The organism is Euryarchaeota archaeon, assembly GCA_016207515.1.
Classification (GTDB): domain Archaea; phylum Thermoplasmatota; class SW-10-69-26; order JACQPN01; family JACQPN01; genus JACQPN01.
This window is the reverse complement of record JACQPN010000025.1, coordinates 288,356-344,765: the sequence shown is the minus strand read 5'-3', so window position 1 is coordinate 344,765 and position 56,410 is coordinate 288,356. Positions and strand designations below refer to the sequence as shown.

The window sequence follows — 56,410 nt, the reverse complement described above, 5'->3', positions numbered from 1 at the left end:
CCGCCTACTGGCGTCTGTCCGAGAAGCCATTCGCGCTCTAGCACGTTCTTGACGTAATCAAATCCATGTCTTCGCACAAAGCTACGCGCTCCGTCCAGGATTTTTTCTTTTTCAGGGCCAAACGCTCTGTCCGCCAGGTGCGCGCGCTGCACTTCTCTTAGTGCTCTCGCGATGTAGACCGTCCACATGGGACACGGGGGCTTCCCAGGGACTTCATGATCCAGGAAGAAGGGCGGGTAGGGCTTGCGGAAGATGAGGTATGGGCTCCGCACCGCGTAGCCTCCACCATCGGGGACCGGTTCGAGTGAATCGAAGAGGTAGTCGACCGCTCCAGTGATTCGCGCGTCGAAGTCCGTCTTGAACGTGTCCCGAAACCTCGGGAACACGTTCCCATTAGGTGTCGTTTTCAACCAACAAAGCAGGAGCAACACCTTGGCCGTCATCTCGACATTGACCGCCGCTTCGGCGAGAATCTTCTCCGACAATTGGCGCGTCGTCTGCTTACCCAACGCTGTTTCCACAGCGGCGTAAAGTTGCTTGACCGCCGGGAACTCCACAAGGATTGTAGGATCGGCATAGGGCCAGCCGAGCCACCGCTCATCTCGCCTCACTTGGGCGCCCATCAAGTGAGTGAGACCCGCGACATATGATTGAAGGACCATTTCTGGCCCCACGACGGGCTCACGCGTTTCGCTTTGATTCGCCGAATCCGTCACGGAAAGAGCCGCTGAGACTCCTGTGTTGGATTTCCATTTCTTGTCGTTTGGATCCTTGAATACGCGGTCCTCATCGGCGAGTCTTCGCAACAGATCCTCGACTGCCTCATACCCCATCCCGAGAGTCTCTGCGAGTAAGTACGGAGTCGCGCCACCGCGGGCCGCAAGTATCGTGACGACTGCTTCTCTAAGATACCATTCCGGGGGCTTCGACCGGCTCCCATTTCCACGTTGCAAACTCGTGTCCAACCGCGGCAGAACCCGTTGAATGCGCGTTTAACCTTTTCGCCTTCCTGTAGGGAGGCGCTCCAAAAGTCCTACCTCGCCTCCATTCCAGTATCATGCATCGCCTCGGCGATGCGCGGACTGAGAATATGACCCTGAAAAAGACCGGTAGCTTCGAATTACGCTTCGATCCAGAACTCGACCAACTTGAAAGATTCAAGCTCACGCGGGCCACCGACACGCAAGTGCTTGAAACTGCCAAGCAGCTCCGTTTCACGCCAGAACGGTCCCCTGAGAAGGACGTGATGCTCCTCGTCAAGGCCGAGCGTGACCACTTGCTCAAAATCTACGTCTTCAAGAAGGAGCCCGCGCTGGTTTGCAAAGTCATAGCGCCGCGCGGAGATTTCCCAGCGCTGAGGAGATACTACAAGAACCTCGAATTTGACGGAGATCAATTCCTAAACGGCCTCGGCGACCTCGACAATGGAGGCAAGGACGAGAATGACGATTCCGGCCCGCCGCCCATGCACCAATAGGAGGATGAGAAAATGCTGAGGAGAAGTGGTGTTAGAAAAATCATCGAAGCCTGCAAGACGAAGAAGGACTACCAGATCACGGAGGAAGCCGCCATCCGAGCCACGAGAATCGCCGAGGCAATCATCAATGCGTTCGGCGAAAAAGCGTGGAAGAACCTCGACTGGTCCAATTCGGCGCTCCAAAACAACGGGTTCCGGAAACGCTTCCGAGAAGGCGACGCGGATGCCGGGCTAGTGAACTTCCTCGACGACCCAGAGGCGCGGGAAAGCCTCAAGCGCGAACTCGGCCTATAGACGAGATGCGCGCCTCGCCTTGGCTACGCTTGCTGCCCTAGGGCAACGCTGCGCTCCGCCCCGCCGCGCCCCCTGGGGGCGCGCCTACGGCTCGGCGCGCCCTCCAACGAGGGGATAGGGGGCATCAAGAGGCTCCTTTGCCGGGAGCGGACGCGGGCGCCGATTGGGTGACGAGGGGGAGAAAGGGAAAGCTTTGAGCGCCGTCCGCGCCAACGGCCTATGGGTTCCTAATTCGACGGACGCTTGGGCTGGCGACCGGTCGTTTTACTTTCGCCGACGCCAAAGCCAAGCCTTTTTACGATGCCCTATTTATAGACGCTCTGCGCGACTTGGTTCCATGAAGAGAAAGGACGAGGCGAAAATGTACCGGGTCGGTCTTGCCGACGTCGCTAGCGTCTCGGGAGCAGCAGTCGGCGGCCTCGTGGTAAGCGGCGGTCTCTCCTATCTCATGGGACGAACCGACCACTACTACCTATGGGGCGATCCCTTGCGCGACAGCGCCCTGACACTTGTCGGCCTGGCAGGACTCGCCTACTATTCCCTGCGTTCATGGAAACACGCCCGGACGATGGTCAGCGCCCCCCGCGAACGATCCTGACGGCAAGGACCGCCAACAGCGCCGGGAAGGGCAGTGTGATGAAGCCCACCACCAACATGTAAACGGCGGCGTCCAAGAGTCGAAGGTCCGGCGGCGTTGCTCCTACTGGCGTGATCCCAAACATCCACAAGATTACGAGGCTCGTGGAATACAGTGGCCACAACAACGCTCCGAAGAGGAGAACATCGCCCTCCCGAAGGAAAATGTTGAGGCCGCCCCGCCTTCTTCCATCGCTCGCCGTTCCGGCCTGTTGATTGCCCGTGCTACCTTTTGTTTTCCCCAAACCAACACCCATCCCTTCCAGAACGAGGCGCGCCCGAACCGCGCCCCGCCGCGATCTCTGACCAGATCGGTTGGAGGAAGCCTACATCACGCGATGTGCGATATAATGGTTTTCCCTTCACTCGCACGTGTTCCGATGGAACCTTTGTACGTGTCAACAACGTGTTTGAAAAAATGAGCTTTCGAAAGTTTTCCGCCGGAGCTAATTCTGGCGTCGCGTGCAAGCCAACCAACGTTCCAGCGACGCGTCCATCGCGAGGAGTCCTTGCACGAAAAGCCGCATGAGTAACGATACTACAGGTCGCCGTGGTGCTTCGCGTGCGCGCCACGGAAACGTTACCCATGGACGCCTTCTCAAGCGCGCGTCGTAGCGACCTGCGCGCGGCGAACACGGGAAATGGCCCTGATTATCTCAGAAGATCGTCGTCGCGGTTACGAATACTGTCACCGACCCCACAGCCACCTATAAGACGAACCGGTCCGATGCACGGGTCGAGCAGGGCGTCTAGTCGGTTGCGAATCCTGGCCCGTGCATAACAGGCCCAAATTCGAACAATGCGGCAGGACGGCAGGTCGTCCTGCCTCCGGGAGCAAGATTCTGAAACACAGCGTGGCCATTCCCCCAACTGGCACGTCCCGCTTTGTTCTCGCCGAAGCGCCTTAACTCGTCCCGACGATTAATGAGCTCACCCTGGTCGCACCGTTTATGAAGGCGCCGCGCCCTCCGCGGTTCCATGCCCGGCAAGTCCACGAAACCCGCTGACCCATGGCTCATCCCTCCCGGTAAGGCGACAGCCGGGAGTCTCCGACAGGACATTTTGCATCGTTATGGCGACCTATCCGGCTTAGCAAAAGCGTTCTACGAAAAGTGCTGGGAACAACCAATAGGTAGCGAGAAGGAGGAGGTCCTCAACGCGCTCGTAGTACTTGCGATAGAATGCGCCATTGCGGACCCACCCCGTTTCTTGCGGCTCCACGAGGTTCTGGTCCCGGGACCGACCGGCAACTTTGCGGCCGGATCACAAGTGGTAGAGTCCCTACTCCGCGGCGACATTGATTCCACCTTCCGCAAGATCCACGCAGAGATTGAGGCCATGCCTGATGCCGAGCCAACCAAGCTATTCCGGTATGTATCACTGCTCGCCTTCATGACCGAGTTTAGAGTTAGGCCACTCCTGGCTGGTATCGCCTGTTGCCTTGACCTTCTCGTCGAAACCAAAAAGAATGGCTCGTTGGCCTTCAAGGGTCCGGCGGCCCACGAAACCATCTACTGGAATCGCTTTTTCAAGCCCAATAAGGAATTCTATGGCCCCCAAGTCATCGAAGTACCGATGGTCAAAACGTTCAGGGATGCAATGCGGGATTTGAAGGAGGCGTTGGAGGCCGCCACTCAGTCACAGGTTCTCGATCCCACGCGTCTTAACAGTCTGGGTAGTTTTCGCGAGAGTTTCCTCAACGACCCGACTCCCCCCATGCAGCGGCGTCCGACCCAGGGATATAGGTTGGGGCTGGGCGAACTTCGCAACAAGACCCTCCACGGCGATTTCAGCATGCGAACCAATGGCTCGCTCGCCTTTGGGTTAGCCCTTTTCTACGACGATTTCAAGAACGGTCGGAAGACCCACAACGTCCAGACGATTCAGCTCGCCGCCTGCCGTCCTAATTGGGAACGGCTGGATAGTCTCATTTGCTTGACGCAAGCGTGGGAGGTAGCGCTGCGGAATCTCTCTTTATGGCTCTCCATGTGGGGTCACCAACCTCTTCCGTACTAGGGCGGCCCTTCCTTTTACCGCGTGAATTGCGCCAGCGCATTATCGAAGCGGGTCAAGGCCAGACGCCCCTACCGCCCCGGACTTAAACCATGCGGCGGGTGGCGACTTGTCTGCGGCGTGCCAGCACCCGTCAATCTCGCCGTGGCCCCCGCTTCGCATCTCACATCGGGCCCCTTCGTCGGCACGCCGATGCAGTTAATTCCCCAGGAACATCTTCCATCTCACGATCCAATGTGGCCCGACTTGGCACTGCTCCTGTCGATTGTAGCCCTTATCCCTTTACTCGCATACGCCGTACAGCGTACCGCCTTTGCTCCCCGTATCCGTTTTCGAGTCGCCGGCGAGCAGCAGGGGGAACCCATTCCAGTTACGCCGAATGGCCGGATAATATTCGGCATAGGCACCGAATCGAGGCGACGCGTACGCGTCACGGACGTTTTCGCGTTGGGCGATCCAGCCATTGTCGACCTTTCCAAGACCAAGGGCACGGAAGTTCGAATGAGCATCGACGCTGGGTTCCCACTAGGCATCTTTTTCCCCGGACCTTACGTGATAACGAAGGGCCACCACCACGGGTTCTATTGGCAACACGAAAGCCGCGCCCCCGCGTTCTCCATCAAACTTGTGGCGGAAGGTCAAGTTGAGGACACGGAAGTCCCTCCCATCCTCGACATGGTGCCCACGCGGCGTTTCCGGGCGGAGCGCATCGTACTTTTCGTGGTAAAGGACACGGGGGATCAGGACATCCACGCGGCGGGCTATACCGTCGGACCGGGAGAGGCGCTCCATGTTGACGGCGTTCAGGCGCAAGAGGCATTGTTCGCCGCGGCCAATAAGGAGAACACACCGGTCAGGGTGCTTGAAGTAACAAAGCGCGAGTAATTGCGTCTACTCTCGCGAACCATGGAATGTTTTCGACGCGAGAATTGCCGCCTATGGAAAGCCCAATTTTCAGGCTTTTCGTCGCGACGTTGCCACATCCCCTCACATAGTACGTTCGTCGAACTCCACTTCCGGAGGTTTCGGCGACCCGTGGTGGAAAAGCCCATACCAACCTCGTCTCATGCAGGGGGTCGAGGTGATCAAGCAAGCGCACGGAGCGCACGCGAAATCATGGAACAAGCCTGGAGCTCACACGCTGCCAGGCTCAGGGCAAGACTGGAAGAAATCAAGACACCTGTTCAGGACTGGACCACGGAAGAACTCGAGATGTATCTTCGGGACTACAAGAGGCGGAAGCGAAGCACGATACGAACTCGGTTGTGCCAGCTTCGTTTCATGGAGAACTACGCGCCCATGCCTGTGAAGCTTCACGGGACGCGTTACGAACTCGTGCAGTCGTTCTTTCTCTACTCCCGCGTTAGGGAAGAAGAGGAGAAGGCGCCCGCAACGACTCTGATCAACGACCACAAGGCGATCAGGTCGCTGGGCGACTTCCTCGGAATCCCACGCGAGATTTGGCCAACGGCTCCAACCGAGCCGAAGAACGACGAGCGAGAACTCCCGAGCCCCGAAGACATCTACGACCTCCTACACGCGGACTACACGCCGCGACCGAACGTCAGCTACGAGAACGCCCTCGTCAAGGCGCTCTTGTTGCTCGACTTCGCGGTCGGCGTCAGGTTCCCGAGCGAGGCCCATTCGCTACGATTACGAGACTTCGACCCGGAGCGTCACATATTGACGATCACGGAGCCGAAGAAATCGGGCCGCAGGCGAACCGTGCTTATCGAGCCGGAGTGGATCTGCTGCTCCGCTCGACAAGCAAGCCTCGCCAACTACCTCGCGTGGAGGAAGAAGGTAGACCCGGAAGGCCGCGAAGACGCTTTCTTTTTGAAACCGAATGGCCGGCCCTTCCACTCGAAGTTCGGCCTGAGCAAGTTCCTGAACGACCACGTTAAACCGCGTTTCCCGTGGTTCCACCCCTACCTCGGCCGCCACTGGTGCGCCAATGCCCGCCTAATCGACCAAGGCTTCGATTACGCGCGAGTTGCGGACTGGTTAGGCCACGAGCGCCTGGACATGACCAGACGCGAATACGAGCACGGGGCGAGGATCTACGAGCGACTGTACGGCCGCCATTGGCTCGACCGGATAGCCCGGCGAACCAAGAGCGCCCAAAAAACGCCGATGTCGTTTCGTCCCCAAGTGGAGAGAGTGAATGCTCCTGCCGGGATTCGAACCCAGGTCGGAAGCTCGAAAGGCTTCTATCCTTGACCGGACTAGACTACAGGAGCGTGAAGGCCGGATTGGCTTACGCGTCTTGTAGTTTTGCCTACGCATTCGGAAAAAACCGACGCTGGCATCGTGGCCCGCGCGTCGCTCATCCGCCCGAGACGGCGCGGAGTCCTTGGGGTCGTCCGCTGGTTTCGGTCGGTATCAACCGCCCGAAACTTCGCGGGCTCCCATTGGTCGTCCGCTTCTTTCCGTCGGCCTTAGCCGCCGGAAACCACTCTGAAGACTTCCAGCGTGTCGCCGTCATCGAGAGGTTCGTCGTCGGGGACGACTTCGCTTCGGCGCGATACGAGGTACATCTCGCGCCTGAGCGACGCCGCGGCCAAGGCATCGGTGACGGTCGACCCCGTCGGCAGGTCGACGACGCGTCGTCCCTTGTCGGGGCCTGTTTCGATGAGAGTGACCTGGATCCGTTCCACCGAAGCGGTTATACAAGGCACCGTTGATACGCGTTTCGCCCTCCTTGGACGGTTTCCAACGGGGTCTTGCCCAGGTAGCCAAGCCCGGTTTACGGCGATAGACTCGAGATCTATTGGGGGGAAACCTCCACGGGAGTTCAAATCTTCCCCTGGGCGTGTGAGCCTTCCCGCAGGAAGGCGAGCACGAGGTGACGAGCGCGAGCGAGTCACCGACGCTCACATTTTCCCCAACCATCCTGTGAGCGACCAGTCCCAAATAGTCTGGGAAGATTTGGACGAGACGGAACTCCCCAAGGGTCCCCAGGTTCCGGCGGAGCTCAAATCTTCCCCTGGGCGCTGCTTTTTCCCCAACAGTCTAGCAGCGACCAGTCCCTAATAGTCCGGGAAGTTTGAACGAGGGGGAACGGGTCAACGGTTCCGAAGTTCCCCCGAAGTTCAAATCTTCCCCTGGGCGCTAATCTTTTTGCCGAAGCGCAGCTCCGCTGCGCTAGGGGCGCGGGGGCCGCCAAAAAGCTTAACCAAGACTCGTACCCAGTTCAAGAATTGGGGCCATCCTTCGGGTGGCCCTTTCGCCCGACCGGGGCGTCTTGCTCGTTTTCGTTCCCCCTCAGATCGAGCAGCTTGGACACGGGAGCGAATCAGCCGAGGCTTTCGCTTGGTTTGTCGGCCGCCCCTGGGACCGAGGTCAGAAGTCCTCGAATTGCCCTGGCCGAGGGAGAGTGGACGAGCGTAGCGAGTCCACGAGGGGCGGCTTTTGCGCCCGTTTGCCGCCGCCCCTGGGAGCGACGGGTTCGCCTCAGCGAAGCCGGAGCGACAGGGGCGGCTCGAACGAAGTGAGAGCCGCCCCTGGGAATTGAACCCAGGACCTACTCCTTACCAAGGAGTCGCTATACCACTAAGCCAGGGCGGCAGAGTCGCGATCGCGCACGTCGAGCAAGGCCGCAAACGGCGGAAGCGACGGTCGCGAAATCGCAGAACGTCCCGCCGTATGGGGCCGGGTTAATTAACCTTTTCTTGGGGCCCCGCCGTCGTCCAACCCTTGGGGTAAGTCCCCGGCTCCATGAGCACTCGTTGCGTTTCGAAGGCTATCCCGGTCTTCGCGTCGTCGAGTTCTTTCGCATCCATCATCGCTTTTCCGATCGCGACCCCTTCACCTTTCATCGAGTACATTGCGATGGTGTCTTGTTTCTTGAGGCTGGCCGGAAAGGAGACGACGCCTGGGACCGCAAGCTTCGCCCCATGGCAGACGGCGTCCACCGCATTTTCCCGGATCTGGACCGAGGGGAGGTGGGCGAGCAGTGCTTCGATGGGGAGGACGGTTTTTCGTAGCCACGTTTCGTCCCTACTTGATTTCCACTCCTCGTAAGCGTCTTTCACGTCGTGGAGCGTTACGGCCGATTTTTCCGTGAACGGTCCCGTCTTCACGCGGCGTAGATCCACCATGTTGGCGCCGACGCCCGCGACCGTGCCGATGTCGTTGCAGAGCGTCCTCACGTATGTTCCGGCTTGGCAGTCCACCTTGAACAACACGTCGCGCCCGTCGAGTTCAAGGATCTCGCTTTCGTAGATGGTCCGGATACGAAGGATCTTCTTCACGGCCGATTTGAGGGGCGGCGTCTGGTAGATCTCGCCCTTGAACTCATCGAAGATCGCTCGGACGTCTTTCTCGCTGAGGTCTGCGTGGAACCGCATCGTGGCCACGTACGACTTCGGCGCGAGGAGAAGCGTCTTTATCGCGCGCGTCCCGTTTTCGAGCGCCACTGGGAGGACACCGGTGACATTCGGGTCGAGCGTCCCGCCGTGTCCCGCCTTGGAGAGCCCTAGAGCGACCTTTAGCCACGCGACCACCTGGTGGGAGGTGGGCCCGGCCGGTTTGTCGAGGTTCACGACACCCAGGGCAAGGTGTTCCTCGATCGTGCGTTCGCTCGGTCTCTTCCCGTGTGTCCCGGGGGTCGCATCTTTTCCTTTGATGATGAGGCCGTTTTCAGGCAAACCTTGCTCGGGCCTCCTTGACAATGAGTTCTGCGATCGGTTCCGGTCCGTGTTTCGAGGAGTCGATCTTCATGTCGTAGATCTTGGTATCGAGGATATCGATGCCATAGATCTCGCGGTAGCGCCTGGCCTCGGAGTCCTCACGCGTCCGGTTCGCCTTCGCGGCGGCGGCCTTCTCCATGTCGTCGCGTCCCCCCACGCGCTTTGCCCGGACCTCGGGCGGCGCTTCGAGCCAGACTTTCAGGCAATCGAGTCGGGCCCATTGGGCTACGTACGCGACTAGGCGCCCTTCGACGACGGCGTCGCCGGCGCGCATGACCTTCTCCATCTCCTTGTCGAGCGCCTTGTCGACCTCGAAGTCGCCTTCCGCGAGTTTACTGAATTCGAGAAGCGTCATCCCTCTGCGGCTGGCCTCGCCACGGAAGATCTCCCCGGCCGTGACGGCAGGTACGCCGAGCTCCTTGGCGACGAGCCGCGCCGCCGTGGATTTACCGCTTCCAGGAAGGCCCGCGATGGCCACAAGCATCAGCCACCTTCCGTTCCGCGTCGCTTCACGACCGCGTGCTCGGCGAGCCGCAGCCCCTTCTGGACCAGCGTCCCGAAGCCTATGGATGTGAGCGAGTAGTACAGGATCCAGTGTGGCAGGATCCACCACGCACCGAGGAGGTCCCAGTCTCCGACCCACGGGAGGGACATCGAATGAGGTTGTAGGGTAAGCGGAGGCGCGCCCTGTGAGAGCGAGTACGCGCTCGCCCCCGTGAGGTTCACGGTCTGTGTCCGCCCGGCGCTCGCGAACGTCACTTGTGCGGTCCCCTCGAGCGCCTCGCCCTCGGTGAGCGGGATGACGAGGTAGCCCGTGTCGTTCTCGAGGAATGTGACTTTCGCGGCCGGGCCCGGGTTCAACTTCATGGCCCGCGTAGGCGTCGTTTCGTTGCCGAAGAGGACGAGCCCGAAATGGTTTGCGAAGCGGCCCTCGACGCGCTCGAGCGAGGACGCGTGGTTCACGCGGAACCCGTTTTGGCTTATGGTCACCTCGTATTCATCGGGCGGAAGTTGTACAGGGGCTATCCCCACCGGGTTGAACGGGTTGGTCGCCTTCGCGTCGAGTACTCCTACGCGAGCCTCCCCTTTCGAGACGTCTGCGGTCCCGCCTCCTTTTGCCTTCACAAAATCGAACTCGACGGGCACTATGGTCAATGCAGTGTGCTGCCAGGGTTGGATCGTGGTAGCGTTGCCGGAGCCTACGGCCTCGAAATGTAGTAGGTCCTTGTCCACGGCCATGAGCACCACCGGGTCTGAGTCGGGCGACAAAGCCACGTCATGAGGGACGGGCGCCGTCACAAACGCGAAGAGCCAACTGAACGTCGGTATGATCACCACCATGGTGAGAAGCATCGGTTTGAGCTGCGAGCTCGACATCTCGCCTTGCATCTTCATGATCTCGGGCTGCATGTCGGTAAGCTGCTTGATCTTGAACTTGTTGTTCTCCTTCGTGGCGGTCTTGAGCTCGCCCTGATAGACGCGCATCACGTCCTGGACGCGCGCCATGTGGGCCCAGTCCATGAAGAAGTGTCTGAGCACGGTCGTTATCAGCACCATCAGGGCGGAAGCGAGGAGTATCGTGAGCGCAGGCTCGCGGCCGCCGAAACCGATGAGCGGGTTGAGGATGCGGTCAAGGTTCTTGCCGACCGTCGTGTTCACCGACGGGAAGAGGATCGTGAGCAAAAGCGCCGAGATCGCGACAAAAAGGAGGGCTTGACCGATGGGCCCGTCGCCGCGCTTTTTCGGCGGCACCTAGCGACCCACCGCGTCGAGGATCTGACGTTTCGTCGCTTCTACCGCGCCGTCCTTGTTGTGGATGATCTTCAACGTGGCACCGGTCAGGGTGGCGATCGCCGATGCGGCCGCCCGGTTGATCTCCTGATGCAAGGCGATGGAGGCCTCGTCGTCCGCGTCACGATGCCGGCTCGCGTCCTTGGCCCTCCTGGCGAGGATCTCCTTCGGCGTGGCCTCGACAAGGATGACCATGTCGGGTTTGAGCGCTGTCGCCACCCATTCGGGGATACCTGGCAGGTAGCCCTTTGGCGTCTTGATGGTGCAATGCGTGTCCACGATGACGTCGCCTTGCGTCGCGATCCAGACAGCGGCCGATTCCTGTATCTGGCGCTGTGTTTCGGGCGGGAGAAGCCGCATCTCGTCGCGGGTCTTCGCAAGGCCGCGCTTCGAGGCCTCTTCGAACATGACCGTCCCGTAGACGACGACCGGCATCTTCGTGGACTCGGCGGCCGCATTGATCACGGTCGATTTGCCGACGCCGGGGACCCCGGTGATGATGATCGCGCCCATGGGATATCGAGGGTCAATGGAATGAGACGAATATAGTTTACGCCAGACTGTGGGCTCGGTATCGGCTCGGGCCGTCTAGCCTTCGCCGAACACTTCGGTGACTTCGTCACCTCGCCTCGGCGGCGCGTTCGCCGCCCTCGGTTTCGCGGACTCGCTGCTGCTCGCCCGCTCGTTTTCGGCTCGGGACATCCCTCGCCGAAGATTTCGATGACTTTGCTTCGCTCGTCATCTCATCTTTGTCGAAGGCTTTCAGCCTTCGCCAAAGAATCCTCGCAGGGCAGGATGCATCTCCATGACCTGCTCCTTGGCGATCTGTTCGTAGAACTGGTGCAGGATGCCGACGGTGAGCAACACGCCGGTCCCGGAGGCCGCGCCCAGAGTGCCGAGGAGATCTGCCGTCGCCGCGAGGGCTCCGACCGCGAACCCGCCTATGACCGTGACCACCGGGATGTATCGCTCCAGTATGCGCTCCACGATGCGAGGATCCCGGCGGAATCCGGGTATCTGCATGCCGCTCTTCTGGATCTGTTTGGCCACTGCGTTGGGGCCCATGTTCGTCGTCTCGATCCAGAACTTGGCGAACATGATGGACCCGAGCACCATCGCAAGCCAGTAGATGAGGACATGGGCGATCACCTGCCATGGTTCCCTGATGGCAAACACCGCCCCGTACCTCGCTTCGTTGAGGAACGGCAGTAGCCACGTCTCCAAGGCACCTTGGCTTCCCCCGCCGCCGAACGGCGAGAAATAATACGCCGCTCCGCTGATGGCACTCGTCGAGCCTGGGGCGTAACTGCCGACCCATCCTTGGTGGCCGACTAGCGGAAGGTTCTGGAGGGGTCCAGACCAAAGGAGAAGGCTCACAAGGTTCACGTTCGCAAGCAGCGCCGCCATGAGGATGACGGGGATGTTCGACGCGTAGAGCAGCTTGATCGGGTAGCGCCCGCGCGCGCCGCGCACCTTCCCGTGGGCGAGCGGCAGTTCGACTTTCATCGACTGCGCGTAGACCACGACAACGAAGATGAGCACCGTCGAAAGGAAGGCGACTGCGCTGTTCTGCCCTTCGAGGAAGATCTGCTCGAACCCGCCGCCTGCGACGAGTTGGGCGGTCGACATCTGGTCGAGAAGGTAGATTGTCCTCGGGATAGTGCCCGCCGGCGGGTTCTGTACGGAGATGACGCCGGTCGTCGTGGGAAGCCACGACAAGGCCCCCGTGAAAATGGATTGGGAGACACCTGCCGCGATGAAAAGCGATATGCCCGACCCGATGCCCCATTTGGAGACCACCTCGTCCATCAGGAAGACGATGTAGCTTCCGAGTGCCAGTTGTATGATGATCAGGGAGCGCGCCCAATCGAGGCCGATGTTCGATATGAGCAGCTCATCGGGTCGCAGGAATCCGTAGACCTGCGGGACCGCCTCGACGATTATCATCACTATGACGAGGACCTTCTGTGTCCCTTGGTAGATGGACTTGTCCTCAGGCTTCGTGAGATCGAGGTTGATGATCTTCGCGCCCGTGAAGAGCTGCATGATGATTGAACCCGTGACGATGGGTCCGATTCCTAGGTGGACGAGCGAACCCGAGGCTCCCGCGAGGATGGCCCTGAACGACTGGAACACGTCTACGGTGCCCGGGGCAAGGCCGTAGAGGAGGACGTTTGCAAGGACGAAGTACGCGATGAGCGCCACGACCGTCCAACTCATCTTCGTGCGGAAATGGACGTGGCCCTCCGGTTTCTGGACGGCGGGCATCCTCTTGATGATGGGTTCCAGTTTGTAGAGCAGGCTCTTCTTTTCGTCCGCCATCAGCGTTTCCCCGGTTGGTGTTGGCGCGTCGACGCGCCGCCCTTTATGGGCGGGCGGCTAATCCGCGCCCGCGTTATTAACCCTGTTACTTCGACTTCTCCCTCTTCGATTTGGCGTCGCTCGCCTTCCCGGGCTTTTCGCCCTTCGGCTTCCACCCGCCGCCTTCGTGTTTTCCCTTGGCGTGAGGACCGCCCTCGGGTTTCGCGGTCTCGTCGGTCTTGTGCTTCGAGTCGCCGCCCTTCTCCTTACCTTCGGCCTTCGGAGCTTCCTCGGGTTTCGCCTTCTTTTCGCCCTTCGCCGGTTTCTCCTTCGGCGAGTCTCCCTTCGGAGGTTTTCCGCCAGGAGGCGGGGATGGTTTCGCCTTCTCTTTTGGTGGGGCTTTGACGACCGTGGTCGTGACATGGCCGCCGGCGGCTTGGATCTTCTTCATGGCCGAGGGGGTGGCCTCGCCTACCGTGACCATTATCTTGTGGCGCACCTGGCCGCTTCCAAGGAGCTTGTCGACGCCGTGCTGCGCCAGGTCGACCGTGAACGTCCCGTCGCTACTTGGCCCTGCGTACGTCGCTATCCTCTCGTCGAGGTCGCACACGTCGATCGTCCCCTTGACGTGGGTGACGTCGTCGGGCCGCACGAATCCCCGGTTCTTCAGGAAATGCTCGGGGAAATACTTCTGGAAATAGAGCTTGCGGTGCTTTCTGGCTCCCGCGTTCCCGACGCCGCCGCGCATGCCGGGGCCGCGACCGTGTTTCTTGCCGCGACCGTGGGTACGGCTTCCGCGAAGTCTTTGCGTCCTGTTGGTCTTCTTGGCCATTTCGGTTTCCCTCCTTAGATCATTCGCTTGATGAGTTCGTTGATGTCCTTCCCGCGGTAGCCCAAGGAACCGCCGACGGTCCAGTGGCGCTTGTTCCCCTCGAAGCCTCCGCGCGGCGGGCTGAGCCTGAAGAGGGGTTTTGCGCCTTTGACTTCGGCAAGGCGCGTCTCGCCTTTGGCAACGGCCTTTGCAAGCTCCGAGATGGTCTTGTACTTGGAGTTGGCGGCCACGTGCGCATCGGTAAGAGGCTTGTTCCCCTCGATGCGGCCCCGGCTCGAAAGGAGCGCTTCCACCGTGAGGGCGTCGACCTCGCCGTATGCGACGTAGTCCTTCGCCTTGTGGAGCATCCCGTTCATCGAGTCGTTCACGGGCACGATCACGCAGTAGTTCGGCCTGTTGATCTTCAACTGGTCCATCGTCATGCGGATGTCATGACGGATCCTGGCCGTGCCACGGATGCGCACGATCGCCATCGCCGGCGTCGAGGCGGCTTTCCTCGCGGCCTTCGCGGTGGACCTCTCCTTGATCTCGGTCGCTCGGCTCATTGCACTACACTTCCCTCGATTATCCCGAGTTTCGCCCTTGATTCTTCGCGAACGCGCATCTCGCTCGATTTCTTCATGGCGTCGAAGGCGGCCTTCGCGCTGTTGATGGTGGTCTTCGTCTGCCCGCGGGCGAAACCCCAGACGTCCTTGACTCCGGCGAGGCGGAGAACGTGCTTGGCGACGTTACCCGTGGCAAGACCGATGCCTCGCGGCGCCGGCCTGAAGTGCATCTCGACGGAAGCGCTCTTCCCGACGACGGTGAACGGCACCGTGTGGCTCGTCCCGCAGCCGCATTCCCAGGAGCCGCAACCGCGCCGGACCTCTATCATGTTGAGTTTAGCCGCGTCGATCGCCCTGCGGATCGTGGGTCCGACCTCCTTGCCCTTGAAAAGGCCAAGGCCCACGTACCCGTCCTTGTTGCCGACCACCGCGACGACCCTGAAGCGCACCCTGCGACCGGAGTCGGTCATGCGTTGGACCATGTTGACGTCGATGACCTCGTCCTCGGTTCCGGGAAGGAGCACGTCGACGATCTCCGGTTCACGAAGCGGCAATCCGGACCGGAGTGCCTGCCTCATGGTGGTGATCTCGCCGCTCTTTACCTTACGGCCGAGTTCCGTTATCGGCACCCAGTCCGCGATGTTCCGTTCTTCCTGTCCCCTGAAATCTGCCATCAGGCCTCACCTTGGATCTTCGCCTTGACGGCGTTGAATTTCTCCGTCGAGCTTCCTTCGAGGTGGCCGCCCGCGATCCGGGCGTCATCCGGGAGGATGTTCTCACCGTGCGGGACGTCGACCCCTGCGTCGACCACGCCTTTGAGCGCGGCGAACACACGGCTGCCGGGGACCGGGTTGTGGCGCCCGATGTCGAGGACTCCTTCCTTGACGTTCTTGGCGCTCGCTCTCTTCCCGGCAAGAAGGCCGACGAGGTACGCGGCCGGCGTGTTCGTGGGCGCCCCGTCCCAGCCGAGGCCCTTAAGGTCCACGGATGTGGCGGTCGCAATGATGACGTCGCCCGTCTCGCTGTAGTTCGCGAACTGCACGGTCACCCGCTGGAGGCTGCGGCGCACGACGACGCGGGTCTTGCCGCTCTTGAGCAGTGCCAACCTCTTCTTGTAGTCCGTTTTTCCTTCACGCCTTCGCCTGAAGGGCACCCTGTAGCGGGGTCCGTCCGTCATTGCGGTTCCTCCTTGAGATGTCCTGCAGAGCGCAGGTGGAATTGGAGGTTCTTACGCGAGTTGAAAGCACCGCCCTTCGCCTTCATGTAGTAGGCGCGGTAGGTCTTCGCGTCGATCTTCTTGGTCTCGCGCAGGTCGCTTAGGACATCGCGTAGCGCCCGGATGGTCCTGATCCACCGCTTCTTGCGGGGGTCGCGCGCTTGGCTTCCCTTGGCGCCCTTACGAGTTCCCGGGCCCCGCCTTCGTCCCTTCTGCTTCTGGGCGAGGATCTTGTTCGCCCTGGAACGTGAGACGCCCTTCTTCTGGTGCGCCTTGATGAGGCCGCGGCCCACGAGGGTCGCGATGTCCCGCCTTGTCACGGCCTCTGCGACCTCGTCGGAGCGCAGCGGGTCGATCCAGACACGGGACTCGCCGCAGCCTAGGACGGCCGCAGCCAGGCGACGTTGGTTGCGAAGATCGGTCATCTAAGCCGCCCTCTTGGAGTTGAGAACGCGGATCCCGAGTTTCTTCGCCTCGGCCTCGATGACGCCACGTTTTCGCGCCCCGACGCCGCCGCCGATGCGGGCGGCCTGGGTCTTCGGGCGGATAGCGACGAGGTCTTTGGCATTGTGAACCAGGACCTCCTCGAACCCGGACGGGTGCAATCCACGCGCCGCAACGGGGCTACCGTAGCCGATGGCCGGCTGACGCGGCCTGTATTGGTAGTTGCGGCGCTGCTTGGTCGACACGCCGGAGGGATTCCTCCACACATGCTTGAGTTTCTTGTACCTGAAGATCTGGTCCCTGTTGAACGAGGGCCGATGGCTCACCTGGATCTTCCGAAGGTGGAGCGCCGCCGCGGTCGCATCGGAAAGCTCCGGTTTCGCCTTGACGACGTAAGCCTCCTTCTCTTCGACCACCTTTAGTTTCTCAGGGGCCGCCTCTTTGGCCTTCTTGGCCTTCTCCGGGGGTTTTTCCTTCTTCTTCTCCACGACCTTGATCTCTTCCTTCGCCGCGGGCTTTTCGACGTGCTTCAAACCATCGACGATCGCAGCGGCGGTCTTCGGCCCGATGTGCTCGATCTGTTCGAGCTCCGATGTCGTCGCCTTCTTGAGCTTCTCCACCGTGTGGTAGCCCGCGTCGTAGAGGTGTTCAGCGGTTTTCTTGGAAACACCGGGGATCTCGCTGAACTTCTTGATCGTCTCGTCCTTGGTCATTGGTTTCACTTCCCCTTCTGCGTGATGTATATGCCGTCCTGGAAGACGCGCGGGTCACGGTCCCGGATCTTGCAGGCCTGCTCGATGTTCGCCGCCGTCTGGCTTACCCTTTCCAGGTCGATGCCGGTGATCGTTATCCACTCGGCCGCCACGTTGACCTTCACTCCCTGGAGTATCGGTGCCTTGCGGGCGGTTCGCTCGCCGAGGAAATTCTCGATGAGGAAGGTCGTCCCGGCGATCTTCGTCTTGATCGGGAAGTGGCTGTACACGATCTTCATCTTGTACTCGTACTCTTCTGTGACGCCCATGCACATGTTCCGGATGTGGGACGCCCAGGTCCCTACGACCGCCTTCACTTGACGGCGGGGGAACTCCGCGTGGACCACGATCGAGCCGTCCTCTTTCGAGAGGGTGACCTGCGGGTGGGCGAATTCGCGAACGAGCTCGCCCTTTGGACCCTTGACAGTGACCTTTTGGCCCGCGATGGTCACGTTGACCCCGTCCGGGACCTTCACTTTCTCGGTTGCTTCGACACTTGCCATGTTTGTCACCTAGTAGACGTATGCGAGGAGCTTGCCGCCGGTGTTCTGCTCCTTGGCGTTGTAATGGCTCATGACACCCGCCGTCGTCGAGAGGATGAGCGCGCCGAAGTTCCGGGCCGGCAAGTAGCGGGCCTCCCACTTCTCGAACTCGGTCCTCTTCACGCTGAAACGGGGCTTGATGACGCCGCAGTCGTTGATGTGGCCGATGAGGTTCACCTTGAAGATACCGGACTTCTCGTCGTCGACGAATTCGAACGTGCCGATGAACCCGGACTCGTTCATGACCTTGAGCACGCGCCCGATGAGCTTTGAGGCTGGCCTCACTTCGCACTCCATCTTGCCGACCCTTTCGGCGTTCTTGATGAGTGTCAGGGCGTCTGCGAGTGGATCGTTGAGTGACATCTTTTCACCTCTAGCTGTATTTCTTGAATCCAAGGTCCGGGGCGATCTCGCGGAAACACTGCCTGCAGAAGTACAGGTTGTATTTCCGGACCAAGCCGGGCATTCGTCCGCAGCGCTGGCAGAAGTTCGCGCCCCTGCCGAAGCGCCGGTTCGGTGGTAGCGTCGCGTCGAGCGGCATTACTCGAGCACCTCCACGTTGAAGTTCTTGACAAGCCAAGCGATCGATTCCTCACGCGTGATGCGAGATCGCGCGTGGAGCGGGGTCCTCAGGAGCCGCCTCGAGCGGATACGTGCACCTGGCCTTGTGATGACCGCGGTCACGTTCATCCCGAATATGCCGATCTCGGGGTCGTACTTCTGGCCCGCGATGTCGGTGTGGTCGGTGATGCCGAAGTTGAGGTTGCCGTGGTCGTCCACGTTCCACGAATAGATCTTATTCTGGCGGACCGCCAGGGCCTTCTTGAGCCACTCGGGGGCGTCGGCGCCGCGGATCGTGACCTTGCAGCCGATCGGTTGCCCGGGCCGCAGGTTCCAGTCTCTCACGCTCTTCTTTGAAAGGGTGCGCGTCGGCTTCTTGCCTGTGACGCTGCCGAGGACCTTCTCGGCCTTGATGAGCCGATCGCCGCTCTCGCCAACGCCGATGTTCACGACGACTTTCTCGATCCTAGGCACGCGCATCTTGTTCGAGTACGCGTAACTCTTCACCTGGTAGCCTGCTTCAGAAGACACCTGTCGCCACCTCCGGGAGCGTTATCTCGGATCCCTTCTTCCCGACGACGAACACGTAGGGCTTGATCGTGAAGAACGCCTTGTCGCTCTTCAGGTTCACGAGGTTCGCCCTCGGGTCTTCCGTGACCTCGACGGATTCGACGGCCGCTATCTCGCCGACGTGCTCGCCACCCGTGATGAACGCGGTGTTTCCCGACTTGAGCTCGATCGACTCGACGATCTTCTGGTCGGGCACCTTGATCTTCAAAGTGTCGCCCGTCTTGTGGGCGCCCTCCTTCACGACGATGTTACGGCCGTCGTGGAGGTTGAGTTGCATTCGGCCCTTTGCGACCGTCGTCTTGTTCTCGATCCGGACCAGTTTCCAGTCAGCGTCCTTCTTCTCTATCGGGACGAGCTGCAACCGGCCGCGCGTGTCCATCGCGACCCGGAAATGGGCGCCGGTCTTCTCTATCGAGAGGACGTCCATTAGCCCGACGCCGCGCTTGATGTCGGTGACCACGTCGCCATCGATCTTGATGTTGCGGCCACCGATTATCCGCTGCGCCTCGCGTCCGGTGTCGCAGAGCTTGAGGTAGTCGCGGACGATCGTCATGAGGGGAATGGAGTCGGCCGCCCCGTGGGGGCCCGGCCTTACCTTGGGCGCCCACTTCGACGCCTTCTTGGAGATCGACCAGGTACGCGGCACTGCGAGTCGCTTGAGGTGCTTGCTCACTTCTCTTCCTCCTTGTCTTCCCCGCCGGTGTCGTCGGGCGTTTCGTCGTCCTCGACATCCGCCCTCTTGGAGCCGGCCTTCTTGGGGGCTTCCGCCTTTTCCTCCGTCTTTTCCGCCGCAGGCTCAGGCTCGACGTCCGCCTCGGAGGCGCCCAGCTTCTCACGCCGCAGCTTGTCCGTGAGGAGGAGTTTCGTGATGAGTAGGTTCGAGGGTTCCACGGGCTTCGGTTTCTGCGTCCCGTCGGCCTTCGCCACCGTGACGCCGTCCACCGTCACCTTCATCGTCGTGTGGTTGACACCGATGACCTTCCCGACGTGCCCGCGGAAGTCGCCTCGCGCGACTTTCACCGTGTCGCCCTTGACTAGCGGCATCGAGCGGGTCTCGTACTTGAGCATGAGCTGCTCCGCCAGCGGCGCTGAGAGGCGCTTGTGCCTGCGGTGGCCCGGGTTGTTGTAGAGCGTCTTTCTCTCCTTTCTCGGCTGTATGCTCATGTTCTCACCTAAACGATCATGCTCGCGGTCGCTGCGATACGCGGCCACCGCTCCGCCGCTTCACGGGCCACGGGGCCCTTGATGTCCGTTCCCTTCGTGTCGCCGTTCTCGGCCACGATCACGGCCGCGTTGTCCTCGAACTGGACGACCGTTCCGTCGGGGCGCCTGTAGGGCCGCCTCTGGCGGATGACCACGGCGTTCACGATCTGACGCCTCATCTCGGGCGTTCCCTTCTTCACCGATGCGAAGATGTAATCGCCGACCCCTGCCGACGGGTAGCGCCTGTGGTGACCACCTGAGCGCGGCACCGCGATTATCTGCACCACCTTCGCGCCGCTGTTGTCGGCGCATTCGAGCCTCGCTCCTACGGGAAGGCCCTTCGTTATCCTTGCGGGGATGGCCTTCATTCTGCCGAGGCCTCCTTCTTGGCCGTCCTCGACGCGAGCGCTTTCGTCTCGACCGTGTAGTCCTCGCCCTGGATCTCGGCCTTCCCGGCGCGGGACTCGATGACGACGAACGTGGTCGTCTTCGACAGCGGCCGTGTCTCCATGATCGTGACCTCGTCCCCTTCCTTCGCCGCGATGCAGGGTGGGTTGTGGGCGGCGAACTTCGACGTGCGCTTCTCGTACCGCTCGAACTTGTTGAGGTAATAGAGGTATTCTCGCCTTACGACGACGGTCTTCTCCATCTTGTCCGAGATGACGCGGCCGTCGAGCATCACGCCGCGGACGCGTAGCGTCCCGTGGAACGGACAGTCGCGGTCTTGGCACGAGGCCTTCGGCGGTTGCACCTTGATTCCGATGTTTCGAGCCTGGCTCATCACTGCTTCCTCCTTGGGGCCCTTTCATTGACCAGCCTTATCCGGTCCTCGGGGCGCCGGGCGAGCACACTCCCCTGGATCTCGGTCGCGCCGTATGCGCCATCGAACGTGAACGATTGTCCAGCCTTCGGAACGATGACCTCCTTGCCGTCGCGCGTCTCTATCGCGAAGGTGTTCATCGTCTCGTCGACGACCGACCCTTCGACCCCGAGAAGCCCGGCGTCATGGCTACCCGTGACCTTGACGAGCCTGCCGATGAGTTCGGCCGCCTCTACATTCCGCTCCGTTATCTCCATCGTGTCACCGTATCTCTGACTTGAACCCCATCTTTGTGAGGACTTCCTTGACCCTATGCCGGTGGTCGCCTTGGAGTTCGACCTTTCCGTCCTTCCCGGTCCCTCCGCAGGCACAGGCGCTCTTGAGCTCGGTGGCGATCTTTGCGACGTCGATGTCGCTTGAGTCCATGCCTTCGACGATCGTGACGGTCTTGCCGTACCTGCGTTGCTCGACCCGGATGCTGATCTCCTGCTGCTCACGGGCTATCTCCTCGCATACACAGATCTCCTTGGGCAGTCCACACGTCTCGCAGACCTGACTCATTTCTCGGCTCCTCGCTTTGCCGTCTTCCTGGCCGTCGCCGTCTTCGGCTTCTTGGTCGTCGCCGCGGCCTTTGGCTTGGCGGCCACCACCGGGGCCTTGACCTGGCTCGTCCCCTGGGTGTTGAGGGTGAGGATGCGGGCGATCGTGCGGCGAAGCTCCCGGATCTTGCCCGGGTTCTTCACGGCGCCTCCCATCGCGGCGAGGCCGCGCTCGTGCATGAGCTCGTCGCGTGCCTCGTTGAGGGCCTTCGCCCGATCGTCTTTGTTGAGTTCGCGTAGCGTCTTGATCGCCGTCATCAGCGCTCCATCCTCCCAAGCTCGCCCTTGATCTTCTTGGCGAGTTTCGGCCCGATCCCCTCGACTTTCGCGAGGTCGTCCTCTGTGGCGCTCATCAGGCTGTCGACGTCGCTGAAACCGGCGTCTTCGAGGGCCTTGGCCTTCTTCGCCCCTATCCCTTCGATGTCCACCATCTTCTCCGCCTTTGCGATCGGTCCCGTGGCCTCCGCCTCGGGCGCAGGGCTCGTGGATTCGGGTGCCGCCGGCGCGACGGCGCCGGGTTCGACGACCCCGGGTTCTTTCACGGTTATCTCGTCGGGCATGCGCGCGTCGGGCGCCATGATCGATACCTTGACGCCGATGGCGCCGAGTTTCTTGCGGGCCGTCGCCTGGCCTTTGCCCATGAACTGGATGGCGGTCTCGCCGCAGTGCTTGATGTGGCCCGCGATGAACTTCTCGGTCCTTGAGCGCTGTCCGCTGAGTTTGCCGCTGATGACGATGATGCAGCCCTTCGCACCCGCGTCCATGATGCGTCTCAGCGTGGAGTGACCGGCGCGCCTGAAGTGCCAGCCCCTTTCCATCGCCTCCGCGAGTTTTTGCGACATGATCTGCGCGTTGAGGCTCGGGTTCGGGCTCTCCTGGACCTCGATCTGCGGGTTGTCGAGCTTGAAGTGGTGCGTGAGGTCTTCCGTGAGCTTCTTTATGGTGGCGCCCCGGCGGCCGATGACGAATCCCGGGCGTTCGGCGACGAGCGTGATGCGGGTCCCCATGGGGGTGCGCTGGATGTCGACGCCTCCGAAGCCCGCCCGCTCGGTCTCGCGCTTGAGGTATTCCCTGACCATCACTCGCTTGGCCCTTTCCTCGACGAGTTTCCTTTCGACTGCCAAACTCAGGCCTCCTTCTTCTCGGACAAGACCACTTCGACGTGGCAGCGCGAGGTGTTCCACGGCGTCGCCCGGCCTTGGGCCCGCGGGCGCGAGCCCGCCTGCGACGCCGCCTTCTGCGCGGATATGTGCGAGATGTACATCTTCTCCGGGTCGAGTCCCTTGTACTCGGCGTTGGCCTCGGCGGCCTTGATCATCTCAAGGATCTTCGACGCCGTCTTCACGGGGTAACGCCCGGGTCCGATTTTTCCGGGCCGGTGCTGTACGTGGCGGATGTGGCGGAAGTAGGGAACGGCCACTTTCTTCTCCATGACGTCTTCAAGGAACTTCTTTGCCCGGGTAAGCGGCATGCCCCGCACGGCGCGGCAGACGTTCACCGCGTACTTCGGCTTCACGTGGAGCTCCCGCCCCATGGCGCGCGCCGTCGTCTCGGGGTCCGGTTTGATTGAGTACTTGATCGACATCTTCATCTCACCTACTTGAGCGGCATGAACTTGGAGCTTCTGGTGGCTCCTACACCCGGTCCCGTGTGCTTCACGCCCTTCCTGGTGGGGGCGAACTCGCCGAGGTAATGGCCCACCATGTCCGCGTGGATGTCCACCCGCTTCCACTCCTTGCCCGAGTGGATCGCGAACGTGCGGCCGACGAAGATCGGGAAGATCGGCATGTCCCGCAAGTGCGTCCGGAGGACCTTCTCCTTCGTCGTCTTCCCGGCTCTCTTGATGAGCTTCATGTGATCGTCCGAGAGGCCGCGCCTGATCGACCGGCGGATCCTCGAAGGCATGACCTTCGCGATCTCCTCGATCGAGAGGGGCTTCAGCTCCTCGATGGTCTTTCCACGGAAGGTGAATTCCTTCTTCTTGACCTCGATCCTCGCCTTTCCGCGTCTAGCTTTCGTCAACTTGGATCACCTCTTCCCGGTGCGCTTTGCGGCTATGAGCCCGACCTTGCGGCCCGGCGGAGTTCCGCGCGCCACCGTCGTGGGCTTTCCTTCATGCTGCTTCTGGCCGCCACCGTGCGGGTGGTCGACGGGGTTCTTCGCGACCCCGGAGCCGACCGGGAACAGTTTGGCCCTGCTTCTCACAGAGTGCATCTTCTTGCCGGCCTTCACGAACGGCTTGTCGCCGCGACCGCCGCCGCCGGCAAGGCCGATCGTCGCCCGGCACTGTGGATGGAATGACTTGAAAGCACCCGAAGGGAGCTTGATTATCACACGGTTGCGCTCGTGCCCGACTATGGAACAGGTCGTTCCGGCGGCCCGCACGAACTTGCCGCCATCGCCGGGGCGCGCCTCGATGTTGTACACGGGCATACCGTCTGGGATGCGGGCGAGGTCGAGGACGTTGCCGGGCGCTAGCGTCGGCACACCGAAGAGGAGCTTCTTGCCGACATGGACGCCTTCTGTCGCGAACATGAGGATGTTCGAGCCTGTCGCTTCGAGCCTTGCGATGACTACGGGTGCATCGTGCCCGGGATCGTGCACGATGTCAAGCACGGTCGCGCTCGAGGGTTCCCGAAGCGCCGGGTAGCGGATCGCCCCAAGGTGCCTATGGCCGGGGCTCTTGTGTATTCCGCCCTTGCCGCGCCGTTGTACTATGAGCCTCTTTCCCACTAGAACACACCCGTCCTTGTCGCGATCTCGTCGGCCTTGAATTCAGGCGTGAATTTGACGTGGGCCAGTTTCTCGCCGCGCATCGTGATCTTCGTCCTCACGTGCTCCACCTTGACCGCGAAGAGCTTCTCGACGGCCCACTTGATCTCGCTCTTCGACGCGTCCTTGCGGACGACGAAGACGAGCGCGTTCTCGCCGGAGCGCTCCATCGCGGCCATCGTCTTTTCCGTGACGAACGGGTGGTGGACGATGTCGTGGGGGGCCTGGTTCACTTCCATCCCTCCAGGACCTTGAGCGCCGATTCACTGAAAACGATGAGACGTCCGACGTCGCCGCCGGGGGCGACCTTCAAAGCGTCGAGGCCCTGCGGTGTGGTGACGTCGACGCCCGGCAGGTTCTCCGCCGCCTTCCGCACGGCCGAGCCCGAAGGGACGACGAGTAGGAACGACTTCGGTTGGCGCATGCGCCTTCCGCGGAGTTTGCCGCGCCCAGCCCGCTGGTGACGGCCGTCGCCTGCGCGCTCGACATCGGCGAAGACGCCGATCTTCTCGAGCACGTCGCTCAAGTCGCTCGTCTTCGCGATCGAGGAGACCTTGTCCTCGACGATGACCGGGAGCGTGAGACCTTCCTTGAAGCGGTGACCACGGCCGGAAACGAGTTCCTGCGACGCGGACGCCGCGAGCGCGGATCGGATGGCGAGTTGACGTTCCTTCACGTTCATCCTGCGATCAAGCCGTTCCCACGAGCGCGGCGGGTGGGCCCTTCGGCCACCCACGGCGCTTGGGATCTGGGCGGCATTGCTTCCGCCGCGTAGACGCGGAACGCGTGAAACGCCGCGGCCGGGGCCCCATCCTTCGACCGAATGGCGGAAACCAGCCTCGGGCTTCGCCCCGTAGGGTTGGCGGGCGTTCTTCCTTGCCACGTCGACGGCCTTCCGGACGATGTCGGTCCGAACCGGGGTCGCGAACGCCTTCGGCAGTTCGACTTCGCCCTTGACGCTTCCATCGACCTTGTAGACCTTCACGTTCGTCATCTTCAGGCCCCCTGCTTCGACTTGGCACTCACATAGTTGAGAGCCGGCGCTTCCACCTTGATGCCGCGCGTGTAACGCGTCGCGTCCCGTAGCCGTATGAGCCTCTTTGCGGGACCGGGGATGCTTCCGTGGAGCAGCACGTACTTGTTCTTCACGACACCGTAGTTGAGGAAGCCGCCCGCGGGCGTGATCTCGTTGCCGTCCTCGCCGATCTTCAAGACGCGCTTGTTGTATTCCGTGCGCTGGTGGTAACCCGTCTGCCCGGGCATCGGGACCGACCATCGGATGAAACTCGGGTGCCACGGACCCAAAGGCGTCGCGTCACGCCTGTTCTTGCTGTTCTTGTGCGATTGAAGCTTCACGCCCCACCTTGGGACGGCGCCTTGGTTGCCGAAGCCCTTCGTCACGGCCGCCACGTCGATCATCTGGCCGGGCTTGGCGAAGTCCGAGACCTCGACTTCCTTGCCGAGAAGCTTCTTTGCGAAGTCGAGCCGCGCTGGGAGAGCGCCGCCGCCGACTCGCAATTCCATTATCTCAGGCACCTTCTTTGGCACGCCGGAGACGGTCTTCGGTTGAGTGTAAGCGAGGACGCGCACATCGTCGACCTTTGTCACGTCGATGCCTGTGACCCCGTCCGCTTCCTTCGGGACGGTGAGCCGCATGCGGAGTTCCTTGTCGACGTTCGCGGCCCAGAATTCGCCCTTGAGCTTGAGACCGTAGACCGTCTGCTTGTAGACGCGGATCGCCGCGATCTTCATCGGCGGCGTCTCGATGACCGTGACCGGCACCTGGACCTCTTGGCCCGTCGTTAGGCTCTTCGGTCTGTAATCGACCATGAGGGCGTGGGTCATGCCGGCCTTGTACCCGGCGAAGCCTTGGAGCTTCGGCGCCTCGCCGTCGGCGGGCCAGCTTGCAAAGCGTGGAACCTGGCTAGGTGCGCGCTTTCGGGGCGAGAACCCCATCGATCCACGTCGTGGCTTGTGTCTCTGGGCCATGTTTTCACGTCCATGTCCGATTTCGCGGATTTCGCTTAGCTCCATCCGCTTATCGGCGTCTACTGCCGTAGCCGCCGACCAATCGCAAGGGCATCTCCTTGATGCCGACGGATAGATGGAGCAAGCTCTCGGAAGGACTCGTACTGTCCCTTCGATGCGGCGAAAACTGGACGGGTCTTCCCGTCGGCCCTCGCTCATTCTGCTTCATCCAACCGTGACGCCATCCGATGACGGCAAGCGCCGCCTCTTTCGGGGTTTCCCAAGGCATTCCACAGATGGGAACGCCAGTTTGCGAGAATCGCCCCTCGCGTCTGGTCTGGACTACTCTTCCGGTGCGAATTGCACCGACCGATTATCCCTTGATAAGCGGTAAGGCGGGGGAAGCGCGTTCCTGTATATGAACGTTATCAGGGGTCGAAGATGGGGGGCCGCCCGACTACGAGGCCGTGTCGACACCTGAGTCGCACCACAGGCCGCTGAGCGCGCTTAGAGGCACGTTCAAACGAACAGCGTCTTCCATTTCCCTCCGGTGAACTTGGCCAGCGTGAACAAGGCTCTCGCGTAGTACTCGATTACGTAAGCGGTACAGACGCCGCCGACGTCTACTCCGTGCGCTTTCCAAGGCCAGAATGCGGTCGGGAGCCGAACAGCGCCGCGGCCTTACCAATGGCGGGCATTGTCCCCGAGCGCAGTGCCCATTGACACCGGGCCGGAATAAATGTACGCGCTGAGCATCTTTGATTCGCGGTTCTCCACGAGGTACCATTTCTTGCACTTCGCCTTGTGCTTCCCAGCGACATTGAGGGGGGGTTGGTGGGTCAGAATCATAAGGGCTTCCAGGTCGTCGGCAGTCCGCCTAGCGAACCCTTCGTCTGGCACAGTCACAACGCCGGCCGACACGACGATTGGCGCGTCGCCCATGAGGTTTCGGGCTTGCCGCAGACGTTCGATATGATCGCCATCTCTGAGGCGATCGCAAATAAGTTTCGTTCGCGTCTGGCCGACGTAAAGGAGCTTGTGGTGGTCGTTCACTCGGGCGCCAATCGTGTAGAAATTTGCCTCTCGACAATGATAACGATGAAACCTGGGATGGCTTTTGCGGAGCGTGTGCACCTGGTACGTAGGAGACCACTTTATCCGGAACTCAAACAGTTTATGCCGAGGAGGCAGCATAAGTCGCGGAGAATCATCAAAGTAGACTTCTTCATCAACGACGCTTGGTTCTCCGAATTTGCGCGTCAAAGGCCATCAACCTGGTTGCGGTCAGTTCGCCTCTAACCTATAACTGGCGCCAGTTCCGAAGTAGTAGGCAATGCGGGCGCTCGTTGAGCCAGCCGGTATTGTTCCGGTCTCGTTTCCAGCAGTTTCGTAACATGGGCTGAGTTGTGTGCTGCCAGCGTACCAGCAGACGTCAAAGTCCGAGTCCGGGTCGCCAGTTGTCAACGTAAACGGATTTCCCGCGCATCCCCGTGGAATGTTGTCTTCCCAACTCGCACTGACGTCCGTCACAGCTATGCCGAGCATCCCGACAAAAAGGTGATTTTGTCTTTCAATGGTACACTGACTGTACCGGACGATTTCGGTCAAATACGTCTGACCGGACCCGCCAAAGATATAGGCATTGGCTCCGTCCCAGATTGCACTCGTGTCATCTCGAGCCGATGGGAGACCTACGGTAGCCGTTGTCGTCGCTTCACTCGTAGTGTTGAACTTTATTATTGTGTCCACGATCGAGGGCGCCGGATAATAGCTGTCGCCGCCAAACAGAATGGCATTCGAGCCGTCCCAAACGGCGCTATTGAACGCCATTCTGACAGGGAGCTTCGTTGACAGAAGCGTTGTTGATCCGATGATCGGATTGAATCTGATGACATCGTCCGTTGGGCCGAGGCCATCCCTTGTTCCCCCGAACACGTACGCGTTTTGCCCGTCCCAAACGGCGCTTGTGGCTTGGCGCGCGCTAGGGAGGGCCACGCTAAGCGCCGTTACAGTCTTCGTAAGCGGGTCAAAGCGCACGATGTCGTCCAGATTCTGAGCGGTGGCGTTTCTTCCGCCGAATACATAGAACATGGAGCCGTCCCAGATGGCGCTGGTTTGGTCCCTTGGACTTGGGAGCCTTGCCTCGATGACAGTCGCCGTGTCAGTGGCCGGTTCATATCGCGTGATCGAATCCACGGCTGCGAGGCCCGAGTCTAGGCCTCCAAAAATGTAGATTGCCGAGTTTCCGGCGGCCGCGCTCGTGTAATGCTTGCCACCAGGCAAGGTCGCGCCCATCGTCGTGACGACGCCGGTCGTCGTATTGTATCGAATTATTTGGCTGAGAAGAGATCCCCCCGCAGCGTGGCCGCCGAAAATGTATGCGTCCTTCCCATCCCACGCCGCGCTGGTGCCGTGGCGACCGCTTGGGAGGACGCTGGGCGTTACAACCGCCGTGTCTGCTTTGACCGCCAAAGGAAGCAGCATAATCGCAGCCATGAGCATTGCGGTAACGGCTCGTTTTCGCGGCTTACGCCGGTCTCGATCCTCGTGTTTGGAACCCAAAGGTCCGACGCCTCCCTTACCTCTTCGAGAGATTGTGATTGCATATACTTTGCGGCCCATTCCTGCGCGGCGCGGACGATGCCGGCCTTGGGCACAGAAACGTCCAAGGAATCGCACCTTCATGTCACGGACTTAGCTATACAGCTGCTTCCTTCCACTTCCCTCCCCTGAACTTCGCAAGCGTCAGCAGGGCTCTCGCGTAGTACTCTATTATGTAAGAGGCCCAGACGCCGAATATCCCGTAGCCCATCGTGATGCCGAGGAGGTAGGCGATTGGGAGCCTCAAGGCGAACAGGCCGATGAAGGATACGGCGAGGGGAAACTTGGTATCTCCCGCGCCACGAAGCCCTCCGGACGCTGCGAAGTAGAGGGAGATCGCCGGGAGGGCTACCAGGATCGCCTGCGTCCAGAAGCTTCCTAGCCCCAAGGCGGCGGTGTCGGTCGTGAACAGTCCCGCGAGGTCACGGGAGAAGAGCACGAGCGGGATGCCGAAGACGACCATCGTCGTGAGAGCCATCATGGCCGCGGCCCAGCCGCTTTCCTCCGCGTCTTTGGGATCGCCTCGTCCCAACCCCTGGCCCACCATGGCGGCCGCGGCGGCGGAGAACCCGAAGCCCGGCATGAAAGCGAAGGATTGGATGCGTAGCCCTATGAGGTGGGCGGCAAGGGCTTGCGTCCCGAATTGGACGATGAGGAGGAGGTAAAGCGTGAAGCCAAGCGAGAGGAGAAGCTGCTCCGCGGCGGCCGGTGTCCCGACGCGGATGAAGCGGACGGCCAATGGGTCGCCCGTCGGCTGCTTCGAGATGTCTACCCTTAGCGGTCGGCTTCCCTTCCAGATTAGGTAGAGGAAAAAGAGCGCTCCAACCGTGTAGGAAAGCATCGTCGCAAGCGCAGCACCCGTGAGGCCGAGGGCGGGCGAGCCGAGGTTTCCAAAAATCAATATCCAATCGGCGACGAGGTTCACGACGTTTACACCGATGTTGATCCATAGGGTCGGCCTCGTGTCGGCGGCGCCTTGGAAAGCGCCCGTCGCCGCTATCATTAGGAAATTCGCAGGAAGCCCCAAAGCGAGGATCTCGAGGAAACGCGCCGCCCCGGGCCGGATGTCGGTTCCCGCGCCGAGAAGGTCCATCATGGTCCCGGCGCCGAGCCACATGGGGACGGCCAGGACGAGACCCAGCCCAGCGCCGAGGAGCATCGCCGTCGTGGCGGCCCTGTTCGCGAGCGCGGTGTCGCCGGCACCGTATGCCCGTGCGACGAGGGCCGTCGCGGCCGCCGCGAGGCCGGCGCCTACCGCCATCGCGAGGAGAAACACTTGCGTCGCGAGGCCGGCGGCGGCAAGCGCCTCGGGGCCGAGGCTTCCGACGAAGATGAGGTCGACGGTCAGCGCCAAGGATTGGAGGAAATTCGTGACGACCACCGGCCACGCGATGGTGAGGATGCGGCGCCAACGCGGAAGGTCGGGGTTGACGACGCGGCGCCAGACTTCCTCAAGCGCGCTGGTCGTGATGTCGCCGACCGGGAGCCGTGGGATCGAGACCAAGGTGTCCGACTATTGCGCGTCGGGATTAATACGCGTCCCTCTCCCCGTGGTGAGCGGCATCACGGGGCGGCAGGAACGTGATCAACGAGATTGAAAGGGGGAACACGTTTCAAGAAAGGGCGGCTCAAGGGGAAAACGCAGCGGCGCATTTTGACGCGTCCACTAATTATTGTCTTTCTCCTTCTTCTCGAACAGACGCCGGTCCCAGTACTCCTGTAGTTCCCGCGGTATTGGCAACGGTAGCCGAGGCTTGTGCATCCCTATCCCGATTTAGCGTACTCTGGCGCGATTCAAATAGTTTGCGAAATCGACTTGGAAGATGAGCGGAAGTGTCGCGACGTCCCGGCGATGTTCAATTGAGTGCGAGGCGTCGGCGAACCTTCATCAACGATGCTCCCATTGGGTCGCCCCGTGCTCCGTTTCCGCATCGTGATCATCGCGTTGCTGGCCCTCGCTGGACAACTGGCGACGGTCGCCGCGCACGTCGATGGATTGGACCATGCGATCCCCGACAGCGGCCGACTCGCCCCCGGCGAAGGCGACGTCCATGAGCTCCGCTTCAGCGAAGGCCCGCTCCAGGCGGGCTGGGTGTTCATCGTGAACTTCTACCAGACCATTGGGACGGAGCCGCTGCAGGTGTTCCTCGAACTGGACAACCGGACGCAGTCACAATGGAGCGTGCGCCCCGGCGAACCGAACCACCTGATGCGGCTCATCCCCGAGACCGGAAACTACACTCTGCGCGTCTCGAACCCGTCGTCATCCGACAATGCCTCGTACGTCTTCTTCTACGATCAATCGTGTAACTGCATCGGCAAGCTCCTCCCGCCCGCGAACGAGACTGGTGTGCCGCTCGACCACGCGATCGTCATCTTCAACGTGGACGTAGAGCCCGGTTACAAGGTGTTCTTCAACCTCACGGAGCCGCCTGCGCAGAAAGTGACGCTCGCGGCCGCGACTTTGAGAAACGACACCGCCCAATGGCCGATCGACTACGACGTGATCGCCACATCGGCGCCCTCGGTCGCGTTCCACCGGTTGTCGTTCGACGCGCACGAATCGGGTCGCTACTACATTTTCGTGGAGAGCGTCGAAGCGAGAATCGATCGTTTCACTTCCGTGGAAAGCGCGCTCATCTATCCGTCGATCACCGTCGAGAGCCTCGACGCCGAGGTCGCTTTGGCGCCGGGTCAAACGCCCCTAGATTCGATCCTCGCCATCGTTTTGTCGCCGCTCGGGCTTTTGATCGTCGTCGCGCTTTACTTGGCGTCCTATCCATTGGTATTCAGGAAGGGGAAGAAAAAGCAGGATTGACGACGAAGAATGCCTTCCGGGGAAGGCGCGCTTTCCTGCAATGAGCGCGAACGCCTTTCTCGACCGGCCCCGGGAGCTCGCGCCTACACGGCGCCCAGGTAGACGACGGCGAATAGTACGACCCACACGACGTCGACGAAGTGCCAGTAGATCGCGGCCATCTCCGCGCCTTCGTGGCGCTTTTGCGTGAAATCGCCTTTCACGGTGGTCCTTACGTAGACCATCGTGAGTGCAATGATGCCGCCGAAGACGTGGAGTCCGTGGGTTCCGGTGAGAGCGAAGAACGTGGACGCGTACATGCCCGTGCCGGGCGTCATTCCCTCCTGGAACAGTTCCACGTACTCGTTCACCTGGCCCGCGAGGAAGATCGCGCCAAGGATTATCGTCGCCAAGAGTGCTCGCTTGTAGGTCTTCATGTTGCCCTTCGCCAAGGCGCCCTGGGCAAGATGCACGGTCACCCCGGACGAGATGAGGATGAGCGTGTTGATGGTCGTCGGCCCCACAGGCAGCTCGACGCCTTCGGGCGGGCCCCAGAACGCCGCGTGGCCGCGGCCGTTGAAGAACGTCGCGAACAACGCGCCGAAGAGCATGATCTCGGTTCCAAGGAAGAGGATGATGCCCCACCAGCCGTTCCCGGCGCCGGTCGAAGTGAAGCCGTGCCACCACTTACTGTCCTCGTTGATCCACCCGACGAGGCCGATCGCGATCACGATCAAACCGAGGCCGAGCGACGCAAAGCCCGCCGTCTCGAACTGGGCGTAGCGCGACATCGCGAGGCCGAAGTAGAGGAACAAGACGCCAAGGCCGAGGACGGGGGGCCATACGCTCCCGTGCGGGAGATGGTACTCGTCCTTCGTCGCCGCGGCGTCGCTTGACATCAGGCTCTCCTCCGAACGAGTGCGACCGCGCCGACGGCGGCAAGGAAGAGCGAGGGCTCGAAGCCTGGGATGAGGGCGGCTCCTTCGATGCCGGCCGCGCCGCCACCGCCGGACGATTGTCCGGTGCCCGCGACCATCGTGCCCTTCATCCCTAGCTCTCGGTGGCCCGGGACCGCGCAGTAGTAGGCCAGCGTCGCGTCCTTTTCGGCCGTGAAATTCATGAACTTGGTGGTGCCCGACGGCACCGAGGTGATGAAGAGGTTGTACGGCGGGTCGACCTTGAAATTATGGAAGCCGTCACCAGCGTTCTCCACCTTCAGAGCGACCTTCTCGTCCTTTGCGAACTTGAGGTCGGCGGGCGAGATGCCGAGCGAACCGTCCCCATTCTCGACAAGCTTCACGTCCACGACGCGGTAATCGGGGCCACCCGGTTGGTCGTCTACGCCTTTCGCGGCGAAGCCGAACGGCTTATCCTGTGTCCCTGGCGCGAAGACGACGACCTTGCCGCGCATGAAGGCGTGCCCGGTCCCGCAGTACTCCGTGCATTGGACGTAGTACTCGCCGGCGTTGTCGGCCCTGAACCAGAACTTGTTCGTCTGGCCCGGGACGGAGTCGAGCTTCACTCCGAGGCCCGGGATGTTGAAGCTGTGGATGACGTCGGTCGTGGTCACGTTGAGAAGAACGAGTTTTCCCGCCTCGACCCTCATCACGTACTGGTCGTTCGGGAGCACCGCGGTCGCGAACGCGGGGTCGTCGAGGCTCGACGTCCCGTCGGGGTAGACGAATTCCCACGACCATTGGCGGCCGATGACGGTTATCTCGAAATCGGGCTCCTGCGGCGGCGTCTCGATGTCGAAAAGCGTCTGGGCTGAGACCATGCCCACCCACAGGAGGATCAAGGCCGGCGGGATCGTCCACATGATCTCGAGTTTCGTGTGGCCGCGCTCCTCTTCGCTCCGCTTTCCGGGCCCCTTATCGCCGTACTTGAGCACCGTGAAGAGGATGACGCCCTCGACGCCGACGCCTATCGCGATGGCGATCCAATAGATCGGCTCGTAGAGCGCGACGATGCGGCCTTGCGTCGATGAACCGGGGTCCTCCAAGGATTGCGCTGCCGCCGGGCCTGCGACTGCGAGTGCGCAAAGCGCCACGGCGATGAAGAGGTGCGAGGAACGCATTCTGGTCGGCCGCGTCAATGAGGATTCGTCACTTAATACTTCCTTTACACGTGGGTTTTCGCATCCGGCGATCAGGTACGCCGCAGGTCTATACATACAAGTACGTATACATCGAATCGTCGATCGGCGTCGGATCCCGTGACCAAGGCCGAGTGCGCGTAAGGAGCAACGTTTTTGAGCTCTACCAGTATCTTCCCGGCAGGTCGCCTAATGTCTGAAAGCCCGTCAGCCGGACACGGTCACGCCGAAGCCCACCACAAGCCGACGGGCATCAAGCGTTGGCTCTTCACGACCGACCATAAAGACATCGGCCTCATGTACATCTGGACGGCGTTCTTCTTCTTCGTCCTCGGCGGCATCATGGCGCTTCTCATGCGCCTCGAACTCATGTTCCCGAACGGCGGCCCCGCGTGTAACCCCGCGCTCGACGTTCCCCGATGCGTCATGACGGCTTCGACTTTCAACCAGTTCTTCTCCATGCACGGGACGACCATGATCTTCCTGTGGACGATCCCCGTGCTTGCGGGCTTCGGGAACTACTTCGTCCCCTTGATGATCAAAGCGAAGGACATGGCGTTCCCGCGCCTCAACGCGCTTTCGTACTGGCTCATCCCGCCGGCAGGGCTTCTCATCTGGGCGGGTGCCTTCCTCCCGGACGTGAACTACGCGGACCTCGGCTGGACGGGCTACGTGCCCCTCTCCATGATGACCAAGGGCATCGGAATCGACATGTGGATCCTTGGGCTCCAGCTCATCGGTGTGGCCTCGACGCTTGGAGCCATCAATTTCATCGCCACGATATTCTTCATGCGGGGTCCGGGAGTCACTTTCACGAACATGCCGCTCATGGTCTGGGCGCAGCTCACCACGGCGCTTCTCACGTTCCTTGCGACACCCGTCCTTGGGACCGCGCTCGTGATGCTGTACGCGGATCGTAACTTCGGGACGCACTTCTTCAACGCGGACCTCGGCGGGCCGATCCTTTGGCAGAACCTCTTCTGGTTCTACAGCCATCCGGCCGTCTACATCATGATCCTCCCCGCGATGGGCATTATCTCCGAGGTGCTGCCGAAATTCTCGCGCCGCCCCATCTTCGGTTACAAGGCCATCGCCTACTCCACTATCGCGATAGGGTTCCTCGGCTTCACCGTCTGGGCGCACCACATGTTCGTCACCGGCATCGACCCGCGCGTGCGCACGGTCTTCATGATCAACACGATGATCATCGGCGTCCCTACGGGCGTCAAGATCTTCAATTGGATCGCGACCGTCCACGGCGGGAAGATACTGCTTCGGACCCCGATGCTCTTCGCGCTCGGGTTCGTGGCCCTCTTCACCATCGGCGGCCTCGACGGCGTCTTCCTCGCCTCGATCCCCGTGGATTACGCTTTGACGGACACCTATTGGGTCGTCGCGCATATCCACTACGTGCTCTTCGCCGGCACCGTCATGGGCGTCATGGCGGGGATATACTACTGGTTCCCCCGGATGACGGGGCGCATGTACAACGAGTTCTGGGGCAAGGTCCACTTCGTCCTGATGTTCATCGGCCTCAACGCGACCTTCCTCGTGATGCACGTCATGGGCACCGACGGCATGCCCCGGCGCGTCTACGACTACGGCGAGCAGTACGGGTGGATGAACTTCCTCGCCTCCCTCGGCGCTTTCACCATCGGCGCGGCGATGCTGCTCTTCTTCACCAACATGCTTTGGAGCATGAAGAACGGGCCAAAGGTCGACTCCGTCCCGTGGGACATCGACCGCGGAGCCGAGTGGGAATCGGCCATGGCCCCCTACCGAGCCCCGACGGGCCCGCCCTCCAGCGCCCCCACTTCACCCGGGCCCTTGGCTGCGGCGGGCGCCCCCGGCGAAGTGGTCCTCGTGCCCGAGCCTGCGCGCGCCAGCGATTGGGGCGCCGGGAAATGAGCCTTGACGGGAAAGCGATCCGTGCCCGGGAAGCCGTGAGATGAACCGGCTCCAGAAGGTCTCCCTCGCGACCACCTTGATCGTGCTCCTCCTCATCGTGGTCGGCGGCTACGTGACGGCCACGGGTTCCGGCGACGCTTGCCCCGACTGGCCCACTTGCCACGGACGCATAGTCCCTGAATTCACGACCCCCGTCCTCATCGAATACAGTCACCGGCTCGTCGCTTCGGTGGCGGGTTTCGCGGTCCTGGCGCTCGCGATAGTCGCCCACCAGTCTCCAAGGCAGCCGCGCTCGATCGTGTGGCTTTCGCGCGTGGCGCTCGTATTGGTCCCGATGCAGATTATCCTCGGCGGGCTCCGCGTGCGTAACCCGGGCATCCCCGACCTCGTAGTCCTTCACCTTGCCATCGGTTCGTTGTTTTTTGGAAGCCTCACGGCTCTCACGGCGCTCGCGTTCGCCGGAAATGGAACCGACGCCCGCATGCGGACACCAGAGCCGGCCGGTTTCGGTGAGACGCGCGAAACATGGAAGGATTATTGGCTTCTTGCAAAGCCCCGCATCCTGTTCCTTCTCGTCCTCGCAGCACTCGCGAGCATGATTGTCGCCGCCGGCCGAAGCCTCACCCTTGACAACATGTTCTACACGTTGCTCGGCGGCACCCTTGCGGCCGCGTCGGCGAACGCCCTGAACAATTACTTCGAAGTGGACGTCGACAGCCGGATGCACCGCACAATGGGGCGGCCGCTACCGGCCGGTCGCGTCGACCGGGGCCGGGCACTGCTATTCAGTCTGATCCTCGCCTCCGCCGCCGTCATCATCCTTGTTGCGTACGTGAACGTCCTCTCGGCGGCACTCGCCGTCGGAGGGTTGCTTTTCTACGTGGTGATATACACGCTGGCCCTCAAGCGCCGCACCCCGCAGAACATAGTCATCGGGGGGGCTGCCGGCATGTTTCCGGCGCTCGTCGGCTGGGCGGGCGCGACGGGGGAGCTCTCGTGGGCCGCAGTGCTTCTCGGCTTTCTCGTCTTCTTGTGGACGCCTCCACATTTCTGGGCCCTAGCCATAGTGTACAAGGAAGACTACGCCAGGGCGAACATCCCGATGATGCCAAACGTCGTCGGCGACGACGCGACCAGGAAACAGATGGTCGCCTATTCCGTCGTCCTCCTCGTCGCGTCGATCCTCTTCTATTATCCTCTTGGGGTACTCCGCGAGGTCTACCTCGCCTCCGCGCTTATCCTCGGCGTCCTCTTCTTGTATTTGACCATCCTCGCGGCGCGCGAGAAGTCGATCAAGTCCGCGAAAAGGCTGTTTCACTTCTCGATCCTATACCTGACGGCCCTTTACGTCATGATGGTTGTAGAGCGCCTGTTCATCGTGTGAATCCCCTCGTTTCTTTCCTCCACTTGAGAACGTTGAAATATCAACCAAAAAGCGCAATTTTTCCGGATTTTTAGTTTCATCGCTAGATAGACTTTTTCCGATTTGCTTAATACCAAGGTCCGGTAGTGGGGGGATGTTTGCGGGAGACCCCGCAGCAATCGGGTAGGAGGAGCAGCACATGAAAGCAAACCGAAAGTTCATCGATAGAGAGGAAGCCGTATCGCCCGTGATTGCGGTCATCTTGATGGTGGCCATCACGGTCGTGCTCGCTGCAGGTGTGTTCGTACTAGTCAACCAGTTCGGGGCGTCGAGCTCGAACATAGTACAGGCGTCCGTCAATGCCCGCGCGTATGACAGCAGCGGGAACGGCGCGACAGATGCGATCGAGTTCTTGTTGACCGATGCGCCATCGGCGCCATTTGCGCCCGGTATCGTGAAGGTTCAGCGTAATGGAACGACTTTGGATGGGTCGACCATCGCCTTGAACAATTTCACGGCCCAGAACGTCTCCATCATGGTGAATGGTACTGCCCTTGCGCAGGGCGTCAGCAAGTACATCTTCACGACCGTGACGCAGGTCGGCCCGGGCGCCGAAGCCCCAGCCGTGCAGACGTGGCGTAACGGTGAGAAGCTCTACATCGACTGCGCGCCGGGTCCGAACAGGATCACCGTGATCATCTCGAACAACGGTGTCGTCGACAAGACTATCAACTGCGACGAGTAGTCTCGGCTGATGCCCTGAAGGGGCGACCCTTTGGTCGTCCCTGCCCGCCCGAGGGGGCGGGCTTCTTTAGTTTTTTTTTGACGCCGTGAGCGGCACGGAGGCCCGCCCTGTGGCGGCGGACGCTTCATGGGGAAAGACGTGGAGTGGTTATGTGAGGCCATGGTAGGCCCAGGCTCCAGGACGGCTCTCATCACGAGATCTCATTTGCGAGGAATCGTATCTTCCTGTCGAGGCCATCCAAATCGACCCACTCTATCGGTCGCGTGCGCAGGCGCGTCAGCGCCGTAAGATATCTGCTCCGTCCCCCGGCCTCCTTGATGACAAACTCGTCGGCAGTGATCGTGGCGACCGACGTGTGATGGACGACCCAGATTCGCGGCAGGCCAGGCTCCACTCTGTCCCGAAGCAGTAAGAGTTCATCGAAGGTTGTCTGCATCTTTGCGCCAGGTGGCCACCAGACGACGACGTCGGTGATGCCACGGGTCCGTAGGATCCGGTCGAACTTGTCTACAAGATCCTCCGTAGACCGATCCTTCTCATCCTCGAGAAGGATGATTGCGTGCCCTCGTTCAGCGGTCAATACGGCCGCGAGTGAACGCCGGATGTCCATGGGCGTGGGGGGAACCGGCTTCCGGCGGGTCGGGTCCCACTCACTGGGGCCGAGTAGGAGAATGACGCCCATGGGCTCGCCTAGGCGTAGAGATTCTCCAAGGTGCGTACTTCTGCGACTCGAATCGCGCTGCGCGAACCCTCGATGGCTTTGAAGAATGAGTCGAAAGCCCGTAATAGCGCGGCTCCGCGTTTGCCGATCTGGTATTCGACCTGGATCCGGCCTTTGTTCGCGGGGGCCGTTTCCGCAAAGATCCAGAAGCCATCGCGTAGTGCCTTAAGCGCTCGGTCTACCTGGACCGGATTGAGGCCGAGGGTCTCTTGTATCTGGGTGAAGCGCATCGGGCCCCTCGCTCGGAGGACGAGGAGGACTCGGAGGTGGGCTTGGTGTCCCAGGATATCCATGATCTCCGCTTTCATTCCAGAAGTATACTTACGCTTGGTAAGTAATAAACCTTGCGGCGTCCGCTTTGCCACAGATCGCCTGGAGGAGGGGCCGCTCGATTGTAGACCGGAGATTTGGTGGCCGGGGCGTCCCGGAAACGATTTGCCGCGCTCAACATTGTGCTCTTTTCCTTCCGTGACCATCGCTCGTGAGTCGTGATGCGACAAGATATCTTTTTTCCCGTGACCCTCGACCGCTCTTGGTGATATGGGGCCTACGACTGCGCGCCGGGTCCGAACAGGATCACCGTGATCATCTCGAACAACGGTGTCGTCGGCAAGACGATCAATTGTGACGAGCAGTCGGCGCGCCCCCGGTCGGTGCGGGATCGGAAACGGATTGCCTGCTCGCTTGGCGCGACCAGCAGGACGATTGCCACCTCGAACGACGACGTTTTTAGTGCTTGGCGCGAACGCGATTCCACTCGAAGGCGCCAGTGGCCCGGGACGCGCTCATACTTTCCGTGCGCAAGCCTTTTTAAATAGGCTGCCCCGATTCCATTAGCCGGAAGGAGCAAGAGCTTGCCCATCGCCATCGAATCAACCCCCGACTTCGTCAAGAGAGTCTACGCCAAGATGGAGAAAGGCGTGGCCGTCGCACGTCGCCGCCTCGGCCGCCCGTTGACCCTCACCGAGAAGATCGTCTTCGGACACTTGGCTTACCCGGAGGAACAGGAACTCGAGCGGGGCAAGGCGTACCTGCAATTGAACCCTGACCGTGTCGCGATGCAGGACGCCACCGCCCAGACGGCGATTCTCCAGTTCATGAGCGCGGGGATACCGACCGTGGCGGTCCCGACGACCGTTCATTGCGATCACCTCATCCAGGCGCAATCAGGCGCGGCAAGCGATCTCCCCATCGCCTTGGAGCAGAACAAGGAGGTCTATGATTTCCTTGAATCCGCGTCGACGAAGTACGGGATAGGCTTCTGGAGGCCGGGGGCCGGAATCATCCACCAGGTCGTCTTCGAACAATACGCGTTCCCCGGCGGCATGATGATCGGCACCGACAGCCACACGCCGAACGGCGGCGGCCTCGGGATGTTCGCGGCCGGCGTCGGTGGCGCGGACGCCGTCGATGTGATGGCGGGTTTCCCGTGGGAAGTGCTCCACCCGAAGATCATCGGCGTGAAGCTGACGGGTGAACTCAACGGGTGGGCGGCGCCGAAGGACGTGATACTCAAGCTCGCGGGGCTTCTCACGGTCAAAGGCGGCACGAACGCCGTCATCGAATACTTCGGCCCCGGCACAAAGTCCATCTCGGCCACCGGCAAAGGGACCATCACCAACATGGGGGCGGAGGTGGGCGCCACTACCAGCATCTTCCCGTACGACGAACGCATGGCCACGTACCTCCGTTCGACCGGGAGGGAAGGTCTTGCCGACCTGGCCGCGCGTAACGTCGCTCTTCTTCGCTGCGACCCCGAGGTCGAGGCGCATCCGGAAGCCTTCTACGATCAAGTGGTCGAGATCGACCTTTCGACGCTTGAGCCGCACCTTGTGGGCCCGCACCGGCCGGATCTCGCCCGCCCTGTTTCGACGATGAAGGCGGCCGTGGCGAGCGAAAAGTACCCGTCGAAGATCAGCGTCGCCCTCATCGGCTCCTGCACCAACTCGTCCTTCGTGGACTTCTCCCGCGTCGCGGACGTCGCCCGCCAGGCCAAGTCGCACGGCCTCGACATGCCGATACCCCTCCTTGTCACACCGGGCTCGGAACAGGTGAACCTGACCATCAAGCGCGACGGCCAGATGTCGGAGATCCAAGCGGTAGGCGCCACCGTCTTGGCGAACGCCTGCGGTCCATGCATCGGCCAATGGAAACGCCCCGAGCTCAAACCCGGGGAGACGAACGTCATCGTGACGTCGTACAACAGGAACTTCCCCAAGCGTAACGACGGGAACGCGAACACGCTCGCCTTCATGGGAAGCCCCGAGGTCGTCATGGCGTACGGCCTTGCTGGCCGGCTTGACTTCAACCCGCTCACCGACGAACTCACGGGGAAAGACGGTCGCAAGTTCAGGCTCAATGCCCCCGCGAAGGCGCCAGAGGTGCCGGCGCGCGGTTTCGAGCGCGACGTTGCCGGTTACGTTGCGCCGGCCCGGGACCCTTCGAGGGTAGAGGTCAAGGTGAAGCCGTCGTCGGAAAGGATAGCGGTTCTCGCTCCATTCGACAAGTGGGACGGCAAGGACTTCCATCGCCTGCCGCTACTACTGAAGGCGCGCGGCCAATGCACGACCGACCACATCAGTCCGGCGGGATCTTGGCTGCGCTTCCGCGGTCACTTGGACAAGATCAGCGACAACATGTTCACGGCCGCCACGAACGCCTTCACGGGCGAACCGGGAAAAGGCGTCAACCAGGAGACGGGGGACACGGATACGTTCCCCCAGATCGCAAGACATTACAAGAGGATGGGCCTTCGCTGGGTCGTCGTCGGGGACGAGAACTATGGTGAGGGCTCGTCGCGAGAGCACGCAGCGATGGAGCCGCGTTTTCTTGGCGGCGGCGCGATAATCGCGCGCAGTTTCGCCCGCATCCACGAGACGAACCTCAAGAAGCAGGGATTGTTGCCCCTGAAGTTCGCCGACCCCCGCGACTACGACAAGGTGAAGGAGCGGGACCGGATATCGATCTCCGGATTGGCGGGGCTTGCGCCCGGAAAGGATCTCACCGTTACGCTCCGCCACGAAGACGGGTCCGAGGAGTCCTTCGCGGTCCGGCACACTTTCAGCAAGGAGCAGGTCGAGTGGTTCAAGGCGGGGAGCGCTTTGAACGTACTAAAAGAAAGGCGTTGATGAGGCCCATCGTACCGTAGCCAGGCTCTTGTTTCGCCGTTCAGTAGCGTAGATCCAGACTCGGGATCCAAACGCCGCTTCCCACGGAGACGCGTCCCACGGCCTGCGCCGGGAAGTGCTTCTGAAGCACCGAAAGCGCATCGTCGGCGTCACGGTCCTTGACGATGACCGCGAAGCCCATCCCCATGTTGAAAGTCCGGTACATCTCCTTGGTATCGACATCGCCGAGTTTTTGGATCTCGGTGAAAAGCCTCGTCGGTTTCATCGGCGAGTCAAGGAGGAACTCCGCTTTCCTGTTGAGGCGGCTGAATTTCGTGACGCCGCCACCGGTGATGTTCGCGAGGCCATGGACATCCACGCGTTGGATGAGCTCCATGATCGCCCTGACATAGATCCGGGTCGGCTCTATGAGGAGATCGCCCCATGTCTTCCCGTCGAAGGCGGGATCGGCATAGCTGATTGCCTTTTCCCGAAGGATTCTCCGGATCAACGTGTAACCATTGCTGTGGACGCCGGACGCGCTGACCCCGATGATCGTGTCGCCGGGCTGGATCTTCTCACCGGTGATTATCTTGTCTTTCTTCACGGAGCCTAGACACGTCGCCGAGAAGTCGATGCCGTTCACGATCTCCGGCATGATGGCCGTCTCGCCGCCTATGATGCTCACGTTCGCCTGCCGTGCGCCTTCCGTGAGGCCGATCCCGAGTTGCCGCGTCGTCTCGGCGTCGGCCCTGGGGAGCACTAGGTAATCGACGATGGCCATCGGTTCTGCGCCGACACAGATACAATCGTTCACGTTCATGGCGATGCAGTCGATCCCGACCGTGTCCCACTTCTTCATCGCCGTTGCGACCTCGAGCTTGGTCCCCACCCCGTCGGTGCAAAGGACGAGCGCCGAGTCGCCGAAGTCCACGAGGCCGGCGTAGCCCCAGTAGAGGTCGATGGGCGCGCCAACGCCGGTCCGTTTGAAGGCGAGCGACTTGATGAGTGCCTTCTTGGCCTTGTCGGCCTTTTCGATGTCGACGCCGGAGTCCGCGTAGGTGAGTTTCTTGGGTTTTTCCGTGGTCACTTGCTTTCACTCGTCCGGCAGACACCGGGCGAACGCAATCGGGCCCTTGATAGATAAAGATGATTCCGGCGCCGTTTCCACTGGACGTCGCCCGGACGAGGGACTGCGCTGGAGGGGCCCCCGGCGTCTTCCGGTCCGCGCACTTTAGCAACGGTTAACCGGGGAAGTCGCAATCGCGCGCACCGTGGCGTGGAAATGGGGAACGGCGCGACGGCGCGCAGGGCCCGCGGATCCGGCTCAACGTTGGTATTACGCGTTCGTCCCGAAGGATGCGGCGCGCGGCCTGCTCCTTCCCCTTACGCCTCTTTTCATCGTGGGAGAACTGCGTGGGGACCTAGGGGACGTGGGGCTAGTGCTCGCCGCGGGCAGCCTCGCGAACGTGGCGGGCGCCATCCTCTGGGGCCACCTCGCCGACAAGAGCCGGCATCGTTCGGCCATATTGGTCGCGAGCTTCCTCGGTTGCGCGATCGCCCTCGTCTTCGCCGGGGCCGCCTCCGAGGTCTCTACGTATCTACTGTGGATCGGGGCGTGGAACTTCTTCGTCGCGGCGTCCCCGCCGATAAGCAACGTCCTCGTCATGGAGAGAGCGAGGAGCGGTGATTGGGCGGAGGCGATATCGCGTTTCAACCTTGTCGGCAACTACGGCTGGATCCTCGGGCTTCTCACCGGAGCGGCGGGTTTCGCTTCGTTAGAGATCTTGGGCGCCCATCCAAGCGCCCTATTCTACGTCGCCGCGGCGTTCTTTGTGTTAAGCGCCGTGGTCTTGCGCCTCACCGTGCCCGAACGCGGATTCCGGGCGTCGCTACGCGACTACTTCCAACACATGCTCTTCGAGAAGCGGATGCCGGAGCACTCCGGATCGACCGGAAGGCTCACCCAATGGCTTCCATCGACGCGCGCTTTGCGGGCCCTACGGGACCATTCACGAAACTTCTCCGGTACCCTAGGGACCTACTATTTTGCGACGCTGCTCTTCTTCATCGGGTTCACATCCTTCTACACGGCTTTTCCCATATTCCTTCGAGACGATGTCCATCTAGTTGCCGGCTCCATCTTTCTCGTCTATGCCGCAAGCTCGGTCGCTTCCACTTTCATGTACCGTCGCTCCGGGGCCATCATCGAGCGCGGCGGTGTCGTGAAGATGCAACTGATTGCGCTCGCGTACCGTGGAGCGATGTTCCCAGTGATGATCCTGGTCCCGACGTTTTCCGGCGGGATATCCTTCCTGATCGTGGCCTTGCTCAATGCGAGTCTCGGCCTCGCTTGGGCGCTCATCAACGTGACCATGACCCTGGCGGTCCCGGCCATGGCCCCCTCGCAGTACAAGGGCGAGGCGATAGGGCTCCTCAACGCCGTCATCGGCGTCGCAACAGTAGTCGGGAGCTACCTCGGAGGGGCGACCGCTTCGGAGTTCGGATACGCGGCCACGTTCGTCCTCGCTGGATTGTTGGTGATAACGGGTCTGAAGCTTGTGCAGCTATCCGGTTACGAGCAGAACCCGCTTCTTACGTGAAGGCGCCCCTCGGGAGGAAGCCCTATTCGGCGGCCTTCTTCAAAGCGGCTTCGAGGTTCCGTTTCGGTTGCGCTCCGACCATCTGCGCTATTGGCCTGCCGTCGCGAAAGACTATGGTCGTTGGGATGGACATGACGCCGAACCGCATAGCCGTCGCCGGGTTCGCATCAACGTCGAGTTTCGCAACGAGCGCCTTTCCGCTCCACTCGCGCGCCAGTTCTTGGACGTAGGGCTCCATTATGCGGCATGGGCCGCACCAGTCCGCATAAAAGTCCACAAGCACGACCTTGTTGGCCTTCACTTTCGTCTCGAAATCGCCATCCGTGAGGTACGTCGCGCCGCCTTCAGTCATCGGTTTCCGGCCTATAGTCAAGGAGGGGCGCTTAAAGGTTTTCCGTAACAGGCCGGTAATCGGAGGCGTCGACGGGGTCGAAGGGCACTGCCTTCAATTGCGGAATTCCTCGAACATCGCGTTGTAGAAGGTGTCGAAGTTCCACCTGTTCAGGGCGCTTATAGGCACGATCCGGTACTCGCGAAGCGCGTCCGAGACACGCGTGACGTCCGATTGCGGCAGGTCGATCTTGTTGACCGCGACCACCACCGGGAGCTTTCGTGCCTTTGCGTGTTCGAGGAGCTTCATGTTCACCGGGTTGTCGGGCCGTTCGGTCGAATCGACCACGAGGACGAGCCCCGAGACCCTATTGAGGTGTCCGATCGCCTGGACTATCCCCTCCGTCGCCTGTCGGGCCCGCGAGGCGGCGTCATCCGAGTCGAGGCCCCATTGCATCTCCATGTCGAGGGCGGTGACTCTTGAGGCAAGGCCCGGCGTGTCCACGATGTCGATCGTCATGCCGCCTTTCTCGGAGGCGAGCCGTACCCGTTTGATCTCGCGGACGCTACGCGTCTCGTGGGCGACTTCGCTCACCGACCCTTGCGCTTCCACGTTCCAATCCTGGCAGATGCGGTTCGCAAGCATCGTCTTGCCTGCGTTCGGGGCGCCGTAGATGCCTATCGTGCCGTCTCCGGCACCGAAGAGGCGCTGCAGCGGCCGGATGATGCGCTGAAGAAGCGCAGCGAACATCAGCGGACCCCCGCGATCAAAGGAAGTTCAGCCCCGCGTAGATAGCCAAGGCGATCCCGGCAAGGGCCGCAGCCTTCACAACGCCCGCTGGCCCTGCGCCAAAGTAGTATTCGAGCGGGCTCACCTTGATCACGGGGATGAGGCTGAGAAGGTCGGAGAAGTGCGTGCCGCAACTGCGGCATATGACCTTCATCTCGTGCCCGTCCCACTCCGAGAAGACGCCCATCTTCTTGCAAAGCGTGCAAAGGTAGAGCTCCCGCCGATCGACGACGAGCGGGTGGGACGACGCGCTCTCCACATCGACACTCGCCCGCACCGCGTGTCCGTTTCCGCCGCTTACGGGACTTAGGCTCTGCGGTGCCTCTATCGGTCTTGCAAGCACTTGCACCGTGTGAGGCCCTTGCTGGCCTGCGCCTTGCTCGACGTGCACATCGCGCGGCATCTGATCCGGGCTTGCGCGACGTGGCGAGTGGGCCCCGCTATGCGAGGTGCCCCAATGTTCCGACCAGATGCGATGGAACTCGGCTTTCAGGCGCTCGTGCCTTGCAAGGTCGCTTCCAAGCCATTTTGTGACGTGGGGTTTCGCGATGAATTCGCTGTACATCTCGGGCTCGGACCGTCCCCGTGAGTTGGACACGAACTCGGAGATCGTCTCCTCGCCCGTCAACCTCAGACGCTCCCGAACTTCTCCCGCGTCGAATTCTGGATGACGCGATAGGAGAGCCACGCGAAGGCGAGGGCGGCCACGAAGGCGTCGCGCGCCACGCGGAAGAAGGCGGAGTCGCGGGCGGTGTTGGCCTCGAAGCTTCCTCCCCCCCCGAAGGACGTGATCCCTAGGAAATAGACGTCAGACATCATGGCGCCGACGGCGGCGAGCATCACGAGAAGCGCTCCCACGTCGATGTAGAAGCGGTATTGGGCGGTCTTTGCCTCGTCAAGTACTTTGACAGATAGTGCTATCCCTATCCCTCCGGATGGAAGGAGGAAGCGTTTCCGTATAAAGTAATCGAAATAATTCTTTGGCGTGACGCCAAGGGCGGAACATGGGCGGAAAAAGGCCTGCGGCCGCCTCCCACACACGCCGGCGCCGTCCGCGCGCCGCGTCACCAATAGGCCTCTCCTTCCAGGGGTCAGCGCTGTTGCTGTAACCCGACCCTTTTTTGGGCCGGGGACCCAAAAAGCGTCGACGGAAAACCAGCCACCGCGGGTGACGAGCGCTTGACCCTTCAAGACGGGAGCGATCACCAGTAACGCTCTTCCTTCCAAGGGTCAGCGCTGTTGCTATAACCCCTGACCTCCCAGAATCCCGGCTCGTCCTCCTCTTGGAGCCTTAGCGCCCGCACCCATTTGGCGCTTTTCCAGAAGTACTTGTGGGGGACGAGGGTGCGCAGCGGAAAACCGTGCTCTCCCGTGAGTTTCTTGCCGTCGTATTCGTACGCGATGAGGACATCGTCGCGGTCCATGTCCGAAAAGGGGAGGTTCGTCGTGAAGCCCTGCTCGCACTCCATAACGACGTACTTGGCCTTCGCCGTCGGTCGTGCCATCTCCATGAGGGTCTTGAAGCCCACGCCGCCCCATTTGGTGTCGAGCTTGCTCCAAGAGGTGACGCAGTGGATGTCGCACAGCACCTCCTTCTTTGCGAGCCTCATGAATTCGGCGTACGAGAAGCGGATCGGGTTCTCGACGGCGCCATAGACCCTGAACGCCCATGTCTTCTCGTCGAAGGCGGGGATCGAGCCCGCGTGGAGGACGGGGAAGAGTCCCGTGACGTCTTGGCCGGGCGGCACGCGTTCCTTCGGGCCCACGGTTCATTCCTCTTGATTGTCGGATTGTCCGCGACCCTTCTTGTACCTTCTGTAGAACAGGGGCAACGAGGCGACGCCGAGGAAGAAGAGAAGGGGAAGAAGGAACCCGGGGTTCAATACGTCCGACGGGGATTGGATCGACGCCGCGCTTTTCGTGAAGTAGACGACCGTGAAGATGTGGGGCACCATTCCGATTAGCGTCGCCGGCACGAAGTCGCCGAGGCGGGTCTTTGATAGCCCTGCCCCGTAGTTGGTGAACCCGTACGGCACAGGGGTCAATCGCAGCGACAGGACCGCCATGAAGCCGTGGTCGTTCGCGAACTCCTCGAGTTGTTGCATCCTGTCCCCGAGGAAACGCGCGGCGAAGCGTTTTCCGAGGCGGCGTCCGACGAGCATCGCGGCCGTTGCGCCGGTGGTGGCGCCCACCATCGCGTAGATCGTGGCCTCGTAGATGTTGGGGAAAATGAGGGCGCCCGTCGCCATCATGAGCGTGGCGGGGAAGAGGAGTAGGGCGGCCACCACGAACGCGCCCACATATAGGAGGGGGCCGAAGATGCCCAACGAAGTCACGGCAGCGGAAAGCTGCGGAAGCGCGGTCTCATCGAGTCGGTAGGCCTTGATGAGGAGGAGCAGGAGGATGAAGAGGGCGAGGCCGAGGAGGTAACCGAGGGCGTCGCGGGCGCGCCAACGGGATCGCATCACGTTCTCGATGGCTTCGGCCGGTTCCTGGGGCCCTTGGGCCGAGGCTTCGGTGGCCGAGGCGAGAAGGCTTGCAAGCGCGAGGTCCGCCGACCCGGGCGCGCCGGGCCGCCGCTTCTTGTGCGCTACGTCCCTCACGTAAGGCTCTAAGCGTGCCGGTTCTAAAGGTTGTTCCATTGCAACGGAGGCGGCGCCCCCTGTCCGGCGGGAGGGTCAAGGGTCGGTGTTCTTACGCTAGGCGCCTGTGGTCGCGCGTTCCCTCGGCGATCTCCTCGTCATGATCGGCGTCGTCGTGGGGGTCGCCGCGCCGGTGTCGTTCGCTGTATTGGCGCAGCGCCTCCTCGATCAAGGCTTCCAATGGCCGGCCCTCTTCGTTGTGGAGTTTTTCCAGATCCTCGTATAGGGCCTCTGTGATGGGTATCTTGATGGAACGCTTGCGCGCTCCCCCCACGCTTGTCCCGTCCATGCTTATCCCCTCGGACTCCCCCAGCCTGAATGTGAGCTCATAGATATATAACATTCGTGGTTGAGATATATCATACAGAGTCGTTTCGTCTGGGCGTTCGCGTCGCCCCATCGCGTCCTGGCACCCAGGGCTAAATCGCGGGCATTCCGGAGCGTTCTTTAGCGCGCGGCGGAGATTGCTGCGCGTGAGCGAGCGCGACGCGCCGAACCCGTCCAAACATGACCGGCTCCGCCAGCTCGGCCTCACCGAGTACCAGGCCAAGACCTACGTGGCGCTACTCTCGCTCGGATCCGCGACGGCCTCTGAGATCGCCGGTTCGAGCGCCGTGCCGCAACCGAAGATATACGGCGTCCTCAAGGAACTCGAGACGCGTGGCCTCGTCGAATCGTCGCTCGGCCCCCCCGCTAGTTACCGGGCGGTCGCCATCGAGGCTTACCTACGCGGATTCGCACGCGACCTTCGCGGCCGCGCAGATTCCATAGACGCCGAGGCGCAGGTCCTTGCCGCGCAGTTCAGGCCCTCCGAGGACACGGGGGCCGGCGATGCCGGGCGCGTCGCCGCAGTCTCCGGCAAGCGCAACATCCTTTCGCGCGCCTTCGAGACGGCGCGCGAGGCGCAGCGCACCCTCCAGATCTCCGGGACAGCGCCTTTCGCCGAGGAACTGTCGAAGGGCTTCGTCACGGTCATCCGCGAGAAGACCGAGGACGGTGTCGAAGTTCGGGTCCTCCTCCCAATCACACGCGACAACGTAGAACAGGCAAAGCGCCTCGGCCGCTACGCCGACGTTCGCCACAACACGAGGCCGACGGCCACGTTCGCGGTCGTCGCCGACGAGTCGGCCGCGCTCCTTTCGCACGCACGCTCCACGGGCGAGCGGCCGCTACGCGGACAGGAACGGGCCATAATGGTCACGGACAGAGCGCTCGTGCGGTTCGCGTCCGAGGCGATCGCGTCTTCCTGGCACGTCGGTACGCCGCTTCCCGAGCGTATCGCCGAGCTCGATGGGAAAGAGCTTCGCCTCACCGATGTCGTTCGCGACCCCCGCGAGGCCCTTGCGGCCGCGAAGGCGATCGTAGCGGAAGCCGAGCGCGACCTTTCGATCGCCGCCACCGAACTCGGGGTCTTCCAGCTTCTCGGTCTCAAGACCGCTCTCCTTGCCGCCCGCGGCCGTGGAGTCCGGATCCGTGTGCTCGTCCCGCAGACGAGTATGAACGTGAAAGCACTCGACCCCTTGAACGAGATAGTGGAGGTGCGGACCCTTGAACGGGTGCCGGCGAGGTTCTTCGTCGCGGACGCGCGAAGGGCGCTGCTCATCGACTCCGCAAACGCCGCAGACAGCCCCTTCCTCGACGCGTCCGCCTTCGGCCCCCACACGGTGCATGCGAAGGGGACACCTTTGGGAGGCGCGATGGCCGCGCTATTTGACGCCTTGTGGATCGGCGCCTCGCCGCGAGGCCGCGGATAGGGCCGGAAGAACCCGGCGCAAAAGACCCCTATCGGGCGCGATCCACCACGAACTCGCAGCGCCCGTCCCCTCGCGCCGCGCACTGGATCTCCTCAGACGAAAGTCCTCGTAGGCCGCTCATCTCCTCCGTCATGCCGGCAAGAAGCCCGCGCGTGAAGTGGCACGCGGCGGCCGCTTCCTCCGCGTGGCTCAAGGCCGCGTCGGCCTCGAAACTGTTGGCGCAGGCGAAGACGGCCCGCGGCCTCGACAGGTCAGCCTCGAGGACGCTGAAGTTGCCGTAGCCCGCATCGGCGAGCGCCTCGACGGCGCGCCGGAACCCCTCCTCGTCCTTTGCCACGGTCTTCAACCTCACACTCTTCCTGATGAAGTCCGCCGCGGCGCGCCGTCCCACGGGTTCGAGTGTTTCGCCCAAGAGTTTCCAGATGTAATAGTAGGTCGAGCCCGAATCGAGGAGCGCCACGCGCGAGAGCCCTAGGTCGACCCAGCCGCGCGACGGCCGGCGAAGCTGCCGTCGGGCGGGGATGCGCTCGGCGCGGAACTCACAGTAAGGGTCGCCGGCAGCGAGGCGCTTGTCGATCTCCAAGACGTAGTCCTCGGCCGCCGAGTGGACGAGCCCCTCGTTGTAGTTGCGGCAAGCCTCGCAGATGAAATCGCTCGCCGTGCCTTTGGCAAGCGGCATGAGGTCGACGAAGGGGCATTGGGCCCCGCGCCACACGTAGCGGTCGGCATCCGTCGCCACGAGATCGTAATCGATCCCCTCCACCTCGCTCATCGCGTTCGCGGTGAGGCCGGCGCTTTCAAGGTCTTTTCCCGTGATCCGGAAGACGTCGCGCAAGACCCGCCCGTCGCGCTTTCCCACGGGGTAAGCCGCGTAGCTCATCACGCGCGCGGCGAACTCCTTCTCAAGTCCCGTTTGCGATACCCGCGTCGCCTCCGTGATGAACCGGATGAACGTGTCCACGAGCATTTCCTTGCGGGTCGTCGCCGGCATGAACTTGACGCGGTCCGGGAGGAAGAACTTCTTTGGCCCGGGTTTCACGCCTTTGACCGACACGTCGAAGCGGCAAGAGTCGTCGCCCCAGCCCATGCGCTCCGGCATCTCGAAGCTCGCCTCGGCGTTCACCGCATGGACGAGGCCGCGCAGGTACTCGCCGCAGGACGAACAGCAGGAGGCGGCGGCCTCCGGACCGTACTGCGCGGCGATGTCCTTCAGCGGGCAATGCGTTATCCGCATCTCGAGTCCGCCTCCAGATGCCCGCGGCACCTCGTATTTCGCCTCGTACGTCTCGATGGCGATTACGGCGCCGGCAGACGATGAGACCGCGTTCTTCCCCTGCACCTCGAAGTCGCGTGCATACGAGGCGCCCTGGTGTTTGCCGACCTCGTAGGCGGGTTCGACTATCACCCGGTCGCGTAGCGCCTCACCGCCGAATTCCGCTATCCCTGCGCCCATGTTGAAAAAGAGGCCGGCAAGAGTTTTCAGACGGAGGTCGAGGCGGAGGCCTCTCGAGAGCGGGCTCACCCACGCGGAGAAGTACGCAGGCTTCGCCATTTCCCGTGCGAATCGTCCCCCGGCGTATTAAGGCATTGTGGAAGCAAAGGGGACGCGGCCGTGGGACGGAGGAGGAAATGGAAAAAAGGGGGGGAGCGCCCGAGGCTCGAAACGCCCCGGGCGTCCATGTGGTGCGACTAGTCTACCACTTGCGGCGGATCCTCGGAAGGATCGCCTGCGCCGCGACCACCACTCCAAGACCGATGGTCGTGTAGAGGTAGATCGACGGCGGCGGCGGCGTCTGCAACGTGATCGTCCGCGTCGAGAAGTGGCTCAACGTGACGATCGCCTGCAGGCCCACTTCGCCTTCGGTGGTTATCAGCCAGTACTTGTCCGCGTCGGGTTTCAAGGCGTCCTGGTAGTTCGAGGCCCGTGAGACGACCTTGCCGTCGACCAGGAGTTCCGCTTCGCCCTTGATGAGGCCGGAGACGGTCTCTCGGTCGAGCGAGATGACGATCGACTTGCCGACCTGGCTCGCGCTGTCGACAAGTATCTCGATCTTCTCGGCGGAGGCGACCTTCGTCACCGCGGCCACGTTCGCGTAGTAGTTCACGTTCGCGGTGGCCGTGGCGCTCGTCGCGGCGTTCGTGTCCACGATGACCTGGCCCAGGAGCTGGCCCTTGGCTATCGCCTCGGCCTGCGCCTGTTGCTCCGCGGCCGTGAGTTCCGCCTCAAAGCCCGAGAAGGCCTTGAAGATGACCTGGCTTCCCGCCGCCAGGTTCGCGGTGATCTCACCCTGCGCAGAGGCGGCCGTGTTGAAGCTCGACCCGGCAGCGGCACCGCCCTCGGCCTTCGTGAGGATGAGGGCGCCGACGAAATCGGACGAGGTCAACATCAAGACACCGCTCGCGGCGGATCGCGCCTGGATGTTCGAGCCCAAGTCGAAGTTCGCTGTCGTCTGCGCGGTCGCCGTGATCTTCATCACGGCGCTCGAGGTGTCGAACGCTTCCAGGACCGCCTGCTCGTTTGTGAACCTTATCGAGTTCGCGCTCGATGCAGAGGCCTGGGCGAAGGCCGAGGATCCGACCTTCACCGCGTCAAACACGTTGGTCGTCGCCGCGGAGACGTCCGCCTTGGACTTGGTCGCGACCGTGTAGTCCAGGATGAGCCCGGCGTCGGGCTTTGCGACCATGCTCACGATGGAGCCGGTGGCCGCGCCGCCGTAGCCTGCCTTGAACGACCCGAAGACGTCGAGGGCCGCTTTCGCCCTGGCATCGGCTTCCAGTTTGCTGGTCACGACGACCTTGCTTGCGACGTTGGCCGCAAGGTTCGGCAACGACGTGATTATCTGGGTCTGTCCCTGGAGGTTCGTCTGGACGAAGTACTTCGCGCCCGCGGAAGCGCTTGCCGCGGCACTTGCGGCCGCGAACACTTCCGCAGCGGTCGAGGCCTGGGTCGCCGCTTGACCGTTGACGCTCACGAGTATGTCGCTCGCGGACGCGGCCGGTAGCGACGGCCTGTCGGCCGTGAGCACGACCGCGGTCGCCTGTTGGACCTTGCCCGTGACGTCGACTTGCACGGTGCCCCTGTGCGATGCTGCCGCGTTCACGGCGGCGTCCACCGAGCTCGTGTAGTCCACGTTCGCGGACGAGACGGCGTTGGCCACGATGCCTACGTTGACTTCGCTGGCGACCTGCCCTGCCGCGACGGCCTTCGCGATTATCTCCGCGTTGACCTTGGCCTGGGCCTCGGCCGAACCGCGGAAGATGATCGACTCGCCGGCCGCAAGCCGCGCTTCGACGGCGGCCTTTGCGTCGGCGGCGGCGTTCGTGTCGAGCTTCGACGTCGAAGCGGCCGAACCGTCGGCCTTCGCGATGAACAGGTACCCGAGCGTACCCTTGGGGCCGTCGATCCTTGCGACAGTGTCGCTGATCGCCGTCGCCGAAACGTCGCTGCCGAGCGTCCACCGCGTCGTGGTCGCGGCCTTCGCCTCGGCCACGATGGACGAGTAAACGGCGTCGGTGAACGTCGCGCTTGCGACGATGCTGCTTGCGACACTCGTGTCCATGTTGGCGGCCGAGGCGCCCGAGGCACCTGCGGACGCGGCGCTCGTCACGGACGCCGTGGCGTCCGCGGCGGCGTGGGCCGCGAAGTCGATCTTGGCGAAGATCTCGGTCGAGGAGCGCACGTCGGAGTAGGACTCCACGTTCGCGTCGCCCTTGGCCTCGCTTGCAAAGAAGCTGTCGAAGGACCCGATCACTTGGCCGGAGCCTTCGGCGCTTGTCTGGAGGTTGCCGAGCACGTTGAACGAGCCCTGTACTTGCGAGGTGACGCCCAGTTGGGCATCAAGTTGTGCCAGGGTCTTCGCCGCGACCGAGGCGTCCGGGACGCTCGCGATCGTGATGGTGGATGCCGAGGCCCTCGTCGCCGTCGAGGCGAGTACGAGTACCCGGCCTTCCGACGTCGTCGCATAGTAGCTTTCCGCGCTACCCGCGGCCTTCGTGTTGACCTCGGCCGGCGTGTTCACGCGCGTCGCGAGGGCACCGTTCACGTAGACGGCGACGTTCGAGGCGCTCTGGGCCGGGACGTTGACGTAGTCAAGGTCATAAGCGAGCGAGTACCCGCCGCTTGCCGCCGCACTGGCGGCTGCCGCAGCGTTCGCGGCCGCCTTCACCTGTGTGGTGACGCGGTTCTCGACTTTCGCCTCGGTCTTTGCAGAGGCGGAGGAGAAGTAGTTCGCGTTCGCAAGGAGGCTTGCCCCGCTCGAGAACTCCGTCGTCGCTTCGCCGGCAAGGCGCGCGGAGGCTATCGCTTCCACGACTGCTTGGTTGTACGAGGAGACGTCGGCGCTTCCCGAGTATTCGGAGTTCGCCCTGAAGATGAGTTGCGTGTCGGACTTCAAGGTGGCCTTCGCCTGGGAACTCGTCGTCGCGGCGATGCTCGAGCCGCTCGCGACGCTAGCCTCACCCTTGGCGGAGACGAGCACGATGGCGCCGCTCACGGCGCCCGCGGCCGAGGATTGGACATCCACGATGTTCGCGGAGGCCCTCTTGTTGAAGGTGACCCCGGCGGGTGCGTCGAAGGTGACCTCCTGGTCGGCCGACCCTGTGGCCTTGATCACGAGCAACGAGTTGACGTTGTCAGTGACCGAGATTAGGGCGTCAGCGCTTTTCAGGGTGACGGAGGAAGTACCTGCGCCCTGGATCTTCGAAGTCGGGACGAAGCCGGCGATCTTCACGTCGGTGAAGAGTTCGGCCGAGGCGCTTGTTTCGCCGCTTGAGGCGACCGTGAAGCTTTGAAGGACGGTGTCTTTCAAGGCTGGGTCGGTGGTGGATTCGACCACCGTCGTCGACACAATCGATCCTTCGGCCTGTCCGGAGCCGGTGGCACCTTCAACAGGTGCCACGTCGAACGTTCCGACGGACTTGGCTTGGGTAGCTGCTGACGTTGCGGATGATAGACCACCCTGGGCTTCTGCAAAAGGCAGTGCGTATGGCGCGACAAAGGAGAGCGCCAGAAGGATGATCAAAACCCGTGCTTTGTTCTGTGTTCGTGTTCCGGATGGCATGGTTGTCCCTGCCCGAACCAGAGAGGGAACGCGCGTGATAAGAGAATTCCTAAAGAACTCAAAGTGGTTATTTGTTGCATTTCAAGCGCGCTATCGTATATGTCAATGCTATATGAATTGGTTAGAAGTCTTAGTGTTTTCCGCTACTTATCCGACCCGCAACGTCCGGTTTGGCCAAACTGCCAAGTGGGCGGCCGTCGGCTAGGCCCGCTTCGCCGTGAGCCAGGGCGCGTAATTGACCCCGGGCCCGACGCGGTCCGCGCCCGGGGCGCCCGGTAGCGCTTCCGTCCCCGGCGCACTCGCGACCGGACCGCTTGCCGCGCCCCACCAGTTGTTCGACGCGTCCAGTTGGTCCTGCGCGGCCGTCGCCGCACCCGGATCGACGGCGATATCCCGGACGACCGCGAACAGGCGATGGCCCTCGAAGTTGTTCTGCTGTACGACGGCGGTCCCGTTGAGGATGGCGACACCGTTGTCGTTTCCAAGAAAATCGTTCCCGACCAACGAGGCCGAGCCGCCGTCCACGGCCACCCCGGCCCCCGATTGGCGGATATCCGTCGCCGAGCCGTCGCCGTTCGATTGGATCCTATTCCCCTCGACGCGCGTCTCGGTCGTGCAATCCTTGAGGTAGACGCCGGCCCTTCGGTTGCCCTCGATGGTGTTTCCCGTGACAAGGCCTTTCGTCGCTACCAACGCGACACCTGCTTGTGACGTGCCCCGGACGGTGTTCCCCCTCATTTCCACGTTCGCGTTCTCGGCACCGATGCCGACCGCTGCCGTCACGATCATGTTTCCCACGACGGCGAGCTGGCCGCCGCGCACCGCAATCGCGGCCTCCACTCCACTGAGGCCCGCGGAGACGGTGTTCCCCGACACCTCACCGGTAACGCGTTCGAAGAGGAGGGCGAACCCGGGGGCTTCCACCCGGTTTCCAGTGAACGTCGCCACCGCGTCATGCCAATAGACGGCTGGAAGCGAGGTGTGCACCCTTATCTCATTGTCTCGAAGCTCCGCGGCGCTCGTCACCTCCATGACGCTTACGTCAAGGGTGCTCGCCGTGATCGTGGCAGTCTGGGAACGGATGTAAAGCGACGGGTAGACTGCGCCGCCGGTGATGCGGACGTGATCGAGCTCAAGCGTCGATCCAGGGTAGGCGGTGAGCCGGAAAAGGTTCGTGATGGCGGCGTTGCGGACCACGAGGGCACCTCGGACCTCCACGACCCCGTTTACGACCACCGCCGGATCGGAATTGAGCCGAAGCGCCCCACCGTCCACTTCGTAACGGCTCCCCGCGGGGATCGAAAGGATGCCGGTCCTGAGGACGACCTCCTCGTTCGAATGCGACTCATCCCCGGCGACGACAGTCTCCGTGGGAGGCGCCGTGAGGCAGCCTGAAAGACCGGCGAGGGCGAGCATGAGGACGATTGCCGCGCTTCGGGCCGTTTCCACATAGGCAAAGAGGCCCACACCTTGAAAAAGTACGCCCCGACTAACCCTGGGTCTTCTTGTGGATCGCGTCGACGACGCGCTTGACGCCCGTCGCGTCGAGAAGCAGGAAAAGCCTGCCGTTCTGCGTGATGCCGAGGTCGAGGGTGCTTCCCACCGCCCAGACCCGCTCGGCGCCAGGAGTGCTCCCGAGGAACGTGTATTTCATGAGGGGCTCCCACCCGGCGGAGGCGATCGTTGGGACCCCGTAGTCGACCTCGAAGCCCAGGAAATTGTAGAACGTCTTGAGGTACGTGCCGGTGGCGACATTGATGAGCTCCTTCAACGCAGATTGTTCGAGCGGGCCGAGGGTCCGCGTCGTCCCGGGTTTCTTGCCTTGCATGAGGTCGGCGACCTCCCTGGCGCTTTCCTCCGGGAACGC

Annotated in this window: 63 protein-coding genes, 3 tRNA genes and 1 pseudogene (2 of these 67 cut by a window edge); 14 read left to right on the top strand and 53 right to left on the bottom strand. The window is 62.0% G+C overall.

From position 1 onward, the window contains the following. Positions 1-965: the 5' portion of a hypothetical protein gene (locus tag HY556_12295; protein MBI4394554.1), read on the bottom strand. It extends 625 nt beyond the left edge of the window; the window shows 965 of its 1,590 coding nt (coding positions 1-965); it begins with the start codon at positions 963-965; its stop codon lies off the left edge, out of view. 125 nt (positions 966-1,090) lie between these two features. On the opposite strand from HY556_12295, the gene HY556_12290 reads away from it, so the two are divergent. The 6 genes and pseudogenes from HY556_12290 (at position 1,091) to HY556_12265 (ending at position 6,469) form a co-directional block, all read left to right on the top strand. Beyond that, positions 1,091-1,477 (top strand): hypothetical protein, encoded by a 387-nt coding sequence (locus HY556_12290; protein MBI4394553.1) that lies wholly within the window; start codon positions 1,091-1,093, stop codon positions 1,475-1,477. 12 nt (positions 1,478-1,489) lie between these two features. Then, positions 1,490-1,771 (top strand): hypothetical protein, encoded by a 282-nt coding sequence (locus tag HY556_12285; protein MBI4394552.1) that lies wholly within the window; start codon positions 1,490-1,492, stop codon positions 1,769-1,771. Positions 1,772-2,108: 337 nt separating this feature from the next. Beyond that, complete coding sequence (locus HY556_12280) at positions 2,109-2,369, top strand: hypothetical protein (GenBank protein MBI4394551.1); 261 nt, start codon at positions 2,109-2,111, stop codon at positions 2,367-2,369. A gap of 1,016 nt (positions 2,370-3,385) precedes the next feature. Next, positions 3,386-4,423: a hypothetical protein gene (locus HY556_12275; GenBank protein ID MBI4394550.1), complete on the top strand. Its 1,038-nt coding sequence runs from the start codon at positions 3,386-3,388 to the stop codon at positions 4,421-4,423. Between the two features lie 243 nt (positions 4,424-4,666). Further along, positions 4,667-5,305, top strand: coding sequence for a hypothetical protein (locus tag HY556_12270; GenBank protein ID MBI4394549.1), 639 nt, complete (start codon positions 4,667-4,669; stop codon positions 5,303-5,305). A gap of 21 nt (positions 5,306-5,326) precedes the next feature. After that, a pseudogene (locus HY556_12265) lies at positions 5,327-6,469 on the top strand (site-specific integrase). A 116-nt stretch (positions 6,470-6,585) separates the two neighbouring features. On the opposite strand, the gene HY556_12260 reads toward HY556_12265, so the two are convergent. Both HY556_12260 and HY556_12255 read right to left on the bottom strand, forming a co-directional pair. Continuing rightward, positions 6,586-6,660, bottom strand: a tRNA-Glu gene (locus HY556_12260). Positions 6,661-6,858: 198 nt separating this feature from the next. Beyond that, positions 6,859-7,077 (bottom strand): MoaD/ThiS family protein, encoded by a 219-nt coding sequence (locus HY556_12255; protein MBI4394548.1) that lies wholly within the window; start codon positions 7,075-7,077, stop codon positions 6,859-6,861. 68 nt (positions 7,078-7,145) lie between these two features. On the opposite strand from HY556_12255, the gene HY556_12250 reads away from it, so the two are divergent. After that, positions 7,146-7,233 (top strand) — tRNA-Ser (locus HY556_12250). Between the two features lie 682 nt (positions 7,234-7,915). Here the strand turns inward: HY556_12250 and HY556_12245 are convergent. The 33 genes from HY556_12245 to HY556_12085 all read right to left on the bottom strand — a co-directional run bounded on the left by HY556_12245 (position 7,916) and on the right by HY556_12085 (position 30,132). Further along, a tRNA-Thr gene (locus tag HY556_12245) sits at positions 7,916-7,987 on the bottom strand. Between the two features lie 89 nt (positions 7,988-8,076). Then, entirely contained in the window at positions 8,077-9,048 is a 972-nt protein-coding gene (locus tag HY556_12240) for an RNA-guided pseudouridylation complex pseudouridine synthase subunit Cbf5 (protein ID MBI4394547.1), read from the bottom strand. 13 nt (positions 9,049-9,061) lie between these two features. After that, positions 9,062-9,595 (bottom strand): cytidylate kinase family protein, encoded by a 534-nt coding sequence (locus tag HY556_12235; protein MBI4394546.1) that lies wholly within the window; start codon positions 9,593-9,595, stop codon positions 9,062-9,064. Beyond that, positions 9,595-10,863, bottom strand: coding sequence for a DUF106 domain-containing protein (locus HY556_12230; protein MBI4394545.1), 1,269 nt, complete (start codon positions 10,861-10,863; stop codon positions 9,595-9,597). The genes HY556_12235 and HY556_12230 overlap by 1 nt, the downstream gene beginning before the upstream one ends. Next, positions 10,864-11,415: an adenylate kinase gene (locus HY556_12225; protein ID MBI4394544.1), complete on the bottom strand. Its 552-nt coding sequence runs from the start codon at positions 11,413-11,415 to the stop codon at positions 10,864-10,866. Between the two features lie 249 nt (positions 11,416-11,664). Further along, entirely contained in the window at positions 11,665-13,224 is a 1,560-nt protein-coding gene (secY, locus tag HY556_12220; GenBank protein ID MBI4394543.1) for a preprotein translocase subunit SecY, read from the bottom strand. A gap of 85 nt (positions 13,225-13,309) precedes the next feature. Then, positions 13,310-14,035 (bottom strand): uL15 family ribosomal protein, encoded by a 726-nt coding sequence (locus HY556_12215; GenBank protein ID MBI4394542.1) that lies wholly within the window; start codon positions 14,033-14,035, stop codon positions 13,310-13,312. 14 nt (positions 14,036-14,049) lie between these two features. Next, positions 14,050-14,508 (bottom strand): 50S ribosomal protein L30, encoded by a 459-nt coding sequence (locus HY556_12210; protein ID MBI4394541.1) that lies wholly within the window; start codon positions 14,506-14,508, stop codon positions 14,050-14,052. A gap of 68 nt (positions 14,509-14,576) precedes the next feature. Continuing rightward, the gene (locus tag HY556_12205; GenBank protein MBI4394540.1) at positions 14,577-15,254 is read right to left on the bottom strand and encodes a 30S ribosomal protein S5; all 678 of its coding nucleotides are present in this window, start codon (positions 15,252-15,254) and stop codon (positions 14,577-14,579) included. Next, the gene (locus tag HY556_12200; GenBank protein ID MBI4394539.1) at positions 15,254-15,757 is read right to left on the bottom strand and encodes a 50S ribosomal protein L18; all 504 of its coding nucleotides are present in this window, start codon (positions 15,755-15,757) and stop codon (positions 15,254-15,256) included. The genes HY556_12205 and HY556_12200 overlap by 1 nt, the downstream gene beginning before the upstream one ends. Beyond that, complete coding sequence (locus HY556_12195; GenBank protein ID MBI4394538.1) at positions 15,754-16,221, bottom strand: 50S ribosomal protein L19e; 468 nt, start codon at positions 16,219-16,221, stop codon at positions 15,754-15,756. Before HY556_12195 ends, HY556_12200 begins: the two co-directional genes overlap by 4 nt. After that, entirely contained in the window at positions 16,222-16,953 is a 732-nt protein-coding gene (locus HY556_12190) for a 50S ribosomal protein L32e (protein MBI4394537.1), read from the bottom strand. It abuts the gene before it with no gap. A 5-nt stretch (positions 16,954-16,958) separates the two neighbouring features. Next, entirely contained in the window at positions 16,959-17,495 is a 537-nt protein-coding gene (locus HY556_12185) for a 50S ribosomal protein L6 (GenBank protein MBI4394536.1), read from the bottom strand. Between the two features lie 9 nt (positions 17,496-17,504). Further along, positions 17,505-17,897: a 30S ribosomal protein S8 gene (locus HY556_12180; GenBank protein MBI4394535.1), complete on the bottom strand. Its 393-nt coding sequence runs from the start codon at positions 17,895-17,897 to the stop codon at positions 17,505-17,507. Between the two features lie 10 nt (positions 17,898-17,907). After that, entirely contained in the window at positions 17,908-18,075 is a 168-nt protein-coding gene (locus tag HY556_12175) for a 30S ribosomal protein S14 (protein MBI4394534.1), read from the bottom strand. Next, on the bottom strand, positions 18,075-18,575 hold the full coding sequence (locus tag HY556_12170) for a 50S ribosomal protein L5 (GenBank protein MBI4394533.1): 501 nt from the start codon (positions 18,573-18,575) through the stop codon (positions 18,075-18,077). The genes HY556_12175 and HY556_12170 overlap by 1 nt, the downstream gene beginning before the upstream one ends. Before the next feature lie 40 nt (positions 18,576-18,615). Continuing rightward, complete coding sequence (locus HY556_12165; protein ID MBI4394532.1) at positions 18,616-19,338, bottom strand: 30S ribosomal protein S4e; 723 nt, start codon at positions 19,336-19,338, stop codon at positions 18,616-18,618. After that, positions 19,335-19,829, bottom strand: coding sequence for a 50S ribosomal protein L24 (locus HY556_12160; protein ID MBI4394531.1), 495 nt, complete (start codon positions 19,827-19,829; stop codon positions 19,335-19,337). Before HY556_12160 ends, HY556_12165 begins: the two co-directional genes overlap by 4 nt. An 8-nt stretch (positions 19,830-19,837) precedes the next feature. Next, positions 19,838-20,236 (bottom strand): 50S ribosomal protein L14, encoded by a 399-nt coding sequence (locus tag HY556_12155; GenBank protein ID MBI4394530.1) that lies wholly within the window; start codon positions 20,234-20,236, stop codon positions 19,838-19,840. Then, a complete protein-coding gene (locus HY556_12150; protein ID MBI4394529.1) occupies positions 20,233-20,649 on the bottom strand; it encodes a 30S ribosomal protein S17 in 417 nt (138 codons plus the stop codon). The genes HY556_12155 and HY556_12150 overlap by 4 nt, the downstream gene beginning before the upstream one ends. After that, positions 20,649-20,945 carry a ribonuclease P protein subunit gene (locus HY556_12145; GenBank protein ID MBI4394528.1) on the bottom strand — a complete coding sequence of 99 codons (297 nt, stop codon included), beginning with the start codon at positions 20,943-20,945 and terminating at the stop codon, positions 20,649-20,651. Before HY556_12145 ends, HY556_12150 begins: the two co-directional genes overlap by 1 nt. Positions 20,946-20,949: 4 nt before the next feature. Next, positions 20,950-21,249, bottom strand: a complete 300-nt coding sequence (gene yciH / locus HY556_12140; GenBank protein MBI4394527.1) for a stress response translation initiation inhibitor YciH — start codon at positions 21,247-21,249, stop codon at positions 20,950-20,952. After that, positions 21,246-21,545 carry a 50S ribosomal protein L29 gene (rpmC, locus tag HY556_12135; GenBank protein ID MBI4394526.1) on the bottom strand — a complete coding sequence of 100 codons (300 nt, stop codon included), beginning with the start codon at positions 21,543-21,545 and terminating at the stop codon, positions 21,246-21,248. Before rpmC ends, yciH begins: the two co-directional genes overlap by 4 nt. Next, positions 21,545-22,411, bottom strand: coding sequence for a 30S ribosomal protein S3 (locus HY556_12130; GenBank protein MBI4394525.1), 867 nt, complete (start codon positions 22,409-22,411; stop codon positions 21,545-21,547). Before HY556_12130 ends, rpmC begins: the two co-directional genes overlap by 1 nt. A gap of 2 nt (positions 22,412-22,413) precedes the next feature. After that, positions 22,414-22,878 (bottom strand): 50S ribosomal protein L22, encoded by a 465-nt coding sequence (locus HY556_12125; GenBank protein MBI4394524.1) that lies wholly within the window; start codon positions 22,876-22,878, stop codon positions 22,414-22,416. 5 nt (positions 22,879-22,883) lie between these two features. Beyond that, positions 22,884-23,279, bottom strand: a complete 396-nt coding sequence (locus tag HY556_12120; GenBank protein MBI4394523.1) for a 30S ribosomal protein S19 — start codon at positions 23,277-23,279, stop codon at positions 22,884-22,886. 36 nt (positions 23,280-23,315) lie between these two features. Next, the gene (locus HY556_12115; protein MBI4394522.1) at positions 23,316-24,020 is read right to left on the bottom strand and encodes a 50S ribosomal protein L2; all 705 of its coding nucleotides are present in this window, start codon (positions 24,018-24,020) and stop codon (positions 23,316-23,318) included. After that, positions 24,020-24,298, bottom strand: a complete 279-nt coding sequence (locus HY556_12110; protein ID MBI4394521.1) for a 50S ribosomal protein L23 — start codon at positions 24,296-24,298, stop codon at positions 24,020-24,022. The genes HY556_12115 and HY556_12110 overlap by 1 nt, the downstream gene beginning before the upstream one ends. After that, on the bottom strand, positions 24,289-25,053 hold the full coding sequence (locus HY556_12105; protein MBI4394520.1) for a 50S ribosomal protein L4: 765 nt from the start codon (positions 25,051-25,053) through the stop codon (positions 24,289-24,291). The genes HY556_12110 and HY556_12105 overlap by 10 nt, the downstream gene beginning before the upstream one ends. Before the next feature lie 2 nt (positions 25,054-25,055). Next, the gene (locus HY556_12100) at positions 25,056-26,048 is read right to left on the bottom strand and encodes a 50S ribosomal protein L3 (protein ID MBI4394519.1); all 993 of its coding nucleotides are present in this window, start codon (positions 26,046-26,048) and stop codon (positions 25,056-25,058) included. Positions 26,049-26,708: 660 nt separating this feature from the next. Continuing rightward, positions 26,709-26,969, bottom strand: coding sequence for a hypothetical protein (locus HY556_12095; GenBank protein MBI4394518.1), 261 nt, complete (start codon positions 26,967-26,969; stop codon positions 26,709-26,711). A 342-nt stretch (positions 26,970-27,311) separates the two neighbouring features. Continuing rightward, positions 27,312-28,589: a hypothetical protein gene (locus HY556_12090; protein MBI4394517.1), complete on the bottom strand. Its 1,278-nt coding sequence runs from the start codon at positions 28,587-28,589 to the stop codon at positions 27,312-27,314. A 136-nt stretch (positions 28,590-28,725) separates the two neighbouring features. Continuing rightward, positions 28,726-30,132, bottom strand: a complete 1,407-nt coding sequence (locus tag HY556_12085; GenBank protein ID MBI4394516.1) for an MATE family efflux transporter — start codon at positions 30,130-30,132, stop codon at positions 28,726-28,728. Between the two features lie 411 nt (positions 30,133-30,543). Between HY556_12085 and HY556_12080 the strand changes: the two genes are divergently transcribed. Continuing rightward, a complete protein-coding gene (locus tag HY556_12080; GenBank protein MBI4394515.1) occupies positions 30,544-31,446 on the top strand; it encodes a hypothetical protein in 903 nt (300 codons plus the stop codon). 83 nt (positions 31,447-31,529) lie between these two features. Here HY556_12080 and HY556_12075 read toward each other — a convergent pair whose 3' ends face one another. Next, entirely contained in the window at positions 31,530-32,324 is a 795-nt protein-coding gene (locus HY556_12075; GenBank protein ID MBI4394514.1) for a heme-copper oxidase subunit III, read from the bottom strand. Further along, positions 32,324-33,502: a cytochrome c oxidase subunit II gene (gene coxB, locus HY556_12070; GenBank protein ID MBI4394513.1), complete on the bottom strand. Its 1,179-nt coding sequence runs from the start codon at positions 33,500-33,502 to the stop codon at positions 32,324-32,326. Before coxB ends, HY556_12075 begins: the two co-directional genes overlap by 1 nt. A gap of 210 nt (positions 33,503-33,712) precedes the next feature. Here coxB and HY556_12065 point away from each other — a divergent pair, with 210 nt between their 5' ends. From HY556_12065 to HY556_12055, 3 genes are all read left to right on the top strand, one after another. Next, complete coding sequence (locus HY556_12065) at positions 33,713-35,428, top strand: cbb3-type cytochrome c oxidase subunit I (GenBank protein MBI4394512.1); 1,716 nt, start codon at positions 33,713-33,715, stop codon at positions 35,426-35,428. Positions 35,429-35,468: 40 nt separating this feature from the next. Then, a complete protein-coding gene (locus tag HY556_12060; protein MBI4394511.1) occupies positions 35,469-36,812 on the top strand; it encodes a protoheme IX farnesyltransferase in 1,344 nt (447 codons plus the stop codon). 178 nt (positions 36,813-36,990) lie between these two features. After that, positions 36,991-37,536, top strand: coding sequence for a type IV pilin N-terminal domain-containing protein (locus HY556_12055; GenBank protein ID MBI4394510.1), 546 nt, complete (start codon positions 36,991-36,993; stop codon positions 37,534-37,536). 190 nt (positions 37,537-37,726) lie between these two features. Here HY556_12055 and HY556_12050 read toward each other — a convergent pair whose 3' ends face one another. The 3 genes from HY556_12050 to HY556_12040 form a co-directional block, all read right to left on the bottom strand. Next, positions 37,727-38,218, bottom strand: a complete 492-nt coding sequence (locus HY556_12050; GenBank protein MBI4394509.1) for a hypothetical protein — start codon at positions 38,216-38,218, stop codon at positions 37,727-37,729. Positions 38,219-38,226: 8 nt separating this feature from the next. After that, complete coding sequence (locus tag HY556_12045; GenBank protein ID MBI4394508.1) at positions 38,227-38,565, bottom strand: hypothetical protein; 339 nt, start codon at positions 38,563-38,565, stop codon at positions 38,227-38,229. Positions 38,566-38,804: 239 nt separating this feature from the next. Then, positions 38,805-38,969, bottom strand: a complete 165-nt coding sequence (locus HY556_12040; GenBank protein ID MBI4394507.1) for a hypothetical protein — start codon at positions 38,967-38,969, stop codon at positions 38,805-38,807. Between the two features lie 196 nt (positions 38,970-39,165). On the opposite strand from HY556_12040, the gene HY556_12035 reads away from it, so the two are divergent. Continuing rightward, a complete protein-coding gene (locus tag HY556_12035; protein ID MBI4394506.1) occupies positions 39,166-41,385 on the top strand; it encodes an aconitate hydratase in 2,220 nt (739 codons plus the stop codon). Positions 41,386-41,425: 40 nt separating this feature from the next. Here the strand turns inward: HY556_12035 and HY556_12030 are convergent, their stop codons facing one another. Next, positions 41,426-42,454, bottom strand: coding sequence for a phosphoribosylformylglycinamidine cyclo-ligase (locus HY556_12030; GenBank protein MBI4394505.1), 1,029 nt, complete (start codon positions 42,452-42,454; stop codon positions 41,426-41,428). A gap of 184 nt (positions 42,455-42,638) precedes the next feature. Here HY556_12030 and HY556_12025 point away from each other — a divergent pair, with 184 nt between their 5' ends. Next, the gene (locus tag HY556_12025) at positions 42,639-43,967 is read left to right on the top strand and encodes an MFS transporter (GenBank protein ID MBI4394504.1); all 1,329 of its coding nucleotides are present in this window, start codon (positions 42,639-42,641) and stop codon (positions 43,965-43,967) included. A gap of 22 nt (positions 43,968-43,989) precedes the next feature. On the opposite strand, the gene trxA is transcribed toward HY556_12025, so the two are convergent. The 7 genes from trxA to HY556_11990 all read right to left on the bottom strand — a co-directional run bounded on the left by trxA (position 43,990) and on the right by HY556_11990 (position 48,018). Further along, positions 43,990-44,319, bottom strand: coding sequence for a thioredoxin (trxA, locus tag HY556_12020; protein ID MBI4394503.1), 330 nt, complete (start codon positions 44,317-44,319; stop codon positions 43,990-43,992). 93 nt (positions 44,320-44,412) lie between these two features. After that, the gene (locus HY556_12015; GenBank protein ID MBI4394502.1) at positions 44,413-45,048 is read right to left on the bottom strand and encodes a 50S ribosome-binding GTPase; all 636 of its coding nucleotides are present in this window, start codon (positions 45,046-45,048) and stop codon (positions 44,413-44,415) included. A gap of 16 nt (positions 45,049-45,064) precedes the next feature. Next, positions 45,065-45,715, bottom strand: coding sequence for a hypothetical protein (locus tag HY556_12010; protein MBI4394501.1), 651 nt, complete (start codon positions 45,713-45,715; stop codon positions 45,065-45,067). Between the two features lie 2 nt (positions 45,716-45,717). Continuing rightward, entirely contained in the window at positions 45,718-46,155 is a 438-nt protein-coding gene (locus tag HY556_12005; GenBank protein MBI4394500.1) for a hypothetical protein, read from the bottom strand. Positions 46,156-46,289: 134 nt separating this feature from the next. After that, the gene (locus HY556_12000; protein MBI4394499.1) at positions 46,290-46,853 is read right to left on the bottom strand and encodes a sulfite oxidase-like oxidoreductase; all 564 of its coding nucleotides are present in this window, start codon (positions 46,851-46,853) and stop codon (positions 46,290-46,292) included. A gap of 3 nt (positions 46,854-46,856) precedes the next feature. Further along, positions 46,857-47,690, bottom strand: coding sequence for a TVP38/TMEM64 family protein (locus tag HY556_11995; protein ID MBI4394498.1), 834 nt, complete (start codon positions 47,688-47,690; stop codon positions 46,857-46,859). A gap of 91 nt (positions 47,691-47,781) precedes the next feature. Then, entirely contained in the window at positions 47,782-48,018 is a 237-nt protein-coding gene (locus HY556_11990) for a ribbon-helix-helix protein, CopG family (protein ID MBI4394497.1), read from the bottom strand. A gap of 184 nt (positions 48,019-48,202) precedes the next feature. Between HY556_11990 and HY556_11985 the strand changes: the two genes are divergently transcribed. Next, positions 48,203-49,483, top strand: a complete 1,281-nt coding sequence (locus HY556_11985) for a hypothetical protein (GenBank protein ID MBI4394496.1) — start codon at positions 48,203-48,205, stop codon at positions 49,481-49,483. Positions 49,484-49,511: 28 nt separating this feature from the next. On the opposite strand, the gene HY556_11980 is transcribed toward HY556_11985, so the two are convergent. The 4 genes from HY556_11980 to HY556_11965 all read right to left on the bottom strand — a co-directional run. Then, a complete protein-coding gene (locus HY556_11980) occupies positions 49,512-51,035 on the bottom strand; it encodes an L-2-amino-thiazoline-4-carboxylic acid hydrolase (GenBank protein MBI4394495.1) in 1,524 nt (507 codons plus the stop codon). A 142-nt stretch (positions 51,036-51,177) separates the two neighbouring features. Beyond that, positions 51,178-54,330 (bottom strand): hypothetical protein, encoded by a 3,153-nt coding sequence (locus HY556_11975; GenBank protein MBI4394494.1) that lies wholly within the window; start codon positions 54,328-54,330, stop codon positions 51,178-51,180. Between the two features lie 414 nt (positions 54,331-54,744). Beyond that, positions 54,745-55,992, bottom strand: a complete 1,248-nt coding sequence (locus HY556_11970; protein ID MBI4394493.1) for a right-handed parallel beta-helix repeat-containing protein — start codon at positions 55,990-55,992, stop codon at positions 54,745-54,747. 40 nt (positions 55,993-56,032) lie between these two features. Continuing rightward, positions 56,033-56,410 carry the 3' portion of a chemotaxis protein CheX gene (locus tag HY556_11965; GenBank protein MBI4394492.1) on the bottom strand. 231 nt of this gene lie beyond the right edge of the window, so the window shows 378 of its 609 coding nt (coding positions 232-609); the start codon falls outside the window, past its right edge; it ends in the stop codon at positions 56,033-56,035.

Coding starts and splice junctions, on each gene's coding strand:
- HY556_12290 (MBI4394553.1), top strand. CDS start 1,091: ATGACCCTGAAAAAGACCGGTAGCTTCGAATTACGCTTCGATCCAGAA.
- HY556_12285 (MBI4394552.1), top strand. CDS start 1,490: ATGCTGAGGAGAAGTGGTGTTAGAAAAATCATCGAAGCCTGCAAGACG.
- HY556_12280 (MBI4394551.1), top strand. CDS start 2,109: ATGAAGAGAAAGGACGAGGCGAAAATGTACCGGGTCGGTCTTGCCGAC.
- HY556_12275 (MBI4394550.1), top strand. CDS start 3,386: ATGCCCGGCAAGTCCACGAAACCCGCTGACCCATGGCTCATCCCTCCC.
- HY556_12235 (MBI4394546.1), bottom strand. CDS start 9,595: ATGCTTGTGGCCATCGCGGGCCTTCCTGGAAGCGGTAAATCCACGGCG.
- HY556_12225 (MBI4394544.1), bottom strand. CDS start 11,415: ATGGGCGCGATCATCATCACCGGGGTCCCCGGCGTCGGCAAATCGACC.
- secY (MBI4394543.1), bottom strand. CDS start 13,224: ATGGCGGACGAAAAGAAGAGCCTGCTCTACAAACTGGAACCCATCATC.
- HY556_12215 (MBI4394542.1), bottom strand. CDS start 14,035: ATGGCCAAGAAGACCAACAGGACGCAAAGACTTCGCGGAAGCCGTACC.
- HY556_12210 (MBI4394541.1), bottom strand. CDS start 14,508: ATGGCGATCGTGCGCATCCGTGGCACGGCCAGGATCCGTCATGACATC.
- HY556_12205 (MBI4394540.1), bottom strand. CDS start 15,254: ATGGCAGATTTCAGGGGACAGGAAGAACGGAACATCGCGGACTGGGTG.
- HY556_12200 (MBI4394539.1), bottom strand. CDS start 15,757: ATGACGGACGGACCCCGCTACAGGGTGCCCTTCAGGCGAAGGCGTGAA.
- HY556_12195 (MBI4394538.1), bottom strand. CDS start 16,221: ATGACCGATCTTCGCAACCAACGTCGCCTGGCTGCGGCCGTCCTAGGC.
- HY556_12190 (MBI4394537.1), bottom strand. CDS start 16,953: ATGACCAAGGACGAGACGATCAAGAAGTTCAGCGAGATCCCCGGTGTT.
- HY556_12185 (MBI4394536.1), bottom strand. CDS start 17,495: ATGGCAAGTGTCGAAGCAACCGAGAAAGTGAAGGTCCCGGACGGGGTC.
- HY556_12180 (MBI4394535.1), bottom strand. CDS start 17,897: ATGTCACTCAACGATCCACTCGCAGACGCCCTGACACTCATCAAGAAC.
- HY556_12175 (MBI4394534.1), bottom strand. CDS start 18,075: ATGCCGCTCGACGCGACGCTACCACCGAACCGGCGCTTCGGCAGGGGC.
- HY556_12170 (MBI4394533.1), bottom strand. CDS start 18,575: ATGCGCGTGCCTAGGATCGAGAAAGTCGTCGTGAACATCGGCGTTGGC.
- HY556_12160 (MBI4394531.1), bottom strand. CDS start 19,829: ATGAGCATACAGCCGAGAAAGGAGAGAAAGACGCTCTACAACAACCCG.
- HY556_12155 (MBI4394530.1), bottom strand. CDS start 20,236: ATGAAGGCCATCCCCGCAAGGATAACGAAGGGCCTTCCCGTAGGAGCG.
- HY556_12150 (MBI4394529.1), bottom strand. CDS start 20,649: ATGAGCCAGGCTCGAAACATCGGAATCAAGGTGCAACCGCCGAAGGCC.
- HY556_12145 (MBI4394528.1), bottom strand. CDS start 20,945: ATGGAGATAACGGAGCGGAATGTAGAGGCGGCCGAACTCATCGGCAGG.
- yciH (MBI4394527.1), bottom strand. CDS start 21,249: ATGAGTCAGGTCTGCGAGACGTGTGGACTGCCCAAGGAGATCTGTGTA.
- rpmC (MBI4394526.1), bottom strand. CDS start 21,545: ATGACGGCGATCAAGACGCTACGCGAACTCAACAAAGACGATCGGGCG.
- HY556_12125 (MBI4394524.1), bottom strand. CDS start 22,878: ATGAAGATGTCGATCAAGTACTCAATCAAACCGGACCCCGAGACGACG.
- HY556_12110 (MBI4394521.1), bottom strand. CDS start 24,298: ATGGAAGTGAACCAGGCCCCCCACGACATCGTCCACCACCCGTTCGTC.
- HY556_12105 (MBI4394520.1), bottom strand. CDS start 25,053: ATGACGAACGTGAAGGTCTACAAGGTCGATGGAAGCGTCAAGGGCGAA.
- HY556_12100 (MBI4394519.1), bottom strand. CDS start 26,048: ATGGCCCAGAGACACAAGCCACGACGTGGATCGATGGGGTTCTCGCCC.
- HY556_12095 (MBI4394518.1), bottom strand. CDS start 26,969: ATGGGCGACGCGCCAATCGTCGTGTCGGCCGGCGTTGTGACTGTGCCA.
- HY556_12075 (MBI4394514.1), bottom strand. CDS start 32,324: ATGTCAAGCGACGCCGCGGCGACGAAGGACGAGTACCATCTCCCGCAC.
- coxB (MBI4394513.1), bottom strand. CDS start 33,502: ATGCGTTCCTCGCACCTCTTCATCGCCGTGGCGCTTTGCGCACTCGCA.
- HY556_12065 (MBI4394512.1), top strand. CDS start 33,713: ATGTCTGAAAGCCCGTCAGCCGGACACGGTCACGCCGAAGCCCACCAC.
- HY556_12060 (MBI4394511.1), top strand. CDS start 35,469: ATGAACCGGCTCCAGAAGGTCTCCCTCGCGACCACCTTGATCGTGCTC.
- HY556_12055 (MBI4394510.1), top strand. CDS start 36,991: ATGAAAGCAAACCGAAAGTTCATCGATAGAGAGGAAGCCGTATCGCCC.
- HY556_12050 (MBI4394509.1), bottom strand. CDS start 38,218: ATGGGCGTCATTCTCCTACTCGGCCCCAGTGAGTGGGACCCGACCCGC.
- HY556_12045 (MBI4394508.1), bottom strand. CDS start 38,565: ATGAAAGCGGAGATCATGGATATCCTGGGACACCAAGCCCACCTCCGA.
- HY556_12035 (MBI4394506.1), top strand. CDS start 39,166: ATGGAGAAAGGCGTGGCCGTCGCACGTCGCCGCCTCGGCCGCCCGTTG.
- trxA (MBI4394503.1), bottom strand. CDS start 44,319: ATGACTGAAGGCGGCGCGACGTACCTCACGGATGGCGATTTCGAGACG.
- HY556_12015 (MBI4394502.1), bottom strand. CDS start 45,048: ATGTTCGCTGCGCTTCTTCAGCGCATCATCCGGCCGCTGCAGCGCCTC.
- HY556_11990 (MBI4394497.1), bottom strand. CDS start 48,018: ATGGACGGGACAAGCGTGGGGGGAGCGCGCAAGCGTTCCATCAAGATA.
- HY556_11980 (MBI4394495.1), bottom strand. CDS start 51,035: ATGGCGAAGCCTGCGTACTTCTCCGCGTGGGTGAGCCCGCTCTCGAGA.